This window comes from Streptomyces spiralis (assembly GCF_014654675.1).
GTDB lineage: Bacteria > Actinomycetota > Actinomycetes > Streptomycetales > Streptomycetaceae > Streptomyces > Streptomyces spiralis.
Genome location: NZ_BNBC01000014.1, coordinates 113537 through 170144 on the forward strand (window position 1 = coordinate 113537; position 56608 = coordinate 170144).

A 56608-nucleotide genomic window follows, 5' to 3' on the forward strand; every position below is an offset into this window, starting at 1 on the left:
CTACGTGGCCTGGCTGCTGGTGGGTACGACCCTCCTGGGCGCACTGGCCCTGCCCGCGGTCCTGCGCTGACCGGCGGCCGGACGGCCGCGAGAGCGGTCAGTAGCATGAGCCCGGCAGCCCGAATGATCATGCGAGGAGCGGATCGTGCGAGACATCGCGGTGTTCAGCGGCAGCGCCCATCCCGAACTGGCGGCGGAGGTCTGCGCGCACCTGGGCGTGCCGCTCAGCCCGACCCGGGTCAGCCGGTTCGCCAACGACTGCCTGGAGGTACAGCTTCAGGCCAACTGCCGGGAACGGGACGTCTTCCTGGTCCAGCCGCTGGTCAGGCCGGTGCAGGAGCATCTGGTGGAGCTGCTGTTGATGTGCGACGCGGCCCGCGGCGCCTCCGCCGGGCGCATCACGGTCGTGATGCCGCACTACTCCTACGCCCGCTCCGACAAGAAGGACGCCCCGCGCATCTCGCTGGGCGGGCGGCTGGTCGCCGATCTGCTGGTCGCCGCGGGCGCGGGCCGTGTCCTGGCGATGACGATGCACGCACCTCAGGTGCACGGCTTCTTCTCGGTGCCCGTCGACCATCTGCACGCGCTGCGCGAACTGGCCGCGCACTTCCGGCAGTACGACCTGACACGCACCACCGTCGTCTCGCCGGACCTCGGCAACGCCAAGGAGGCCGCCGCCTTCGCCCGGATGATCGGTGCCCAGGTGGCCGCCGGCGCCAAGCAGCGCTACGCCGACGACCGGGTGACCATCAGCTCGGTCATCGGCGACGTGTCCGGGCGGGACGTGATCGTGCTGGACGACGAGATCGCCAAGGGCAGCACGATGCTGGAACTCCTGGACCGGCTGCGTGTGTCGGAACCGCGCTCCATCCGGATCGCCTGCACGCACGGCCTGTTCGCGGCGGGCGCGCTCAAGCGGCTCAGCGAGCAGCCCGACGTGCTGGAGATCGTGTGCACCAACACCGTGCCGGTGCCGGTGGAGGACGACGAGGAGTACCGGGACCACAAGGACAAGCTCCGGATCCTCTCCATCGCCCCGGCGCTCGCCGAGGCCGTACGGCGCATCCACAACGGGGAGTCTGTCAGCGCGCTGTTCGACGCGCCGCGCAGCGAATGACGCCTAGGGGTGTCTCGCCGCGCGGCGCACGATCCGCAGCGGTCACACCGGGCCCGACGCGGCCTCGGGTTGTTCGAGAGCCGCGTCCAGCGTCGGGCGGGGCGGCAGCAGCCGGGACAGGCCGGTGACCTTGAGCACGCGCAGCGTCAGCGGGTGCGCGCACACCAGGCGCAGCTCGCCGCCCCCGTCGAGGAGCCGGGCCCGGGCCCGGTAGAGCAGGCGCAGCCCGGAGCAGTCGAAGAAGTCGATCCCGCTCAGGTCGATCACCACCCGTGCCCCGGGCCGGGCCGTGATCCGGTCCAGGTACGGGATGATCTCCACCGCCGCGGCGATGTCGATCTCACCGTGGAGCTCCAGCACGGTGTGCCCGCGCTCCCGGCGGACCCGCAGATGCCGGGTGAATGGCGCGCGTTCGTTCCCCACGACGACCTCGCCTCCCACCGGACTCCGCTGCTGCGGGGGTGCGGTTCAGCCGAACCAACACCCGCCCCCGCTCAGCAAGTTACCCTCGTTGGAGGGAATTCCAGCATGTTCGATTGACATATGTCTGCGAATTGAGGTCAGTCGACCACCAGAACCAGCTTGCCCGTGGTGCGTCCGGTCTCGCCGAGCTCGTGCGCCTTGGCCGCCTCGGCCAGCGGGAACGTACCGGCGATCGTGGCGCTCAGCTTCCCCTCCTCGACGAGGCCCGCGATCGTCCGCATCCCGTGGTGGTCGGCGTCGACCAGCATCCGGACCGCCCGGACGCCGAGCCGCTCGGCCTCCTCGTAGAAGTCGTCGGAGCCCATCGGGATGATCGACACCACGACCCCGCCCGGCCGCAGCACCCGCAGCGAACGAAGGGCGGTCTCACCGCCGATGGTGTCCAGCACGACGTCGACGTCGCGCACGGCCTCGGCGAAGTCGGTCGTGCGGTAGTCGAGGGGTTCGTCCACGCCGATCCCGCGCAGGAAGTCGTGCTTGCCCGCGCTCGCGGTGCCGATGACGTACGCGCCGCGAGCCTTGGCGATCTGCGCCGCCACATGGCCCACGCCGCCCGCCGCCGCATGGATCAGCACCCGCTGCCCGGCGCGCACCTCGGCCCGCTCCACCAGCGCCTGCCACGCCGTCAGCGAGACCAGCGGCAGGGCGCCCGCCCGGACATGGTCGATCCCGGCGGGCTTCGGCGCGAAGACACGGGCCGGGGCGGTGACGTACTCGGCGTGCGAGCCGTGGCCGAACGGGTAGCTCAGCATGCCGAATACCTCGTCACCGGGCCGGAACAGGGCCACGCCGACGCCCGTCTCCTCGACCACGCCGGAGACGTCCCAGCCCAGGACGAACGGCGGCTCGCCGAGGAAGCCGCCCGTGGCGCGGTGCTTCCAGTCGGTGGGATTCACTCCGGCGGCCCGCACCCGGACGAGCACCTCGTTGGGCCGCGGCGCGGGGCGCTCCGGTTCGGTCACCTTCAGCACGTCGGGGCCGCCGAGGACGTCCTGGCTGATGGCACGCATCGTCTTCACGGTGTTCACCTCGCCCATGGTGGACCAGCCCGCCCGGCTCCGCGCGCCGGCTCAGTCGCGCCCACGCCCGCTCTTCTTCTCCGCCTTCTTCGTGGCCTCCTTCGCGGGCCATACGCCGGTCGAGCGCTCGATGGCCTTGGCGCCCGCGCGGTCCACGGCGCTGCGCACCATGGCGAAGATGGCGCCCTGCACCGCCGCGGCCAGCAGGATCTCCCCCCAGCGCCGGTCCCGGTCGAGGGCGTCGGGCGCGTCGTCCTCGTGCCGCATGGCCTTCCACGTGGCGCGGAACGCCATCCCGGCCAGCGAACCACCGGCCCAGCCCAGCACGAAGCCGACGGGCTGGTAGGCGAGGGACAGCTTGTGCTTCTTCTTCTTGGCCACCTGTGTCTCCTTGTGCGGATAGCTCGGTCAGGCCCTGCCCTGGGGAGGGACCTCCTCGCCGTCTCGTACGGGACCCGGTGCCGTGCCCTCGCCGAAGGGACGGCCGCCGAGCTCCTCGCGGTGATGCGGTGTCAGCCAGCCGGACGTCTCGGGCCCGAGCGGCACGATGCCGGTCGGGTTGATGCCCGTGTGCACCTGGTAGTAGTGCCGCTTGATGTGGTCGAAGTCGACGGTGTCGCCGAACCCGGGCGTCTGGTAGAGATCGCGGGCGTACGCCCACAGCACCGGATTCTCCACCAGTTTCCACAGGTTGCACTTGAAATGTCCGTGATACACGGCGTCGAAACGCACCAGAGTGGTGAACAGCCGGATGTCGGCCTCGGTGATCGTGTCGCCGACGAGATAGCGCTGTCCCGCCAGCCGCTGGGCCAGCAGCTCCAGTCGCCGGAACACGCCCGCGCACGCCGCCTCGTACTCCTCCTGGTTCGTGGCGAAGCCCGCCCGGTAGACGCCGTTGTTGACGTCCTGGTACACCTCGGCCGTCACCGTGTCGATCTCGTCGCGCAGCTCCGGCGGATACAGGTCCGGTGCGCCGGGCCGGTGCAGTTCGGTCCACTGCGTGGCCAGGTCGAGGGTGATCTGCTGGAAGTCGTTGGTGACAAGGGCACCGCTCGGCACGTCCACGATCGCGGGCACGCTCACCCCGCCGGGATAGCCGGTCTCCCGCCGGTCGTAGGCCTCGCTGAGGTAGCGGATGCCCAGCACCGGGTCCCGGCCGCCGGGGTCGAGGGTGAAGCGCCAGCTCCGGTCGTCCTGGATGGGATCGACGACGGCCAGGGACAGGGCGTCCTCCAGCCCGAGCAGCCGCCGCGCGACCAGCGCCCGGCTCGCCCACGGGCACGCCCGGCTGACGACCAGCCGGTAGCGGCCCGACTCCACCGGCCAGCCGTCCTGGCCGTCGGCGGTGATCCGGTCCGCGAAGTGGCTCTTCGAACGCTTGAAGGCCTTGTGGCCGTACGCACGGTTGCCCTCGCCGCCCTCGCTCATGCCTCGTCCCTTCTGCCGCACGAGTGTCCTGCCGGACACCTGGCGCGCGGGTGTCCTGGTGGACACGTTCCCCGAAATCCGCCGACGGCACGGTGTGAGCCGTGCCGACGGGGGCAGTCGGCCAGCGTGAGCGGGACACCCGGGAAGACACGCGAGATCCACCCGAAGGAGCACAGGGCCACCCGGCGCCCGACCGGAGGCGGCCCCGGACCGGCCTCGGACCGCAGGACCCGCGTCACCGTGCTGGTGGCGCTCGCGGCGAACCTGGTCATCGCCGCCGCCAAGGCCGTGGGCGGTCTCCTCGCGCACTCGCCGGCCCTGCTGTCGGAGGCCGCCCACTCCGTCGCCGACAGCCTCAACGAGATCTTCCTGCTCGCCGCGCTGCGCCGCAGCCGCCGCCCCGCCGACCGGCGCCATCCCTTCGGCTACGGCAAGGAGCGGTTCTTCTGGTCGCTCCTCGCCGCCGTCGGCATCTTCGTCATGGGCGGCTGCTTCTCGTTCTTCCAGGGCGTCGAGGCCCTGCGCAACGGCGCGCACGAGGACTTCACCGGCTACCTGGTCGGCCTGATCGTGCTCGGTGTCGCCCTGCTCGCCGAGGGGATCTCGCTGCTGCGGGCGCTGCACCAGGTGCGCGGGCAGGGCGGCGCGAGCCGGCTGCGGGACCCGGCGCTGCGCACGGTCGTCGCCGAGGACGGCACCGCGGTGCTGGGCGTCACCCTCGCCATCCTCGGCATGGCGCTGCACATGGTCACCGGGCAGGTCGTATGGGAGGCCTCGGCCTCGCTCGCGATCGGCGCGCTGCTCGTCTACGTCGCCTACCGCCTCGGCCGCGACGCGCGCGACCAGCTGATCGGGGAGGCGGCGGACCCGGAGCTGAGCGGCCGCATCGGCAGCCTGCTGCGGGCGCAGCCGGAGATCGACAGCGTCGAGGCGCTGTTCACCATGAAGACGGGCCTGGACTCGCTGCTGGTGGCGGCCCGCGTCGACCTGGTGCCCGGTCTGGACAGCGAACGGGTCGAGGAGGTCGCGATGCGCATCAAGCGCTCGATCGCCCGCACCGTCCCCGAGGCCGAACAGATCTTCCTCGACGTGACCGACCGGTCGGCCGATGAGGCACGCGAGAGCCCCGCCGCGACGGGGGAGCGCGGCGGGGCCTGAAGGACCGCTGCCCGGAAGGCCGCCGCTCCATGCCTGCCCGGCCCGGATTTCTCCCGGACGGCGGGCGGCGTCCTCCGGACGGCGGCCGACCGGTTCAGTGCCCTTCCGCGGCCTCCAGCACGAAGACCGGGATCTCCCGCGAGGTCTTCGTCTGGTACTCGGCGTACGGCGGATACGCGGCGACGGCCCGCTCCCACCACTCGGCCTTCTCGCTGCCGGTGACCTCGCGGGCCGTCATGTCCTGCTTGACGGGACCGTCCTGGAGTTCCACCCGGGGGTCGGCCTTCAGGTTGAAGTACCAGAACGGGTGCTTGGGCGCGCCGCCCTGCGAGGCGACCACGGCGTAGCGCCCGTCGTGCTCCACCCGCATCAGCGGCGTCTTGCGGAGCCTGCCGCTGCGCGCGCCCCGCGTGGTCAGCAGGATCACGGGCAGCCCCGTGTCCAGGAGCGTGGTCCCCTTGGTGCCGCCGGAGCTCTCGTACAGCTCCACCTGCTCTCGCACCCAGCCGGCCGGGCTGGGCTCGTACTCGCCCTCAAGAGGCATGGCGTACGTCCTCTCGTCGCGTGCTGTGACGGTTCGTGCACCGTCATTCAACACCGGCGGCGAGGACGCCGTCCCCCTCGGTCCGATCCGGCGGGCCGCGGCGGCCGCCCGCGCACCGTATCGCGCCAGGCGGGGCCGCGCGGCGCCGGCTCACGGAGACACCGCCGTGCGCACCGCCAGTGCCATGATCACGGCACTGGAGACCAGGGCGGTGACCAGCCGCCCCCGCCGGCCCGTGAGCGCCCGGCCGAGCAGGGCGCCGCCCCCGGCCAGCAGCAGCTGCCAGCTCGCCGACGCGGCGAACGCGGCCAGGACGAACACCCCCTGCTCCAGCAGCGGCACGGTGTCCGTGGCGCCGGCACCGCCGACGACCAGCGCCGCGAAGTAGATCACCGTGGTCGGATTGAGCAGGGTGATCCCGAGCAGCGCCAGGTAGGCCCGTGCGGGGCCGGGTGGGGGAGCGACGGAGCGGGCGGTGCGCCGGCCCTGCCGGTGCTGCCGTACGGCGGCGACCGTGCCCCGCACCGCCAGTGCGGCCAGGACCAGGGCCGACGCCCAGCGCAGCGGCACCAGGACGGGCCGCAGCGCGTCGGCCAGGGCGGTGCCGCCGAGGGCGGCCAGCAGGGCGTAGAGACCGTCGGCGGTGGCGACGCCGAGTGCGGCGCAGGCACCGGTCCGCAGGGACGTACGAGCGGTCAGGGAGACGAGGAGGGTCGCGACGGCGCCGACGGGCACGGCGATGCCGTAGCCCGCGACCAGCCCCGCGACGAGCGCGGCCGTCACGTTCGCGGCGGACCGGGCCTCCAGGGACGGCCGGGCTGCTGTCGGCGCGCTGCCGGGACGGCGGCGGCGGACAGAGGCAGCGGGAAAACGTCGATCGTGGACATGGCCGGATCCTGCGGGACCGGGGTCTGCCGAGGCAACTTGTTTATGAACGAGGCAACCTGTCTATGAAGCGGAAGAGACGCTTCCCAGCCAGATCCCGCAGGTCACCGATCTGGCCGAACTTCGCGTCGCCCCATGGATGCCTCGGGCATCCAATGGAGATCGGCACGACGCACCCTTCGTCTGCGAGGTCTCCCATGCCGGACCCGACCACCCGACCGTCCCAGCCCGTCGCCTTCCCGCAGGACCGCACCTGCCCCTACCACCCGCCCGCCGGCTACGACCCGGTACGCGCCACCCGCCCACTGGCCCGCGTCACCCTCTACGACGGCCGTCCGGCCTGGCTCGTCACCGGACACACGCTCGCCCGCGAGCTGCTGACCGACCCGCGCCTGTCCACCGACCGCAACCGCGACGGCTTCCCCATGACCACGCCCCGCTTCGCGGCGGTCAAGGACCGCAGGACCGCGCTCCTGGGCGTCGACGACCCCGAGCACCACACCCAGCGGCGCATGATGATCCCCAGCTTCACCCTCAGACGCGCCACCGAGCTCCGGCCCCGGATCCAGCGCACCGTCGACGAACTGCTGGACGCGATGATCGCCCAGGGCCCGCCCGCGGAGCTGGTCGGCGCGTTCGCGCTGCCGGTGCCGTCCATGGTGATCTGCGCGCTGCTCGGCGTCCCCTACGCCGACCACGAGTTCTTCGAGGAGCAGTCACGGCGGCTGCTGCGCGGCCAGGACGCCGAGGAGACCCAGGACGCGCGCAACCGGCTGGAGGAGTACCTGGGCGACCTGATCGACCGCAAGCGCAAGAACCCCGGCGACGGCGTGCTGGACGACCTGGTCCAGCAGCAGCGGCGCGAGGGCCGGCCGGACCGCGAGGAGCTGCTCGCGATGGCCGTCATCCTGCTCGTCGCCGGCCACGAGACCACCGCCAACATGATCTCCCTCGGCACGTACACCCTCCTCCAGCACCCCGAGCGGCTGGCCGAGCTGCGCGCCGACCCCGCGCTGCTCCCGGCGGCGGTGGAGGAACTGATGCGGCTGCTGTCCATCGCGGACGGACTGCTGCGCGTGGCCACCGAGGACATCGAGGCGGCCGGCACGACGATCCGGGCCGGCGACGGCGTGGTCTTCTCCACCTCCGTCATCAACCGCGACCAGGACGTCTACGCCGCCCCCGACACCCTCGACTTCCACCGACCGGCCCGCCACCACATCGCCTTCGGCTTCGGCATCCACCAGTGCCTCGGCCAGAACCTCGCCCGCACCGAGCTGGAGATCGCCCTGGGCAGCCTCGTCCGACGGCTGCCCACCCTCCGGCTCGCCGCCCCGCCGGAGGAGATTCCCTTCAAGCCCGGCGACACGATCCAGGGGATGCTCGAACTCCCCGTGAGCTGGTAAGAGGCGTACCGCCATGCGCATCGACATCGACAGGGACCGCTGCATCGGCGCCGGCCAGTGTGCACTGGCCGCCCCGAACGTGTTCACCCAGGACGACGAGGGCTTCAGCACCCTGCTGCCCGGCAAGGAGGACGGCGGCGGCGACCCGATGGTCCGCGAGGCCGCCCGGGCCTGCCCCGTCGGCGCGATCACCGTCACCGAACCGGCGGACTGACGCCACGGTCACCGCGTCGGCGGAGCGACGTCGCCGTCACCGCTTCGGCGGAATGACGGCGGCGTCCGCGCCCGGCACGTCGAGCACGGCCAGCGGCAGCAGGCGCAGCCGTTCCGGCGCGGCGATCACCTCGTAGGAGGCGATCCGGTCGTCGCGGACGGCGATGGCCAGGGCGAACAGCAGCCGGCCGTGCGGCGCCACCACCGCGCCGACCCGGCCGTCGACCAGGGCGACAGCCGCGAACCGGGCACGGTGGCGCAGCGCGACCGTGCCCTCGGCCACCGCGCGCGCCCCGCGCAGCTCCGCCGGGACTCCGGCCGGCAGGGCGGCCGGATCCGCCCGGCGCACCACGTCCGGGGCGAGCACCTCCAGCAGCGCGCCCAGGTCCCCGCCCCGCGCGGCGGCCAGGAACGCCTCCACGATCCCGCGGTGCCGCTCCAGCTCGGCACCGGAGGCCGCCGGGGCGCCCCGCACCTTGTGCCGGGCCCGGCTGGCGAGCTTCTTCGCGGCTGGCTGCGAGCGGTCCACGACCGCGGCGATCCGGTCGAAGGGCACCGCGAACAGGTCGTGCAGCACGAACGCCACCCGCTCCAGCGGGCTCAGCGTGCCGAGCACCACCAGCAGGGCCACGCCCACCGACTCGGCGAGCAGCGCCTCCTCCTCGGGCGCCCGCCCCTCGACGGGGCCCGCCTCCTCCGGAGCCTCGTGCCCGTACGGCTCCTCGCGACGCGCCGCACGGGAGCGCAGCATGTCCAGGCAGACCCGGGAGACGACCGTGGTCAGCCAGCCGGACAGGTTGTCGATGCCGTCCGCGCCGGTGCGGCCCAGCCGCAGCCAGGTCTCCTGCACGGCGTCGTCCGCCTCGCTGAGGGAGCCCAGCATCCGGTACGCGACCGACCGCAGGTGCGCGCGCCGCTCCTCGAACCGCCGGGCCAGTTCGTCGTCGCCCGCCAAGAGGTCCATGGGTCACCTTTCCGTGCCGTGCTCCGTCACCCCACTGACGAACCGGACACGATCGAGGTGACCCTTCCATGCTGCTGCACATCGACTCCAGCGCCGACGCGACCGCCGACTCGGTGAGCCGCCGGCTGACCGCCGACTTCGTACGCGTGTGGCGGGAGCGGCACGGCACGGCGGAGTACCGCCACCGTGACCTGGCCGCCGCCCCCGTGCCACCGCTCACCGCCGCCTACACCACCCTGGGCCGCAGGGTGGAGCGCCAGGGCTTCGTACCCCCCTCGAAGGTGCCCGCGCTGATCGAGGGCCCCGCCGAGCAGCGGGAGTGGGACCTGACCCTGCCCCTGATCACCGAGCTGCGCTCCGCGCACACGGTGCTGCTCGGCGTCCCGATGTACAACTTCTCGGTGCCCGCGTCCCTGAAGGCGTGGATCGACCGGGTGACCTTCCCCGGGGCGTTCGCCGACCCGGACACCGGCGAGAGCCTGCTGGGCGGCACCCGGGTGGTCGCGGTCATGGCCCGCGGCGGCGGCTACGGCCCCGGCACCCCGCGGGAGTCCTTCGACTTCCAGACGCCGTACCTGAAGGCCTGGTGGGGCAACCTGGGCGTGGCCCCCGGCCACCTCCACCTGATCGCCGCCGAACTGACCCGCGTCGACGTCCTGCCGCACCTCGCCGGCCTGGAGCACCTGGCGCGGCAGTCGCTCGCCGCGGCCCGGGAACAGGTCCGGACCCTGGCCGCCGCCTGAGCCCCGGCGCCTGTCCGCGGAGGTTCAGTCCGGCCACCGCCCGCCTGTGCGGCCGCGGGCGGTTGAGTAGGGTCGGCCGGGTGACGGAACACGCCGGGGAGCCCGTGAAGACACCCTTCCTGTACGTCGTCGTCTGCGCCGCGGGCATCGCCTCCGGCGTCGGGCAGCTGGTCACCGCCGCGCAGGCGCGCGGCTGGGAGGTCGGTGTCATCGCGACGCCGGTCGCCCTGGGCGGCTTCTTCGACACCGCCGAGGTGGAGCGGCTGACCGGCCGCCCCATCCGGTCCGCCTGGCGCAGCCCCGGCGACCCGCGGCCGTTCCCGCCGCCGGACGCCGTGGCCGTGGCGCCCGCCACCTTCAACACGATCAACAAGTGGGCGGCCGGGACCGCCGACACCCTGGCGCTCGCCACCCTGTGCGAGGCGTACGGCCTCGGCGTCCCGGTCGCCGTCCTGCCCTGCGTGGCCGACACACTGGCCGCCCACCCCGCCTACCGGGAGAGCCTGGTACGGCTGCGCGCCATGGGAGTGCGCTTCGGGGAGGCCGCCTCCGGTGAGGCCGAAGAGGGCGGCGGGCGGCCGGACTTCGCCTGGGAGCGGGCGCTGGATCTGCTCGAGGCGTTCCCGCGGCCCCGGGGACCCCGCCCGGCCGAGTCCGGCATGCGGCACGGTCCGCCGTCATGATCGGCCACGGCCTACGCTCTGATCGAGGACCATCCGGAAGGCAGGAGCAGCAACGATGCAGTACGTGAAGCTCGGTTCGACGGGCCTGGACGTGTCGCGGATCTGTCTGGGCTGCATGACCTTCGGTCTGCCCGACCGCGGCACGCACGAGTGGACCCTCGACGAGGAGGCGTCGCGACCGCTGATCCGGCAGGCCCTGGAGGCCGGGATCACCTTCTTCGACACCGCCAACGTCTACTCCGACGGCACCAGCGAGGAGATCGTCGGCCGGGCGCTGCGCGACTTCGCCCGCCGCGACGAGATCGTGCTCGCCACCAAGGTGCACGGACGGATGCGGCCGGGCCCCAACGGCGGCGGCCTGTCCCGTAAGGCGATCATGACCGAGATCGACCACAGCCTGCGCCGCCTGGGCACCGACTACGTCGACCTGTACCAGATCCACCGCTGGGACCCGCACACGCCGGTCGAGGAGACGATGGAGGCGCTCCACGACGTCGTCAAGGCGGGCAAGGCCCGCTACATCGGGGCGAGTTCGATGTACGCCTGGCAGTTCTCCAAGGCCCAGTACACGGCCCGGCTGCACGGCTGGACCCGCTTCGTCTCCATGCAGAACCACTACAACCTCCTCTACCGCGAGGAGGAGCGAGAGATGCTGCCCCTGTGCGCGGACCAGGGCGTCGGCGTGCTGCCCTGGAGCCCGCTCGCGCGCGGCCGTCTCACCCGGGACTGGGACACCACCACGCACCGCAGCGAGAGCGACGCCTTCGGCAGCCGCCTCTACCCGGAGGGCGACCGCGCCATCGTGGAGGCCGTGACCCGCATCGCCGGGGAGCGGGGCGTCCCGCGCGCGCAGGTGGCCCTCGCCTGGCTGCTGCACCAGGACACGGTGACGGCGCCGATCGTCGGCGCGTCCAAGCCGCAGCACCTCCAGGACGCGGTGGCCGCCGTCGAACTGGAGCTGAGCGACAAGGAGATCGAGGAACTCGAGCGGCCCTACACTCCGCACGAGGTCAGCGGTCACTGAGGCCGTAGCTCCCCGGTGGGCCGTGCGGCGCCACGGCCCACCGCGTGCGCCGGCGCGGTCGACTGAGCAGAAACCAGGGGCGTTTGCGGAAGACCGTGTGATCCCTTGTTGCTCCGCGCTGACCTGTGCAAAGGTGTGGCCCTGTCGGCGCGCGGACGATGGGCCCGGAGGAAGACCAGCCGTGAAAGACCCAGGCCTGTCCCATTCCCCCGAACCGCCCGGCCCGTTCGACGCGACGGACCAGCAGCTGAGCACGGAACTGAGCAAGTGGACCGGTGCCACACCCGCGCTCCGGCCCGTCGGTCAACTGCTCGACCGGCACTGGGAAGCGGCCTTCGCCTACGCCCGGCTGTGCACCGACGGCCCGCACCCGGCGGGCATGCTGACCACCGCCTCCTTCACCCGGCTGTTCGGGCAGACGCTGCGTCAGGCCGGACCGACGGCCGCCTGGCGGCCCCAACTGCTGATCACCGTGCGCCGTATCGCCGCCGAGTGGGCCGCCGACCACCGGCGGGAGATGCTGCACCCCGAGCTCAGGGCCGCCGCGGACGACCGGATCGCCGCCCGGCTGCTGCCGCCCGCCGACCGCCGCCTGCTCTCCCAGGCCTTCCAGCGGCTGCCCCAGACGGCCCGCGCGCTGCTGTGGCACGCCGACGTCGAGGCCGAGCCCCTCGCGGTGCCGGCCCGGCTGCTCGGCACCGACGAGGAGGACGCGCGCGTCGGACTCCGGCGCGCCCGGGAGCGGCTGCGCGAGGAGTGCCTCCAGGCCCATCGCGACCTCGCCCCGGAACAGGACTGCCTGCGCTACTTCCGGCTGCTGGACGTGACCTGGCGGCGCGGCGGTGTCGACATCGACCCCGACCTGCGCGAGCACCTGGCCCGATGCACCCACTGCCGGTACACCGCCGACCAGTTGGCGCGGTTCGACGACGGCCTCGGCACGGCGCTCGCCGAAGGCGTGCTGGGCTGGGGCGCGCGGGAGTACCGGGAGAGCCGCGCCGCCGGAGCCGCACCGGCCGCCGAGGACGGGTCACTCACGCCCCCACCGTCCACGGCCTTCGTCGGCGGCGAGGACTTCACGACCGCCCCGCCCGGCGCCTCGGCCGGAGCCGAAGGGTTCGGCTCGTCCGGCAGGCCGGGCATGACCCCGTCGGGAGGCGACGCCTTCGGCACCGTCCCGCCCGGCGGTCCCGCCCTGCGGCGACCGGCCAGGCCCGCGCCGTCCGACCGGGGGCGCCGCCGCGCCCGGCCCGCCGAGGCTGCCGCTGTCCCGCCTGCCGCTGGGGCTGCGGGGGCGGAGTCGTCCGGCGGGCGTGCCTCGGGGCGGCCGGACGGGTTCGCGCTGTTCGACCGGGCCCGCCGCGGTGCCCGGACCGCCGGGGGCGCCGATGTCCCGACCGGTGCTGGGGGCGCGGGCATGGATTCGTCCGGCGGGCCCGCTTCGGGGCAGTGGGACGCGTTCGTGCCGTTCGGCCGGGCCCGCCACAGAGCCCGGCCGGCCACGGAGAGTTTCGTCCCGCCCGGCGCCTCCGGCGCGGAGTCCGGATCCGCCTCGCGTGCCGTTCCCGGGCGGGACACGGCGGGCGCCTCCGGTGCCCGCCGGTCGGCGCACCGGGCCGCCCGGCGTGCCGTCCGCCGGCGCAACCTCGCCATCGCGGTGGCGACGGTGAGCGGACTGGTCGTGCTGCCCCTGGCCCTGTGGTCGGTGCTCGGCTCCGGCGACGACAACGCTTCGGGCCCCGGCCGGCAGCCCTCCGGCACGCCCGGCCCCTCGTCGGGCACCGCGAACCCCGGATCGAGCCCGGGATCCTCGTGGGCCGGCGCGGGCGGGGCGGGCAAGAGCAGCCTGCGGGGACGGCTGCACAACGTCGCCTCCGGGCTGTGCGTCGGCGTCGTAGGCGGCAAGGCCGTCAAGGGTGCGGAGACGGAGCTGACGACCTGCTCCTCGGCGCCCGGTCAGCAGTGGGCGTACGAGAGCGACGGCCTGCTGCGCAGCGGTGCCGCGCCCGGCCTGTGCCTGGACTCCCACCTCGGCTGGTCCGTCCAGCTCGCCTCGTGCCCGGGCGCCTCCGCCCCGGGCGCAAGGAACGTTCGCTACGACTTCACGCTCCAGGGCACCCTCGTCCCGCGTTTCGACCAGGATCTGGCCCTGACCCCCGCCGCGACCGACGGTGCGGGGGCCCTCGTCCTCAAGACGCGCGCCCGGAGCGACACCCAGCGCTGGACGATCGACCCCGCCGCACCGGAGCTCCAGATGGACGTGGCCGACTGGGTCCCGGACGGCGGTGCGTCGGCGCACCGGACGCCCGGCCGCTGAACGCTGTCACGGCCGGGGCCTTCCGACGCACTCAGCGATGCCGGGGCGGCCCCGGCGGCGGGGGCGGCGGGGGCTCCGAAGGCGGTGGCGGGGGCAGGGTCGTGAGGTCCGGTGCCGCCTCCGGCCACACCAGCAGCACCGGACAGGGCGCGTGGTCGACGGCGAACCGTACGGCGGGCCCCAGGCTGTGCGGGCCCAGTCGCTCGCGGTCCCCGTCGCGCGCCAGCACCAGCAGATCGGCGTCCTCGGCCGCCGCCACCACCTCGCGTTCCACCCGTCCGGCCCGCTCCACCTCGGTGCACGGCCGCCCGAGCCGGGCCGCGGCGGCCTGCAGCAGCTCGGCCCCCGACGTGGCCTCCAGATCCGCCACCCGGTCGCCCGGATCCCGCTCGGGACGGCCCCGGCCGAGCAGCCCGGCGAACGCCCCGTGCGCCACGCCGGGCACCTCCGGCCCGCTGACATGCAGCAGCACCACGTCGGACGCTTCGGGCGCATGGCTGCGCACCGCGTCCACACAGGCGGGCCAGGTGCCCTCGACCAGCCAGGCGATCACTCGCATACGACGGCCTCCCTCAGCCTTTCCGCCCACCCGGGCGTGCCGGGCCCTTGACGGGAACTCACAGAATCCGCAGCGCCCCCCACAGTGCCACCACCGCGGGCACGAGTGCCGACGGCACGGCCAGCAGACCGAGCCGGGTGAACTCCCTGAGGTCCACGCCGTGTTCGTGCTGGTGCACGATCCGCCGCCACAGCAGGGTCGCCAGCGACCCGGCGTAGGTCAGGTTCGGCCCGATGTTCACCCCGAGCAGCACGGCGAGCACGGCGCCCGGCCCGGCCGGAGCGGTCAGCGGCAGCAGGACCAGCACCGCCGGAAGGTTGTTGATCAGGTTGGCCAGTACGGCGGCCAGCGCCGCGATCCCGAGCAGCGCGGGCAGCCCCGTGCCGGCGGGCAGGACGTGCCCGAGCGCGTCGGCGAGCCCGTTGTCCACCACCGCGCGCACGACGACGCCCAGGGCCAGGACGAACGCCAGAAAGGCCGGTGCCGCGGCCCGGACCACGGTGGCCACGCCGGCCTTGCCGCGCGCCATCGCGCGCCCGGCGAGCACCAGCGCACCCGCCAGCGCGGCCCACACCGGATCGACGCCGAACGTGGACGTCACGACGAACCCGGCCAGTGTGCAGACGACCGTGACCAGTGCGAACAGCGGTGGCTCGGGCGCTTCCCCGGAGGCCGGCGCGGGCGCCGCGGCGGCCAGGTCGCGGGCGAAGAAGCGGCGGAAGACGACGTACTCGGCGCCGATCGCCACCAGCCACGGCAGCGCCATCAGCGCGGCGAACCGGGTGAAGCTCAGTCCGCTCGCCGCGAACGCCAGCAGGTTGGTCAGATTGGAGACGGGCAGCAGCAGCGACGCCGTGTTGGACAGGTGCGTGCACGCGTACACATGCGGTTTGGGGCGCACGCCCGTCCGGGCGGCGGTGGCGAACACCACCGGGGTCAGCAGCACGATGGTGGCGTCCAGGCTGAGCACCGCGGTGATCGCGGACGCCAGGGCGAACACCGCCGTCAGCAGCCGTACCGGACGGCCCCCGGCCCAGCGGGCCGTCCACGCCCCGCACGCCTGGAACAGCCCTTCGACGTCGCAGAAGTGGGCGAGGACCAGGACCGCGGCCAGGAACCCGACCACCGGCCCCAGCCGCTCCGCCTCGGCGCGGGCGTGGTCCAGCGAGATCGCGCCGGTGGCGACGGCCAGGGCGGCGGCGGGGACGGCCATCACCGCCTCGGGCAGGCCGAAGGGGCGGATGACGGCCCAGGCGAGGACGGCGACGAGCAGGGCTACGGACAGTGCCTCTGCGAGCGGGGTGTTCAGGACTCGTTCCTCCGGACGCGATCAACGGTGCCCGCACATCAAAGCAAACGTCCGCGGGGGATCCGGGCAGACGTGCGAGGACCGGTGCGCGTCAGGGGCCGGTGCCGGGGCTGAAGACCGTGAGGAACACCGAGGAGGCGTTGCCGCCCACGGGAACCTGCCCGGCCGTCCAGGTCACCGTCAGGTGGTCGCGCTCGTCGGGCGGCGTGACGATCAGCGAGGCGGGCGTCGCCGTCCGCGCGCCGCTCACACCGGGGTTGGAGAAGGTCAGGCCCGCCCAGGCGCTCGCGCCCGGCCGCAGCGTCACGGTGCTGGGCGTCCCCGACTCGCGCTTCGGGTCCGGGCCCAGCTGCCGGCCGGAGGCGTCCACGAAGGCGGCGCCCGGATAGCCGTGCACCGTGCAGGTGCGGCCGGAGGTGTTGGTGAGGACGACCGGGAAGTTCTCCTGGCCGGCGCCGGGGTCGTTGCGGCCCACGGTCGCCTTCAGCTCGGAGGTGTGGCAGCGGGTGCCGCGGGCCGTGGTGCCGGTGCCCGAACCGGAGTCGCCGCCGGCCGAGGGCGAGGAGGAGCCCGGGTGCGTCGCGGTCCCCTCCGGGGCGGTGGTGGTGCCGCTCGGCGCGCTGCCCGGTGCGGTGCTCGTGGCGGGCGCGCCGGTCGTCGGGCCACCGGTCGCGGGCGCGGCGGTGCCCGGCACCTTCTGCGGGGGACTGGCCGTGCCGGTGCCGTTGCCGCACGCGGTCAGCAGGCCCAGCACGGCGACCGAGCTCGCGAGCAGCGCCGTGCGGTGGCGGGAGGGGGAGGTGTACGCCATGTTCCACGCTCCTGGAGTTCGTCGCACGCGGTCGGGCGTGCGTCCGGCGCCTGGTGCGCCGACATGGTGTCCGATGCACGGTCGAGGCGGAAAGTTCGCGGTGTGGCGCGCATTTCCTCCGTGGACCCGACTCCTGTGCCGGGCACCTGATGCATTCCCGTTTCCGGGCCGGGTGCCGTTCACCCGTACGGGGGCAGGTACCCGCCGGAGTCTCCTGCGGCGCCGGGGACCCGCCGGACTCCCCTACGGTGACAGGGACCCGCCGGGCTGCCCCACGGTTCCGGGTGCCCCGCTCGCCCGTACGGGAGTCAGGTGACCCGCAGGGATCCGAGTACGCGGTCGGTGGCGTCGCCGCCGCCGTGCTGGCGGATCTGCACATACACCTCGGGCTGCCGGGCCGAGCCGGCCGGGACCAGGGCGGTCTCGGTGAGCCGGCCGCCGCCGGGGCAGCCGGTCCAGGTCCGGATCCGGCCGTTCCAGCGCGGGCTCGTCCAGGCGCGGCTGCCGTCGTAGTGGCAGCCGGGGTGGTCCACGGCGTTCACCCGGGCCGTGAGGTCGCCGTCCTCGCTCACCCCGACGAAGACGCCTCGCACGTCGGCGCCGAGGTCCTGCCACCGGGACAGGTCGTCGGCGACGGCGAGCCCCGGCTCGTGCCCGGCGGGCAGCCCCAGGCCGCGCGGGTCCCAGCCGGAGTCCCGCAGCTGCCGTGCCCAGCCGTCCGGCACCTCCACGGCGACCCGGCCGGTGGCGTCCGCGACGCGCACGCTCGACGCCGGGGACGGCCGCAAGGTCAGCGCCAGGGTCACGCCCGCCGCGGCGACCACCGCCACCGCTCCCACTGCCGCGACGACCCTTCCGCGCCGGCGGGGCCGGACGCCGGACGGCCCCGCGGCGGCCAGCCGCTCCAGCTCCTCGGCGAACGCCTCCGCGCTGGGCCAGCGCCGCTCGCGCTCCGGTTCCAGCGCGCGCATCAGCGCCCGCGCCACGCCGGGGTCCACATCCGGCCGCAGCCGCTGAAGCGGCACGACGCTGCCCGGCGCGGCCGGGACCGTGCCCGTGACCAGTTGGTAGCCGACCGCGCCCAGGCTGTAGACGTCGGCCCGCGCGTCGATGCCCGCGCCCGGCTCGGCCTGCTCCGGCGGCCGGTACCCGGCCGAGCCGGCGGCCAGCGTCAGCCCGGAGGCCTCCGCCAGGCTCTTGGCGAGCCCGAGGTCGGCGAGCAGCACCCGCCGGGTGCCGTCCGGCGCGGTGCGCAGCAGGATGTTGCTCGGCTTGACGTCCCGGTGCACGACGCCGGCCTCGTGGAGGGCCTGCGCGCCGCGGGCGGCGAGCGGGGTCAGCCGCAGCGTCTCCGGCACGGGCGGCGGATCCGCGGCGAGGAGATCGGCGAGGGTGCCGCCGTCGGCGTACTCCATGACGAAGTACGGCCTGCCGTCGGGCAGTTCACCGATGTCGTGGACCTGCACCACCAGCGGCGAGCCCGCCTTGCGCAGCAGCCGCGCCTCGGACAGGAACCGCTCCCGTACGTCGAGGCGGTGCGACCAGTTCTCGGCGAGGACCTTGACGGCCACCGGGGCCTGGAGCTCGTCGTCATGAGCCAGCCACACCGTGCCGAAGGCCCCGGTGCCCAGGCGCCGTTCGACCCGGTAGCGGCCGATCCGCTCGACGGAGTGCATGCGACTATCATGCCTGCCCTGAGATCGACTCCAAGGGGGCCTGCCGTGCCGGACCCGGCGGTGACCGACGACCTCGCCCGGCGCGCCGCCGCCGGCGATGCCACGGCGCTGGAGGAACTGCTGCAGGAGATCCGTCCCGAGGTGCTGCGGCGCTGCGGACGCTTCCTGCCCTGCCGGGAGGACGCGGAGGAGGCCGCACAGGACGTCCTGCTCCAGGTCGCGCGGCGGATCTCCACGTTCCAGGGCCGCAGCCGCTTCTCCACCTGGCTCTACACGGTCGTCGCCAACTGCTGCCGCCAGAAGTACCGGGAGCTGAAGCGGCGTGCCGCGGAGCAGCCCGCCCCGATCGAGCCCGCGCAGTTCGCCGACCCGCGCACCACCAGCGTCATCGCGGGCTCCCGCGTCGACCTCCTGGAGGCGCTGGACCGGCTGGAGCGGGAGCATCCGCACCTGGTGGCGCCGCTGGTGTACCGGGACATCTGCCAGCTGGAGTACGCGGAGGCCGCCGAGCGGGCCGGTGTGCCGCTGGGCACGTTCAAGTCGCGGCTGCACGAGGCGCGCCGCCAGGTCAGGCCCTGGCTGACCGGCGCGCCGTGAGCGCGAGTGAGCCCCTCACACCCCAGTGAGCCCTCACTCCTCCTCCCGCAGGCTCAGCTCCGCCCAGATGGTCTTGCCCTCGGCGGTGTGCCTGCTGCCCCAGCGCTGGGTGAGCTGGGCGACCAGCAGCAGTCCGCGGCCGCCCTCGTCCCAGGTCCTGGCGCGACGCAGGTGCGGGGCGGTGCTGCTGGTGTCGGACACCTCGCAGATCAGATGGGTGTCGTCGTGGATCAGACGCAGCCGGATGGGCGGGGTGCCGTACCGGATCGCGTTGGTGACCAGCTCGCTGACCACCAGCTCCGTGGTGAACGCCGCCAGGCTCAGACGCCAGCCGTCGAGCTGGTCGAGAACCTGCTTGCGGATCGGGGCCACCAGCGAGGGATCGGCGGGAATGTCCCAGGTGGCCACCCGGCAGGTGGGCAGTCCCCGGGTGCGCGCGAGCAGCAGGGCCACGTCGTCGGCGAAGCCGCCTGTCGGCACCACCGAGTGCAGCACACGGTCGCAGGCCGCCTCCAGCGAGCCCGCCCGCTCGGCCAGCGCCTCGCACAGCAGCCGGTGACCGGCGTCGGCGTCGCGCGCGCGGTGCTCGATCAGACCGCTGGTGTAGAAGGCGAGCACACTGCCCTCGCGCAGGTCGAGCTCCGCCGACTCGAACGGCAGCCCTCCCACGCCCAGCGGGGGACCCGGCGGCAGCTCGATCCGCAGGGGCGGGCCGTCGGGTGGCAGCAGCACGGGGGAGGGGTGTCCGGCGCGGGCGAGGACACAGCGCCGCGAGACGGGGTCGTACACCGCGTACAGGCAGCTCGCGCCGACCTCGGCGGGCCGGCCCTCGCCCTCGGCGTCGGCCTCGTCCGACATCCGGGCGACGACGTCGTCGAGGTGGGTGAGCAGCTCGTCCGGGGCGAGGTCGATGTCGGCGAGGGTGCGCACCGCGGTGCGCAGCCGGCCCATGGTGGCCGAGGCCCGCACCCCGTGCCCGAGGACGTCCCCGACGACCAGCGCGACCCGCATCCCGGACAGCGGGATCACGTCGAACCAGTCGCCGCCCACTCCGGCGCGCGCCGCCGGAAGGTAGCGGGAGGCCGCCTGCACGGCGGCCGTGCGCGGCAGGGTGCGCGGCAGCAGGCTGCGCTGAAGGGCGAGGGCGGTCTCCCGCTCGCGCGAGTAGCGGCGGGCGTTGTCGATGCAGACGGCGGCCCGGGCGGTGACCTCCTCGGCCAGCAGCACGTCGTCCGGCATGAAGGCGGCGGGCTGGTCGAAGCGGGTGAAGACGGCGACCCCGAGGGTCACGCCCCGGGCGCGGATCGGCACCGACATGACGGCGTGGATGCCGAGCCGCTCCACGCGCCGGCCGAGCTCCGGATGCCAGGCGAGCCACGTCTCCAGCTCGCCCGACGCCTTGGCGACGACGATCGGCTGCCCCGACAGCAGGGACGCGCCCTGGGGCGAGGCCGCCGGGTAGACCTCGCACTGCCCGGCCGGGACCACGGGGTCGGGGTCGCCGGGCCGCACGGAGCGGTGGGCGACGCGGCGCAGGGCGGTGGGCACGGTGAGCGGCCCGATGGGCAGTTCGCCGCCGTCCTCGGGCGGGTCCACCAGGTCGACGCTGACGAAGTCGGCGAGGGCCGGCACGCAGACGTCGGCGAGCTCCTGAGCCGTCAGGGTGACGTCAAGGGTGGTGCCGATGCGCACGCTGGCCTCGTTGACCAGCTGCAGCCGCTCCCGCGCCCGGTACTGCTCGGTGAAGTCGTGGGCGGCGACGCACACCCCGCGCACCCGCCCCTCGTCGTCGGTGATCGGGGAGATCCGGGCCAGCCACGCGTGACTGCTGCTGTCGCTGCCCATCGGGATGTATGTCTGTACGTCGTGTCCCCGGCCGGTTGTGAGCACCCGGAGCATCTGCGCCTCGATGTCCATGCTGTGCGGACGCCCGCCGATCTCGGACAGGCGCAGGCCCCGCATCGGCTCCCCGGGGACGCCGAGCGCCTCGGCCATGGCGTCGTTCATCGAGTGCAGCCGCAGCCGCTCGTCGTAGATCGCGACCGCGCAGGGGGACTGGGTGAGCAGCACCCGGTCCAGCGGATGGTCGTCCTGGACCGGGAGAGGGCCGCCCTCCAGGGGAGTGACCAGGAGCCAGTCGCCGCCATCCTCCGGGGGCCGGCGGTGTGCCAGCACCCAGACGGAGACGGTGTGCCCGTCGCGGTGGCGCAGCGCGAGTGTGCCGCCGGAGCGGTCGTCCTCGGGGAGGGTGAGCGGCGCACCGCCCGCGAGCAGGGTCGCGGCGGGCCTGGACACGACCTCCTCCGGCGCCCAGCCGAGCAGCCGGCGCGCGCCCTCGCTCCACTCGACCAGGACGCCGTGCGCGTCGACGACCGCCCGTGCCGTGGCGGCCTCGTCGAACGGATACGCCGGACTCATCGTCGCCACTCCATCGCGCACACTCACGGTGATCAGGTGTGTCACTCGCGTTCCAGCCTAGTGCGTACCGGCTCCGCGCGGTCGGGAGACCCCGGGCGGAGCGGGCGGGAGCTGCCTGCCGAGCGGCCGGGGAGCGCGCGACGAGTGCGCGGCGAGTGGGCAGCGATTGCACAAGCGCTTTCCACACCCCTTGACGAGCGCATGTGCCGTCACGTCAGAATCTGTTCGTTCACGATCACTTCTGAGTGCTTCTGAGTCCCGCCATGCGGGAAATGAAGGAGAGCCGCCATGACGGTCACGCGCAGATCGGTCCTGATCGCCGGTACGGCAGCCCCGGCGGCAGGAGGGCTGCTGGGCGGCCCCGCCGCCCTGAGCGCCCACGCCGCGGACGCCACCGGCCACGGCCCCGGCCGCCGTACCGTCGCCCTGCGCGACGGCTGGCGCTTCGCGCTGGTCGACCCGGACGGCGTCGCCGACCCCACCGGCGCCTACGCCGACGCCGCCGCGCCCGGCTTCGACGACTCCGCCTGGCGCCGGGTGGCCGTCCCGCACGACTGGAGCATCGAGCAGACACCCACCACCGAGCACTCCACCACCGGCGGCACCGGCTTCCTCCCCGGCGGCCTCGGCTGGTACCGCCTCGTCCTCACCCTGCCGGCCGTCTACGCCGGCAAGCGGATCTCGGTGGAGTTCGACGGCGTCTACATGGACTCCCACGTCTACTGCAACGGCACCGAGGTCGGCCGTCACCCCTACGGCTACACCGGTTTCGCCTTCGACCTCACCGACCTGCTGCACACCGACGGCACCACCGAGAACGTCATCGCGGTCAAGGTGCAGAACCGGCTCCCCAGCAGCCGCTGGTACTCCGGCAGCGGCATCTACCGCGAGGCCCGCCTGGTGATCACCGAGCCGGTGCACGTGGCCCGCTGGGGCACGTACGTCACCACACCCGAGGTCACCGCCGAGCGGGCCGTGGTCCGGGTGCGCACCTCGGTGGCCAACGACTCCGACGCGCCCGCCGAGGTCGAGGTCGCCTCCAGCGTCGTCGACCCCGACGGCCGCACCGTCGCCCGGACCGCCTCCACGATCACGGCCGGCCCGCAGGGCGGCACCGAGACCCACGAACTGCCCGTCGCCCGCCCCCGGCTGTGGGACTTCGCCACCCCGCACCACCGCTACACGCTGCGCACCGAACTGCGCGTCGGCGGCCGGACCGTGGACACCCACGACACCGGCTTCGGCATCCGCACCGTCCGCTTCGACGCGGACGAGGGCTTCTCCCTCAACGGCACCCACACCAAGATCAAGGGCGTCGACCTGCACCACGACCAGGGCGCGCTCGGCGCCGCGGTCAGCATCGACGCCCTGCGCCGGCAGATGACCATCATGAAGTCGATGGGCGTCAACGCCTTCCGCACCTCGCACAACCCGCCTTCCCCGCAGATGATCCAGGTCTGCGAGGAACTCGGCATCGTGATGATGGTGGAGGCCTTCGACTGCTGGCGCACGGGCAAGACGACGTACGACTACGGCCGGTTCTTCGACGAGTGGTGCGAGAAGGACGCCACCGAGATGGTGCTCGCCGCCCGCAACTCGCCCGCCGTCGTCCTGTGGTCCATCGGCAACGAGATCCCCGACTCGACCTCCACCGCGGGACTCGCCATGGCCGACCGGATCATCGCCGCCGTCAGGGCCGCCGACGACACCCGTCCGCTCGTCATCGGCTCCGACAAGTACCGCGGCCTGCCGAAGAAGGGCTCGGCGGCCGACCTGATGCTCGCCAAGCTCGACGGGCTCGGCCTGAACTACAACACCGCCAAGTCCGTCGACGCCCTGCACGCCGCCTACCCGCACCTGTTCCTGTTCGAGTCCGAGTCGTCCTCGGAGACCTCCACGCGCGGCGCGTACCAGGAGCCGGAGCACCTGAACACGGGCGAGAACCACACCCCGGGCCGTCGGGAGACCTCCTCGTACGACAACAACCTCGCCTCCTGGACCATGAGCGGCGAGTACGGCCTCAAGAAGGACCGCGACCGTCCGTGGTTCGCCGGGCAGTTCCTGTGGTCGGGCATCGACTACATCGGGGAGCCCACGCCGTACAACGGGTTCCCGGTGAAGTCGTCCTTCTTCGGCGCCGTCGACACCGCCGGCTTCCCCAAGGACATGTACCACCTGTTCCGGAGCCAGTGGTCGGACGAACCCATGGTCCATCTGGTGCCCATGACCTGGAACCACGAGGAGGGCGACGTCGTCGAGGTCTGGGCCTACGCCAACGTCGAGTCGGTCGAGCTGTTCCTCGACGGAACGTCCCTGGGCATACGGACGTTCGACGTGAAGCGGACCACCGACGGCCGCACCTACCTGGAGACCACCGAGGCCACCGGCGACGACAAGACCTTCACCGACGGCCCCTACCCCGGCAGCTACACCAGCCCCAACGGCAGCGCCGGGAAGCTGCATCTGACCTGGAAGGTGCCGTACCGGCCGGGTGAGCTGAAGGCGGTGGCCCGGCGGGACGGCAAGGTGGTGGCCACCGACGTCCTGCGCACGGCCGGCGCGCCGCACGCGGTGCGGCTCACGCCCGACCGCCGCTCGCTCGCGGCGGACGGCCGGTCACTGGTCTTCGTCACCGCCGACGTGGTCGACGCCCACGGCGTGGTGGTGCCCGACGCGCAGCACCTGATCTCCTTCGACGTGAGGGGCGGCTCGCTCGCCGGTGTCGACAACGGGCGCCAGGAGAGCGCCGAGCGCTACCAGGCGAGCACCCGCACCGCCTTCCACGGCAAGGCGCTCGCGATCGTCCGCTCCGGCACGAAGGCGGGCGCGCTCCGGGTCACCGCACGCGCCGACGGTCTGCGCACCGGCACGGCGACGGTACGCACCACACCGGCCCGTTCGGCCGCGACCACGCCGCCCGCGGACTTCGCGCCGGACCTGCCGGCCCCGCCCGCCTACCCGTACGCGGACGCGAGTTACTCCGGCCGCCCCGACACCCTGCCCGCCGCCATGATCGACGGCGACCCGGCCACCGGCTGGTCCAACGCCTTCAGCAAGGCTGCCACCGCGCTGCTGCCCGCCTTCTCCGGGGCCCGCCCGAAGGACTGGGTGTCCCTGGACTGGGGCCGGACCCGCACCGTCGACCGCGTGGCCGTCTCCTTCACCGTGGACGCAACCCACAGCCTCCCGGCCGCGGTCGAGGTCGCGGTCTTCCGCGACGGCGCCTGGACACCGGTGCGCGGTGCGCGCACCGCCTGGGCCGACACCTCCGACACCCCCACCGTGATCACCTTCGACGCGGTGCGCGGCTCCCGGATCCGGCTCACCCTGACCAGCAGCCGCCCCGGACAGGCGCAAGGAGCGGTCCGCATCAGCAGGCTGGAGGTGTAGCGGCGTCCGCGGCGTCCTCCGTGTCATCGGGTCGCACGTGCTGGAGCTTGTCGGGGTTGGTCACGATGTAGACCCCGGACACCTGGTCGCCCTCGGGCGTGAGGTCCATGACCATCACCGCGAAGGGGGCATCGCCCTGGAACAGCACCGCCGCGTCGTCGCCGTTGACGCGGCGGTGGCGGATCTCCAGCTCCCGCGGGGTGCGCTGGGCGGCGTAGGAGGTGAGGAGGCGAACGGCCTTGTCACGCCCGTGCACCGGGCGGAGGCCGGCCTGCCGGCGCCGGCCGCCGCCGTCCGTCCACACCGTCACGTCCGGGGCGAGGATCTCCATCAGGGCGGCGATGTCCCCGCCGAGCGCGGCCCGCACGAACCGCTCGGTGGCCTCCCGCCGCACCCGCGGATGCGCCGCGTACCGCGGGCGCCGGGCGTGCACATGGGCGCGCGCCCGGTGCGCGAGCTGGCGCACCGCGGCCGGTGTACGGCCGATGATCTCGGCGATCTCCCGGTGCGCGTACCCGAACACCTCGCCCAGCACGAACACCGCGCGTTCCAGCGGGGTCAGCGACTCCAGGACCACGAGCATCGCCAGGGACACCGACTCGGCCCGCAGCGCCGGATCGCCGGCGTCCGCGGCCTCGTCGGCGACCAGCGGCTCGGGCAGCCAGGGGCCGACGTACGTCTCACGGCGGCGGCTGATCGCGGCACGCCGCGCCAGCGCGTGGTTCACCGCGATCCGCACCAGGTACGCGCGCGGGTTGGCGACCCGCTCCAACGGGGCGCCGGTGCCCCGGGCGGTCCACGACAGCCAGGTCTCCTGCAGGACGTCCTCGGTGTCGGCGACGCTGCCGAGCATGGTGTAGACGACGCCGAACAGCAGTTCCCGATGGGCGAGGAAGAGGTCGGTCGCCCGCCGCAGCGGGTCCTCGACGGATGTGTCCTCGGGGGTGTCCCCGGCGGGTGCGGGGGTGCTTTCGGACATGCGTGGGCCTCCCGTTGGCGTGCTCACCACTGTGAGGAGGGGGAGGGGCCGGGGTGTGACACGGCACGGGTAGATGTGACGCAGGTCACGCATGGCCGGGTGTCCGGGGCGCGGACGACCAGGCCGGCCCCTCCCGGCTCCGCCGCCGGTGGCCGCACCGCTGCGCACCCTGCTCGGTACCGTCACCCCACCCCTGTGACCTGGGGCTATTTACGTGCAAGTACCCGAGCGGTACCGTGTGGGTCATGCCAGCGCTCAATGTGGAGTTCAGCGACCGCGAGCTAGAGGACCTGCGGCAGATCGCCAAGGAACGCGGTACGTCGATGAAGGCGCTCGTGCGCGAGGCCGCCGCCGCCGACATAGCCAGGCACCGGGCCCTGCAGGAGGGCGCCGAGGCCTTCCGCCGGTTCTTCGCCGCCCACGCCGACGAGTTCGCCGCCGCCTTCCCCGACGACGAGCCGCCCACCAAGGGAGAGGGACGGGCCGCCTGACTGATGAGCCCCGTCATCCATATCGACGTGCCCTGGCTGCTCCAGCGCCATGAGGAAGTGCTGCCGGACCAGCCCACGGTCAACGACTTCTCGGCCCTGGTGGCCGCCGTGGCCCGCCATCGCGTGGACCCGCCGCACCTCGGCGTGGACTCCGACCCCGCCTGGCGCGCCGCCGCGCTGCTGCACACCCTCGCCGTGCTCAAGCCCCTGCCCTCCGCCAACGCCCGCTTCGCCTGCGCGACGGCCGTGGCCTACATGTTCGTCAGCGGCGTGGGCATCGACCCGCCCTACGGCGCGCTCGTCGACCTCGCCCGTGACCTGATGAACGGCAAGACCGACGTCTACGGCGCCGCCGACCGGCTGCGCTCCTGGGAGATCTGACGGCGCGTCCGCCGGCGTCGTGGCCCGCCTCGCCGTGGGGCCGCCCCCGGGCCGCCGACCGAGGGCGGGAGAAACGGGGTCGGCGGCCGTCGCGCGCAGGAGAGCCGCCGTCCTGCGCGGGGCCCCGGGCGACGGGGCCTGTTCCGAGGGGCCGACTCCAGTGCACCGCCCGGACGGCCGCGCCGGGAGCGTGCGCGGCCCGCCGATGCGTGCGTGTCCTTCACACGGGTCCGTGTACTTCACACAGGCACGCGTCCTTCACTCGGTGGCGCGTCCTTCACGCGGGGCGCACGCACGGCCTCGGCACCACCGGACGACCGGGCCGCTTCCGCCCGGGCGAGGAGCCGGCCGCGCCGGTCAGGCGGTGTCCTCCACCAGATCGGCGACGCCGACGGTGGCCGGTCCGGCGTGCCCGGACAGGGCCAGGGTGAGGTCGAACTCCGCGAGCAGGCAGCGGATCACATGCTCCACGCCCGCCTGACCGTCCAGGCCGAGACCGTAGGCGTACGGCCGGCCCAGCAGCACCGCCCGGGCGCCCAGTGCGAGCGCCTTGAAGACGTCGTCGCCGGTGCGCACACCGCTGTCGAACAGCACGTCCAGCCGGTCGCCGACCGCGTCCACCACCCCCGGCAGCGCGTCGGCGGCGGCGACGGAACCGGCCACCTGGCGGCCGCCGTGGTTGGACACCACCACGCCGTCCATCCCGGCTTCGGCCGCGCGGCGAGCGTCGTCCGGGTGCAGGACCCCCTTCAGGACGATCGGTCCGTCCCAGTTCTCCCGCAGGAACGCCAGGTCCGGCCAGGTCTTGCCGGGGTCGGCGAACATGCCGACGAAGTGCAGCACCGCCGCGTTCGGGTCCTCGTGCACCGGCTTGGCCAGGCCCGAGAGGAAGGCCGGGTCGGAGAAGTAGTTGGCGGTGCCCACCCCGTGCAGGAACGGCAGATAGGCCTGGTCGAGGTCGCGGGGCCGCCAGGCCAGCAGCGGGGTGTCCAGGGTGACCACCAGGACGCTGAACCCGGACGCCTTCGCCCGCTCCAGGAAGCTCCGCGTCACCTCGCGGTCCTTGGCCCAGTACAGCTGGAACCAGCGTTCGGCGTCCCCCATCGCCTCCGCGACCTGCTCCATGGGGGTGCTGGAGGCCGACGACAGGATGAACGGCACACTCTGCGCCGCGGCGGCCCGCGCGGCCGCCGGCTCCGCGTCCGGATGCATGATCGACAGCACCCCGACCGGCGCCAGGGCCAGCGGCGCGGGCAGCGTGCGGCCCAGCACCTCGACCGACAGATCGCGCTCGTGCACGTCCCGCAGCATCCGCGGGACTATGCGGCGCCGGTCCAGGGCCGCCCGGTTGGCGCGGGCCGTGCTGCCGTTGCCCGCGCTGCCCGCCACATAGCCCACCGGGCCCGGGCCGAGCCGCTGCTCGGTGAGCTCCTCCAGCCGGGTCAGATCGGTGGGCAGCCGGGGTACCGCGCCCGTCATCCCGTTCAGATAGATCTCGTACTGGAAGTCCGCCCAGTGCTTCGCCATCCGTGCCCTCCCGCGTCTCGCCACCGGTCCGGTCCTGCGCTGCACGCCGACCATACCGGCCGGTAGGCACGGGTCGGCGCGCGGGGAGGCCCGGAGCAGGGCAGGCTCGAACATGAACACAAGGGGTCGCGGAGGGGTCCGCCCGGAGCGGGGGCGGAATGTTTCAGGACGATTAACGAACACGGGTAATCCAGCCAACCGGCCGGATTCCGTGATCGACGGGCCCGTGGTTCGGGGGTTGGAACGTTCGATTTCCGTGACTTCACGCCACTGATTCAATACGCAAGGTTACTGAAACCCGTGGGTCCGATTGGGAGTTCGGCGGCGGACTCGGCAGACTCCCGCTCGCCGGTCCGGCTCCCGTCCGAGTCGGACACGGCGTCTCTCATCGAAACCTGCGGAAGGAAGCACACAATGCGGAACACCGCGCGCTGGGCCGCCACCCTCGGCCTGACGGCCACCGCCGTCTGCGGACCCCTCACCGGGGCCGCCCTCGCCACCCCGGCCGGCGCCACTGCCTCCCTGTACGCCCCGTCGGCCCTGGTGCTCACCGTGGGCCACGGGGACAGCGCCGCCACCGCGACCCCGGAACGCGCGGTCACCCTCACCTGCGCCCCCACGGCCTCCGGCACGCACCCGGCGGCCGTCGAGGCGTGCGCCGAACTGCGCGGCGCGAGCGGTGACTTCGACGCCCTGACGGCGGGCGGTGACGCGCTGTGCACCAAGGAGTACAACCCCGTGGTGGTCACCGCCGCCGGCGTCTGGCAGGGCAAGCGTGTCTCCTACGAGCGCACCTTCGCCAACGAGTGCGTGAAGAACGCTTCCGTCACAAGCGTCTTCGCGTTCTGAGAGACCGGGATCGCGCGGTCCCCGCGCAGCAGTGAAGGGTCCCGTGACTGGGGAGTGCGAGTCCCTGGCGCGGGGACCGGCGGCGATCTCGCACCAGGGGCCGGCCGGGCGGAGTGGGGCCGCCCGCCGGCCCCTGGCATCTTCGTGACAACAGGAAATCCGCGTGTCCTCTAGTGCCCCGGCAGGCAACGTTTGCCCGTCAAGGAGCGGCGTCCGGTGCGTGCTCTCGGCGTGCCGGCCGGAAGTCCTCGTACTGGACGTACTTGGGCTTTCGGTCGGTGCGGCGAGAGGGCGTGCCGGGCGTCGCGACGGGGCGAACGTTGCCTGTTGGGGCACTAGACGCGCTCGCGGTGGCTGGTGTCGCACCACGGCCAGCGGCGGCTGCGGCGGCAGGTGCACAGGGCGACCCGGAACCGGTCGGAGCGGACCGTGGTGCCGTCCTCCAGCTCCACCTCGACCGGGCCGTCGACGAGGATCGGACCGCACCGCTGCATCGTCACCCGGCGAGGCGGGCCGGAGCGCCGGTCACCCCGCGGGGCCTCAGAGGGGACGTTCGGCACGGATGACCACCAGCTCTTCCTTCGCGTCGGCCGCGCCCAGCAGCCCCCGCTCCCGCAGCCATCCCTGCCGGGAGCGCAGTACCGGGCCGAACGCGATCCAGCGGCGGCTCACGACGGCGGCCTTCAGGCCGGCCGCGCGCAGCAGGTACAGACTGCGGCCGGGGCCGCTCAGCGCGGACTGGACGAGCAGCAGCACACCGCCCGGCCGCAGCAGCTCGGGCCCGTCCCGGCAGATCCGGTCCAGCACGAGGCGCCCGTCGTCTCCGGCGTCCCAGGAGCGGGACCTGCCGTGCGGTGCGCGCCGGGCGTCGGGGGCCGGCATGTACGGCGGATTGGCCAGGACGACGTCGAAGGACAGCCCGCGCACCGGACCGAAGAGGTTCCCTCTGAGGGCGCGGATCCGGACCCCCGCCCGCCAGGCGTTGAGGCGGGCCGTCCACACCGCCCGCCAGGACACGTCCACCGCCGTCACCTCGGCGCCCCGTCGCGCGGCGGCCAGCGCCAGTGCGCCGCTCCCGGTGCCCACGTCCAGGACCCGGGCGCCCGGCCGGAACGGCTCGCCGGACAGAACCTCGGCCAGCAGCGCGGTGTCGTCCTGCGGGGCGTAGACACCGGGAAGCACCAGTTCACTCACGTCCCGCGAATACCCCGCGGCTCACGAGATATGAGCCTATTCACGATATGCGGGCGATGTGTTCCGTCTGTGCGTCGAGCGGGACGCGCAGCGACGACCGGCCCGCCCGCCAGTCGGCGAGCAGCCGGCCGCCGAAGCGGTCCTCCAGATGCCCCGTCGCATCGATGCCGAAGGTGACGTCCGCTGCCAGCTGCGGTTCCTCCTCGAGCAGCCCGGCGATCACCTCGTGGCGCACGACCTGCTCGTGCACGGCGTCGGCCTCGACGTGCTCGTCGTAGAAGAACTCGGCGGCCGGGCCGGCGCCCGTGCGGCGCATCGCTTCGGCCAGCCGCCGGGAGCCGGGGGAGGAGGTGATCTCGACCGCGGCGAAGTGGCCCACCAGGGCGCCGCGCAGCTCGCGGTGCAGACCGAACAGGGACATCAGGTTCACCGTGGCGAGGGCCTCGGCCGAGGCGGCGTCCAGATAGCGGCCGTACGTCGTGTCCAGGCCCAGGTCGTGCATCAGGTCGGCGAACAGCCGGGCGTGCACCCGCTCCGCCCGCCCGCCCCCGTACTCGTCGAACTCCACCGCCGCCATGGCCGCCTTGGCCCGGCCCCACAGCCGGGGCAGCACCCAGGCGTGCGGGTCCGCCTCCTTGAGGTGGTACAGGGAGCGCTGGGCCGCGTACTCGCGCAGCTGCCACAGCTCGCCCTCGTCCCGCAGGTAGTGCGAGACGCCCGTGCCCCGGACCGGCTCCACGAGCAGTTCGGCGAGCGCGTCGTCGAGGCCGGTGTGCCCGGGGGTGTCGGCGTACAGGGCGGCCAGGAAGCGCTGCTCCATCGCCGCGCGCACCCGCAGCAGATCGGGGTCCCACTCGTGGTCCCGGTCGGTGTCGGCGAAGCCGCGGTAGTGCAGCTCGTAACACAGGTACAGGGCGAGCTGGAGGTCGTCGCCGTACGCCCGCGCGCCGGCGACGTCCTCGACGCGGGGCGGCGGTCCGGCCCCCCGCAGGTATCCCGCCACGGCCGCGGAGACCGGACCCCGGGCGGCCGGCAGCGCGGGCCCTCGACGATCGTGCTCCATGCGACGCAGGTACCCGCGGAACGCCCGGCCATCCACCGCGGCGCACCGTGCCGGGCGTGGCGTCTACCGCTCCCGGTCGCCCTCGCCCTGGGACTCCTCCTGGGCGCGCTCGTTCGGAGTGATCGCCTCCGCGGCCTCGCCCAGGTGTCGCCGCTTCCGGGAGTCGTCGACGTCCGTCTCGGCGTTCTCGATCTCGTGCAGGATCTCACCGGCCGCGCTGTCGGGGCGGCCCTGACGCCGCCCGCCGTGCTGCTCACTCATGACGCTCTCGTCTCCCTTTCGCCGTCTCGTGCGCACCGGGCCGGTGCGTACGGGCCGGTGGGTACCCGCCGCGGGGTCGTCCACGCCTTCCGGGAGGCCGTCCGACCCGCGTGCATGCCTTGACGGGAATATAACCGCGGAGGCATATTGGAGCCGTGTCCGACGCCGCTCTCTGGTCCGCGCTCGCCGACCCCCACCGACGTGCCATCGTCACCCTTCTCCTCGAGCGGCCGCGGCCGGTGGGTGAGATCGTTCGCGCGTGTGGCCTGAGCCAGCCGAGCACCTCGAAGCATCTGCGGGTGCTGCGCGACGCGGGTCTGGTGCGGGTGCGGCAGGACGCGCAGCGTCGGGTCTACGCCCTCGACCCGGCCCCGATGGCCGCACTGGACGCCTGGCTCGCCCCGTACCGCAAGCTCTGGAACGAGAGCCTCGACGCGCTGGGACGCCGTCTCGACGCGGCACCGGACGACCCCCGGGAACCACCTCCGCACCCTGAGAAGGACTGATCCCCATGCCCGCCGACCTCACCGGCAGCTACGTCACGCTCGACGACGGTCGCCCCGCCGTCCGCTTCAGCCGCACCTACGACCACCCCGTGGAGCGCGTCTGGCGCTTCGTGACCGACCCGGACGAACTGTCCGAGTGGTTCCCCTCCCGCGCCGAGATCGACCTGCGTCCCGGCGGCGCCATCACGTTCAGCGGCGACCCGAACATGCCGGAGTCGACCGGCCGCGTGCTCGCCGTCGACCCGCCCCGGCACCTCTCCTTCGACTGGGGCGGCGACGAACTCCGCTTCGACCTGGAGGAGCTCGACGACAAGCGCACCCGCTTCACCCTCACCAACGTGCTGAGCGCCGAGAACACGGCCGCGCGCAACGGCGCCGGCTGGGAGGTCTGCCTGTCCGCCCTGGACGCGAAGGCACGAGGCGAGCGCGTCGAGGGCCCGCACGCCGGGGTCCACTCGGCGTGGCAGGGCTTCTACGAGGGTTACCTCGCGGCCGGACTCCCTTCCGGGGCTCCGGTCCCCGGCGTGGACCGGCCCTCGGCGGACTGACCGGTCCGGCCCGGACGCCTCACGCCAGCTGGCGTCGCACCAGCTCGTGCAGCCGGCCGCCGGTGTCCGCGAGCAGTTCGGCGGGCGTGCCCTGCTGGACGACCCGGCCGTCCTCCATGACGACGACCCGGTCCGCGTCCAGCACCGTGGACAGGCGGTGCGCGATGACGACGCGCGTGGCGTTGAGCTTGCGGGTGCTCTCGATCACCGTGCGCTGCGTGTCGTTGTCCAGGGCGCTGGTCGCCTCGTCGAAGAAGAGGATCCGGGGGCGCCGTACGAGGGCCTGGGCGATCATCAGGCGCTGCCGCTGGCCGCCGGAGACGGCCGAGCCGCCCGAGACGATGGTGTGCAGGCCCATCGGCATCCGCCTGATGTCCTCGCCCAGCCCCGCCAGCTCCGCCGCCGCCATCGCCTCCTCCGGCGAGCACGGCTCGGTGCCGCGGATGACGTCCAGGATCGAGCCGGTGAAGGGCTGCGCGTGCTGGAGCACCACCCCGCACTGCCGGCGCACCGCCGACTGGTCGAGCGCCGCCAGGTCCTGGCCGTCGTACAGCACACTGCCCGACAGCGGCCGGTCGAAGCCGATCATCAGCCGCAGCAGCGTCGACTTGCCGCAGCCGCTGGGCCCGACGACCGCCACGAACTCGCCCGGCCGCACCTGGAACGACACGTCGTCCAGGACCAGCGGCCCGTCGTCGGCGTACCGGAACGACAGCCGCCGCGCCTCGATCGCCCCGGAGAGCGGCCCCGGCCGGGTGCTCGCCGCGCGCACCTCCGGCGCGGCGTCCAGCACCGGCCGGATCTCCTCGAACAGCGGCAGCGCGGCCACCGCCGAGACGAAGGCGCCGGTCAGCTGGGTGACCGAGGTCAGCAGCATCGTCACCGAGGTGTTGAAGGTCAGGAAGGCCGCCGCCGACATCGTGCCGCGCGCCGGACCGGCCAGCAGCATGAACATCAGAAGAGTGCACACCGGCAGGTACACCGCGCCCAGCACCGTGGTGAGGTTCTTGATCCGGCCCACCTTCTGCTGCAGTTCCCGGCTGTCCGCGAACCGTTCGGCCCAGGCCGCGTACGCGTAGTTCTCGGCCGCCGCCACCCGCAGCTTCGGCAGCCCGCGCAGGGTCTGGAAGGCCTGGTTGTTCAGCTTGTTGGTGAGCACCACCAGCCGCCGCTGCCAGCGCACCTGCCACAGCCCGAGCCCCAGGAACACGGCCGCGATCACCACGAGCATGCCGATCGCCGCCAGCGCCATCGACGCGCTGTACCAGAACAGCAGCGCCAGGTTCATCACGCCCACCGTCACCGACTGGGCGACGACCGGACCGACCCCCGCCAGCAGCCTGCGGATGGAGCTGATGCCCATGGCGGCACTCGCCAGCTCACCGGTGGACCGCTCGGTGAAGAACTTCGTCGGCAGGCGCAGCAGCCGGTCCCACACGGCCGGTTGCAGGGTCGCCTCGATGCGCCCCTCCAGCCGCAGGATGGTCAGGTTCTCCAGCAGCATGAAGGCCGCCGCCACCAGACCGCTGACCATCACCGCCAGACACACCCGCGCGATCGGCCCCTGCTCGGCCCGCGGCACGAACTCACCCAGCACCTTGCCGGTGGCGATCGGCACCAGCGCCCCGATCGCGACCGTCACCAGCCCGCTGACCAGCAGGTTCAGCAGATCCCCGCGGGTGCCGCGCAGACTGAAGCGGAACAGCCCGAACGGGCCGAGCCGGCCCTCGGGCAGCGGCCGGTAGAACATCACCGCGCGCGGCTCGAACTCCTCCGCGTTCGCCTTCTCGATCGGCGTCTCGCGCCCGGTCGCGGGGTGCACGGCGACATAGCCGCCGCGCCGCCACAGCAGCGCGACCGGCGCGCCCGACAGCGCCCGGTGGCCCACCAACGGGCCGACGTTCTCCCGCCACCAGTTGCCGTGCAGTCGTACGGCCCTGGTGCGCACCCGGGAGGCCAGGGCGACCCGCTCCACCGGATCCAGCCGGTCGCCGCCTGTGCCGGACTGCGGCGGAGCGGCGAGCCGGATCCCGGCGGTGCGGGCGACCAGCTCGCAGGCCGCGTACGTGGCATCGGCGTCCGCGGCCGTGGCGCGCTTCCCCGGGGAGCGGCCGATGGAGGCCAGCAGCGTCCGGTCGGCCTGGGCACGGACCGCCTCACCGGCCTTGATGCCCGCCGCCGTCCGGGTCTCATGGGTACGCTCCAGCTCCTCGATCCAGCGGTCGAGGGAGGTCAGCAGCCGGTACTGCTGGTCCACCATGGACTGCCACAGGGCGGGATCCATCAGCAGGTCGGCCGCCGCCTCGGCGCCGTACAGCGCCCCGTACTGCACGCTGCCCGGCGGCACCTGCATCCAGAACACGTCGTCGTCGGCGGGCGCCGCGGACCGGTCCTCGGCCATCGGGGCCTGGAAGAGGACGGACAGGCTGCGGCCCACGCCGAGCGCGAGCGCGTACTCCAGCGGGCTGGTCGTGGGCGGCACGTACTGGGGGTTGCCGTACTCGTCGTACGACCAGGTCTGGGTGGCGGCCGGCTGGTACAGCTCGCGCAGCCCGATGCGGCGCACCACGCAGTCCCTGAGCGGTCGCGCCACCAGGGTGTGCCGGGGGCCCGCGACCGGGCCGAGCAGCAGCGAGCCCGCCTCCAGCCGGCCGAGATGGTGCCAGTGGCCCTGCTGCGCCGCGTCCACCGCGAACAGGTCCACCGCGCCGGACGCGACCAGCCACAGCACCTGCGGCCCTTCCAGGTCGAGCCGGTTCAGGCCCGTGCAGTCCACCGGCGTGCCCAGGGACGCGAGCGCCCCGAGGACGAGATCGCCTTCGCCGACGGTCGTCATCTCACCGCTCCCTGACCAGTGCCGCGTACGCGCCGCCGCGCGCCACCAGCTCCTCGTGCCGTCCGCGTTCGACGACCGTGCCGTGCTGGAGCACCACGATCTCGTCGCTGTCGCGCACGGTGGACAGCCGGTGCGCGATCACCACGCAGGCGCAGCCGCGCCGCCGCAGATTGTCCATGACCACCTGCTCGGTCTCGGCGTCCAGCGCGCTCGTCACCTCGTCCAGGACGAGAATGCTGGGCCGGCGCACCAGTGCCCGCGCGATCTCCAGGCGCTGGCGCTGTCCGCCGGAGAAGTTCCGGCCGTCCTGCTCGACCCGGCTGTGGATGCCGCCCGGACGGCGCACCACCACGTCGTGGAGGGCGGCGTCGCGCAGCGCCTCCACCACGGCCTCGTCCGGGATCGACGGATCCCACAGGGCCACGTTGTCGCGGACGGTGCCCTCGAAGAGGAACACGTCCTGGTCGACGAAGGACACGGAGGCGGCCAGGGCGCCCCGGGGGATGTCCTCCAGGCGCTGCCCGTCGATGCGGATCACGCCCTCCCAGGGCGTGTACAGACCCGAGATGAGCCGCGAGACCGTCGACTTGCCGCTGCCCGAGCCGCCGACCAGCGCCACCTGCTGACCCGGCCCCACGGCCAGGTCGAAGCCCGTCAGCAGCGGGTTGTCCAGCGGGCTGTAGCCGAAGCTGATGTTCTGCAGCTCCACATGGCCGTGCAGCCGGCGGGCGGAGTCGCCGGCGCCGGGACGGGCGTAGAGCGGGTCGGTGCGGAAGTTCTCCACGTCCTTGAGCCGGGCCACGTCGGCCGCGAAGTCCTGGATACGGCCGGCGACACCGTTGAGGCGGGTCAGCGGCGCGGTGAACCGGGTCACCAGCGCCTGGAAGGCGACCAGCAGACCGACCGAGATGTGGCCCTCCACCGCCCGCATCCCGCCGATCCACAGGATCAGCGCGCTGTTCAGCGTCGCCAGCGTCGGCGCGACCACACCCAGCCAGGCGCTCGGCACCCCGAGCCGCTGCTGCTCCTCCAGGGTGGTCGCGTGCTGTCCGGCCCAGGTGCGGAAGTAGCCGTCCTCACCGCCGGTCGCCTTCATCGTCTCGATCAGCTGAAGGCCGGTGTAGGCGGTGTTCGTCAGCCGCGCCGTGTCCGCGCGCAGCTTCGCCGTACGGGTCGCGCGCAGCCGTACGACCACGCGCATCGCCACGATGTTCAGCAGCGCCACGCCGATGCCGACGAAGGTCAGCTGTGGGTCGTAGGTGTAGAGGAGCACCGCGTACAGCACCACGACCACCGCGTCCACGCCCGCCGCCGCCAGGTCGCGGGCCAGCGTCTCGGCGACCTGGTCGTTGGACTGGAGCCGCTGCACCAGGTCGGCCGGGCTGCGCTGGGCGAAGAACGTCACCGGCAGCCGCAGCAGATGGCGCAGGAAGCGGGCCCCGGCCAGGGTGGAGGAGATCACCCGGCCGTGCAGCAGGTTGGCCTGCTGAAGCCAGGTCAGCACGACGGTGAGCAGCACGCACGCGCCCATCGACGCGAACAGCACGCCCAGCAGGGACGTCTGCCCGCCGATGAGGTAGGTGTCGATGTAGGTGCGGCTGAGCGCGGGCACCGCCGCGCCGACCACGACCAGCAGCAGGCTCGCCAGCATCGCCGCCGGCAGGGCGCCCGCGGTGCCGCGCAGCCGGGCCGGCATGGCGCCCAGGATCCCGGGCCTGCGCCCGCCCCGGGTGAACCCCTCGCCCGGCTCCAGCACCAGCACCACACCGGTGAAGCTGGTGTCGAAGTCCTCCATGGGGACGAAACGGCGGCCCTTGGCGGGGTCGTTGACGAACACCCCACGCCGGCCCAGGCGGCGGCCCACGCCGTCGAAGACGACGTAGTGGTTGAACTCCCAGAACAGGATGGCCGGCGCCTTCACCTCGGCGAGGGCGGCGGTGTCCATCTGCATGCCCTTGGCCGTCAGGCCGTAACTCCGCGCCGCCTTCAGCAGATTGCTGGCGCGCGAGCCGTCGCGGGAGACACCGCAGGCGATGCGCAGCTCCTCCAGCGGGACATGGCGGCCGTAGTGGCCGAGCACCATGGCGAGCGAGGCGGCGCCGCACTCCACGGCCTCCATCTGGAGCACCGTGGGCGTACGGACGGTCCGGCCCCGCCCCTTGGGGACCGGGCGCCTGGGCGGGGCGGCGCGGCGGCGGCCCCGGGTCTCGGGAGCGGTGGTGGTCACGGCAGCAGCCAATCGACGGGACGCTGGTCGGCCAGGCGGATCGAGGCCGTGGCCAGGGTCATGGAGTCCGGCCGGAACGGCGGGCCGTCCGCGGACGACCACCGGTAGCCGCTCTTCGTCGTGGACGACACGTCGAGCCGTACGAGCACGGCGACCGGGCGTCCCTTCCGGCTGAACTGCTCGCCCAGCTGGCTGTCCCCGAGGTACGCGGCGATCTGCTGGGCCGACTGCGCCGAGCGGTCCACCGACTTCACACGGCCGCGCAGCACGCCGTAGCGCTGGGCCGGCACGGAGGAGACGGTCAGGTCGACGGGGGCGTCGGCGGGGATGTCGGCGGCGTTCTGGGCGGGGACGTAGACGGTGGCGTACAGCGGGTCGGAGGCGTGGGCGACCTTCTCGACGGCGGCGACGTTCGCACCGGTGGAGATGATCTGCCCGATGGTGGCGGCGAGCGCGGTGATCCGCCCCGCGGCGACCGTACGGACGACCGACTCGCCCTGAGCCGTCCGCACCTTCAGCACGGGCGCGTTCGCGGGCAGCCGCTCGCCCTGCTCGGCGAGCACCGCGGTGACCTGTCCGGCGACCGGGCTCTGCAGGACGTAACTGCCCTGACCGTGGGTGAGGACGGCCGGCGCGGAGACCGTGGAGGCCACCGACCCGGTCACGGCCCACACGCAGGCGGCGGCCATCGCCACGAGCGTGACGGACAGCACGAGCCAGCCCTGCGGACGGGCGAGCCGGACCGGAAGGTCGAGCTCTTCGGGTGACTGGAGTTTGGCGAGGGCCTGTTGGCGGAACTGCACGGAATCTCGCTACTTGTGATGACTTGCGGAGAGCTCGGCGAGTGTGCCGAAGGGGCGCCCCGGAGGCGAACCGAGCCATGAGAAGTGGGGCACGCCCGAGAGTCCCGGAACCAGGGGCCGGCTCCGGGACTCGGGTGACGCGGTGCGATCAGAGACCGGCGACCAGGTTGGTGACCGGGGCGGTGTTCAGGCCGGTCACACCCTCGATGGTGCCGACGGCCGTGTCGACCAGGCCGGACACCGGGGCAACGCCGTCCACCAGGCCGGTGGCGGTGCCGAGAGCGTTCACAGCCAGACCGCCGGAGACGTTGTCGAGCTCGGCGTCGGAGATCTCGACGGTCTCAACCTGGGGGGTGGAGTTCATGATGGAACTTCCCTTCCTATGGGGGATTCACAAGGGGGAAGCGGCCCCCTCTGGGACAGATGGACGGCCGCGACCACGGGGGCCGGACACCGGACTCATGTGCGACCGGCGGGCCCCGCAGTGCGATGGATCAAAGCACGCTGCCGCCCGCGGCTTCCACTCAACCAGGCCTCTCACCTGGGAACTTGTCGCTCCGACCACGCCATCCGTGCATGTGTGGGCACGACTTGTCGGCCACTTCTTCACATGCCCCACGGCATCGGTGCGTTCAGGCCCTTGCCCCGGTGGTGACGAATCCGGCACTCCGCGCCAATGCCGCCTCCGGGGGCGTGCGGTTGTGCAGATCCGCCGTGCGCCGTGACTCCGTTGGGTATTCGCTGTGCAGATTCGCTGAAGCCGTGATTCCGCTCTCGATCGACGGCGGTTCGTCGACGGAACGTTGTTGATCGATCGCTTGGCGTAGTCCGTCCGCCGTGAGCGTCTGCGGCCCGTGCCCGACGGCGAGTCGCCGATTCCGGCCGTCACGGGGCCAGTTGGGAAGCGCACCACGGGGCCGGCCGGGAAACGGAATTGAACGCCCCGCCCGAGTCGTGCGTACCAACAGCCATCCAGGCGCCCCCCAACCCACTGCCGGACGGCGGTCCCGGCCCCGTCCCCAGGAGGTCGAGAAGTTTGAGTCACAAGCGAATTCCGAAGCGCAAGGCCGCGATAGCGGCGGGCGGCGTGGTGGCGCTCGGCGCGGCGGCGATGCTGCTCCCCAACGCCAACGCCTCCCAGGACGGCGCGGCGGGCGACGCCACCCCCAGAACCCTCAAGGCGACGGACGCCTCGGACCTCGCCACCCGACTGGCCGCGTCACTCGGCGACGCCCTCGCCGGCTCCTACTACGACAGTGCCAGGCAGCAGCTGGTCGTGAACGTGGTGAGCGGCGACGACAACGTCGTCGTCCAGGCGAAGAAGGCGGGCGCGACCGTCCGCCGGGTCGACAACAGCACCGCCGAGCTGAAGTCGGCCGCGCGGACCCTGAAGGCCAGGGCCACCATCCCCGGCACCTCGTGGGCCGTCGACCCGCGGACGAACAAGGTCGTGGTCACCGCCGACAGCACGGTCACCGGCGCCCGGTGGGACCGACTCCAGTCCACCGTCCAGAGCCTCGGCCCCGGCATGGCGACGCTGAAGAAGTCCGCCGGCACCTTCAAGACCTTCGCCTCCGGCGGCGACGCCATCTTCGCCCAGGCGCAGGGCGGCACCGTCCGCTGCTCCCTCGGCTTCAACGTCACCGCCTCCGACGGCAGTCCGGCGTTCCTGACCGCCGGTCACTGCGGCGTCGCGGCCAAGCAGTGGGCCGACTCCCAGAACGGGCAGCCGATCGCCACGGTGGACCAGGCCACCTTCCCCGGCAACGACTTCTCCCTGGTCAAGTACGACGACCCCAACACCCAGGCGCCGAGCGACGTCAACGTCGGCAACGGGCAGACCGTCCAGATCACCCAGGCCGCCGACGCCACCGTCGGCGAGACCGTCTTCCGCATGGGCAGCACCACCGGCCTGCACAACGGGACCGTCACGGGCCTCGACGCCACCGTCAACTTCCAGAGCGAGACCGACCCGAACGGCGTCGACACCGTCAACGGCCTCATCCAGACGAACGTCTGCGCCGAACCCGGCGACAGCGGCGGCTCGCTGTTCACCCAGGACGGCGGGGCGGTCGGCCTCACCTCGGGCGGCAGCGGCGACTGCACCCAGGGCGGCGAGACCTTCTTCCAGCCGGTCACCGCGGCGCTCCAGGCGACCGGCGCGACCCTCGGCGCCGGCAACGGCGGCGGCGCGGGCGACGGTGCCGGGCAGCAGGGTGCCGGGGACCAGGGTGCCGGCGCGCAGGGCAGCGGGGACCAGCAGGCCGGCCAAGACCCGTCCGGCGCCGGCTCGGAGACCGCGCCCGGCGACCCGTCGGGCACCGGGGACGGCTCCGGCACGGCGGACAACTCCGGCGCGGGCGACGGATCCGGGATGGCCGACGGCTCCGGAACGGCCGACGGCTCCGGCACGGCCCAGGGCCACTGACCGGTACACCCGGCGGTTCCCACCGGTCAGTGGATCGGTCCGGCCCTCCGGCGGGACGGCCGGACCGATCCGTACTCCCTCGGCCCTTCCAACGCCGTCCCGTCCGCCGCCTCGGCGTCAGCGGTTCCCGCGCGCCCGCAGCAGCAGCACGGCCACGTCGTCGATCCGCTCCCGTACCACCGCCGACTGCTCCACCAGGACGTGGGCCAGCTGGCTCAGCGGCACGTCCCCGGCCGCGCCGAGCCGCTGTCCCAGCTCGGCGAGCGCGTCCTCGATGTCCGCCCCGGGTGTCTCGACGAGCCCGTCGGTGTAGAGGACGAGCACCGAGCCGGGGGCGAGGTCGACGCGTGTCGTCGGATACGTGGCGGCCGGGTCGATGCCCAGCAACGGGCCGCCGGCCAGGTCGAGCACGCGCACCCGTCCGTCCGGCCGTCTCAGCAGCGGCGGCGGGTGCCCCGCCCGGGACATCACCGCGGAGCCGTCGGCCGCGTCGAGCCGCAGGTACAGACAGCTCGCGAACAGCTCGACTCCCAGGTCCATCAGCAGCCCGTTGGTGCTCCGCATGACGTCCTGCGGCTCCTGCCCGACCGTCGTGTAGGCGCGTACGGCCGTACGCAGCTGTCCCATCAGGCCGGCGGCGGTCACGTTGTGCCCCTGCACGTCCCCGATCACGGCGGCGGCCGTCGGCCGGGCGGGCACCAGGTCGTAGAAGTCGCCGCCGATCTCCATGCCCTGGGTGGCCGGCAGATAGCGGGCCGCCGCGTCGAAACCCGGCAGCCGCGGCAGCGAGTGCGGCAGCAGCGCCTGCTGCAGACCGTGGGCCAGCCGGTGCTTGGCGTCGTAGAGCCGGGCGCGCTCCAGCGCCTGCGCGATCAGCCCGCCCAGGCTCGTCAGCACCGCCCGCTCCTCCGCGGGGAAGGGATGGGGGTCGGCGTAGGCCAGCACACAGGTGCCCACCGGGCGCCCGGACGCGATGAGCGGCAGGTACGCCCAGGCGGCGAAGCCGTCCCGGATCGCCTGCCGGACCGGATACAGCCGCTCCAGCTGCTGCCGGGAGTCGAAGAACGCGGGCGCCCCGGTCGTCAGCACCCGTGTGCTCGGTGCCGGCGCGGACAGTGGAGTCCCGTGGAACTGCTCGATGGCCCGCGCGTCCCGGTAGCCGCGCTGCCCCAGCACGTGCAGCCGCCCCGACTGGGAACCGAGGATCATCAGGCCCTGACTGCCGACGGCCGGGACGATCTCGTCCGCGACCAGCTGCACCACGTCCTGCACGCCCACCGCCTCGGTCAGCGCCCCGGCCAGGCCCAGGACCTGCGAGATGGTCACCAGACTGGGTGGCGGGGAGGCTTCGCCGGGCGGGGGCGTGGCGCGGCCGAGCTCCGCCACCGCCCGGGCCCGGCTGATCCGGACGCTCAGCCCGGTGGTGTCGGGGTACATCCGGAACGACAGCCAGTCTCCGGGCGGGCGCAGCGCCACGAAGGACGTGACGTGCTGACTGAGCAGCGCGCCCCGGTAGCGGTCCTCGTACATCGGGTCGTTCAGCCACGGCACCGACGCCCACAGCCGGGTCCCGAGCAGCTCGCTGACGGGCAGGCCGAGCAGCTCGGCCGCGGCGGCGTTGGCGTACGACACCCGGCCGTGCAGATCGAGCGAGGCGAGTCCGTACGGCAGGCGGTGCACCATCCGGGCCGCCTCGACCGAGCCCAGCACCCCGGCCGACCCGCCCGCCGGCGGGACGGCGAGGAGATCCGGCTCCGGACGCAGCGTGCGGCGCTCGGCCGCCGCCCGCTCCAGACGCAGCGCCAGCCGGTCGCAGGCTCCGGTCAGATGCTCCCGCTCCCAGTCGCCCAGCACCGGAGGGTGCTCCGCGGGCCAGGTCACGAAGACGGCGCCGTACACGGCGGACGGGGTCGCCAGGGGCAGCGCGGCCAGTGCGAACGGGTAGGGCAGGACCACGGCGATCCGCGGGAAGCAGCGGGCCATCTCCTCCTCCCCGCCGACCCAGACCAGCCCCCGCTCGCGCACCGCCTGGGCGACCGGCACCGGCGCGCTCAGCCCGACCCGCTCCCAGGGCGCGACGAACGCGCGGGGCATGCCCGCCATCACGGCCATCTCCAGCACCGGCTGGTCGGGCGCGAGCAGATACACGGCGCCGGAGTGCGCGTGGACCTCGTCCATCATGGCCGCCAGCGCCAGGGACAGCAGCGGTCGCCCGACCGCTCCGGTGTCGGTCGGCGGCGCCGGTCCGGACGGTCGGCCCTCGGCCACGCCGACCACCTCCTCGTACACGCACGGCCGCGCGACGGGTCCCCCGGATCAAGGCTCCCTCGTGAACGCCCGGCGCGCACGGCGAGCGATGCTCTCAGTGACTTCGCGGAACCGTCACAGGGGCTGCGCGACGGGCCGATACGCGCTGTAATGGCCAACGTGGTCAGTGAGGGCGCTACGACACGCAGAACAAGGTCTCTGCGGGCCGAACTTGCCCTCAGGACGGTCGCCGCCACCACCGTCCCGGGCGACCGGCCGCGCCGCGTCCTGGAACAGGCCCTCGTCTTCACCTCGGCCGCCTTCGCCGGCGTCTACACCCGCGCCGAGACCGGTGACGTGCTGTGCCTGTCGGAGTCCGTCGGCGTCCCGAGGACCCTGTACGGGCTGCGCGACGCCTACCCCCTGGCCGGGCGGTCCCCGATGGCCGACGCCCACCGCGCCGGGCGGGCCCTGTGGCTCGTGCCGGAGGAGGTCGCCGACTGCTCCGACGCGCGGCGGATGCCCGAGTGCGACGCCTTCATGGCCGTGCTGCCGCTGCCCGGGAACGGGCGCGGCTGTCTGCTCGTGGTCACCGAGAGCCCCGGCGGTTTCGACAGCGAGGACCGGGAGTGCCTGGAGCTGGTCGCCGAGGCCGTCGCATGTCCCGCGCCCGACGAGGCCGCGCAGGGCGAGGAGCTGCCGCCCAACGCGTTCAGCCTCGCCATGGACACCGGCCGGGTCGAGGTCGGCGACGACCTCCTGGCCCTGTTCGGCATCGGCCGCGCCGACTTCGACGGCAGGGTCGAGACCCTGCTCGCGCTGACCGTGCCGGAGGACCTGCCCGCGCTGATGTCCGTGGTGGAGGCCGACCACATGACCATCGGCGAACGCGAGCTGGAGTTCCGTGTCCTGCAGCCCGACGGGCCGCCCAGGTGGCTGCGGCTGCGCGGCCGGCTGCTGGCCGGCGGCGAGGGTCGGCCGGCCCGCCTGGTCGGCACCGTCGCCGACGCCTCCACCCTGCGCCCCGACGTCACCGACGTGGCCCGCGTCCAGCGCCTGGCCGCAGCCCTGGCGACCGCGGGCACCGTCCGGGACGTCAGCCAGGCCGTGGTCACCGCCCTGCGCAAGCCGCTGCGCGCCGACCGGATCGCGCTCGCCGAACTGGAGAACGACCGGCTCGTCGTCACCGTCCTCGACCCGCCCGAACCGGAGGCCTGGCCCGAACTGTGGCGCCTGGAGTGGCGCACCGAGTGGCCGGACGCGCCGGTACGGGCCATGCCCACCCTGGCCGCCGCCCTCAACGAGGGCCGCGCCCATATCTGGCCCGCGGGAACCGCGCTGGAGCCCGCCCTCGCCGACGTCGGCCCCGGCGGCCTCGCGGTGCTGCCGCTGCCCGCCGCCGGCCGGATGGCCGGCGCCTGCCTGATCGGCTGGGACGAACCGCACGACTTCGGCCCCGACGAACGCGCCCTGCTCACCGCCTCGGCCGGCCTCGCCGGCCAGGCCCTGATGCGCGCCCACGCCTTCGACGCCGAGCACGAGCTCGTCGGCATGCTCCAGCGGACCCTGCTGCCCCGCCGGCTGCCGAAACTGCCCGGCGCGGAGGCGGTGGCCCGCTATCTGCCCGCGACGGCCGGCCTGGAGCTCGGCGGCGACTGGTACGACGTGATCCCGCTGCCCGACAACCACGTCGCCCTCGTCATCGGCGACGTCCAGGGCCACAGCGCGGGCGCGGCCACTCTCATGGGGCAGATGCGTACCGCGCTGCGCGCCTACGCCGCCGAGGGCCACCCCCCGGACGTCGTCGTCTCCCACGCCAACCGGCTCCTGCTGGACATGGAGACCGACCTGTTCGCCACCTGCGCCTACGTCGACGTGGACATGGAGGGCGGCACGGCCTGGTGCGTACGCGCCGGACATCTGCCCCCTGTGCTGCGGTACCCGGACGGCAGCGTGGAGATCGCGGAGGTGGAGGGCGGCCCGCCGCTCGGAGTGCTCGCCCAGGCCGACTTCCCGATGAACCCCCTGCGGCTCCAGCCCGGCACGGTGCTCGCCCTGACCACGGACGGCCTCGTGGAGTCACCGACCTCCGACATCGACCAGGGCATGGCCTGCTTGGCCGACCGGCTGGCCGCCGCCGACCCCGGCCACCTCGGACTGGTCGCCGACGGCCTGCTCACCGACGCCGGGCGCAACGACGACATCGCGCTGCTGCTGATGCGCTACGAGGGGCTGGCCGTGCGCCCGCTCCGGGAGACCTGGACGGTGTGGCGGGTGCCCGAGGCGGTCAGCCACGCGCGCCGCTTCACCCGGCGCACCCTGCGCGCCTGGGAGGTGACCGCCGACGCCGACGCCGCCCTCCTCGTCGTCTCCGAACTGGTCACCAACGCCCTCGTGCACACCGACGGCCAGGTACGCCTGGACCTCACCCTCGTCAACGACCGGCTGCGCATCGCGGTCGCCGACACCTCGCCGCGTACGCCCGTCAAGCCGACCCGCATCGGCTGGGAGGCCACCGGCGGCCGGGGCATCCTCCTCGTCGAGGCCGTGTCGGCCGCCTGGGGCACCCTGCCGGTCAGCGGCGGCAAGCAGGTGTGGAGCGAGCTGGTCCTGGGGGAGTGACCGGGACCCGCGGCCGCCGACCGCGACCGGAACCGGGCGTTGCCGGTGACGGCGGGCGGGCCGCACGGACCGCCACACGGGTGTGCCGCACCCGGACCACGGCAGGTCTGAGCAGCCGTGCGGCCCTGCCCTGTCTAGGGTCCTGGGCTGTGTCACACACCTTCGAAGAGCTTGTCGCGAAGCAGCGCGCGGCCGACGAGGCGCACACCCGGGTCGAGCAACTGCGGCAGAACTACGGGCCGCCCGCGCAGGAGCGGTGGACCGGGCTGCAGAGCGAGACGTACGAGACGGCCTGGCGCGCCTGGCGCGACCTCGCGCGCGATCTGCAGGCCGCCCTGAACGAGTACGCGAGCGACGAGGGAAGGCCCCGCACCGAGGTGGAGGCCGACGTGGAGCGGGCCGCGCGGCCGGCCGGGGAAGACGACGGCACCGGGCCGCGGGAGCCGTGATCCGGCCCGGCCGCCAGGTATCCGCAGGCCGGGGCCGGGTACCCGGTCGGCATGGACACCACTGGGTATGAAACAGCCGCGGCGGGCTCGGGCTTCGGGGTCGCCGCCTTCGTCGTCGGCGGTCTGGTCCTCGTCGGCGTGCTGATCTGGGCCGTCCGGTTCGGGATCAAGGTGATGCGGAGCGAATCGAGGACCCCCCGTGGCGGCGAACACCCGACCCTTCCGGAGTCCGGGCCCGTCCACGAGACCCGGCAGCGGCGCGAACCGGACGAGGTTCCGCGCGCCGAGGAGACCGGTCGCCGCCTCACCCCGCACGAACTCGGTTCGTCCGGCAGCAGGCGCAGCGGGGACCAGAGCCGCCCGCGCTGGAACGCGGGATCCAGCGGCTCCTTCGGCGGCGGGGGCCCGGGCGCCACATGAGCGGCGGGTTTGCCCCGGACATGCCCGGGGACCCGAAAACCCCAGGCCCGCGGGGTTCCGGTTCCCCACCGGACCACCGGGCGGGACTGGAACGGACCGGACAGGACAGGACCGGACGCAGAAGGAAGATGAGCGTCGTGACCGCGCACACCACGGACAAACCGGTGACCCACCGTCCCGAGGAGACGGGTTGGGCGGAGACCCACCGAAGGCGGGAGAACGGCGTGCGCACCTGCCTGCCGGCGGTCGACGACCGGGGCGGCTCGCGGTCGGACCACGGCGGTGCCGACTGGAACATCGTGCGGGGTGAGGACTGACCGGCGAGACACCCCCTGAGGGGACCGACCGACGTCGTGCGGGGCGAGGACCGACCCGTCCGCCCTTGTCCTCGCCCCGCGCCGCCGTCCTGGTCAGCCGTGGGTCTTGGCCAGCAGCTCCAGGATCTCGGCGGTGGTGCCCGTCTCGCCCAGACGCGGGAAGATCCGCGTCAGGCTGTTGCTGTGGGCCTCCGCGTCCATGTCGCTCATGGCGTCGGTGGCCAGCGTGACGTGGTAGCCGTGCTCGTGGGCGGCGCGTGCGGTGGACTCCACGCCGATGCTGGTCGCGATGCCGGTCAGCACGATCTGCGTCACCCCTCGGCGACGCAGCTGCACATCGAGGTCGGTGCCGTGGAAGGCACCCCAGTTGTGCTTGGTGACGGCGATGTCGCCGGAGTGGCCCGCCAGTTCGGGCACGATCACGTCCCAGCCCTCGGGGCGGGCCCGGCCGGAGCCCGCCGCCTCGGTGCGGCCGGGCGGAACGTCCCCGAGGTCGGGGGAGAAGGAGACCCGCACCAGTACGACGGGCAGGTCGCGGGCGCGGAAGGCGTCGGCGAGCTCCACGGAGCGCGCGACGACGTCGGCACCGGAGTGGGGAGCGGTCGGCGCGGCGGCGATGCCGGCCTGCAGGTCGATCACGACGAGGGCCGTACGCGGGTCGAGGGCGGTGACTGCCATGGGGGTTTCAGGCCTTTCGGGTCTTGCCGGGGGTTTCGGAGTTGCCAGGGGTTTCGGTTGTGCCCGGGGTCTCGGTCCCGCGGCGGACGAGACGGGCGAATGATCGGGCGGGCAGGGCGCTCGCCAGCAGCAGCGCCGATCCGACGATCATGAACAGGGCCAGGCCGTGCAGCCCGGCCGTGTCGGCGCGGTGCGGGAAGAATCCCGCGGTGGCCGCGGAGGCGGCCAGCGCGCCGAGGTACATGAAGGTGCGCAGCAGCCCGGCGGCCGAGGCGATCCGCGCCGGATCGGCCTGCCGGTAGAGCGCGTTCTGGTTGGCGAGGCCGATCAGCCCCTGCGGGACGCCCATCACGACTCCCGCCGCGAGCAGCAGCCACACCGGGCTGCCGGAGCCGACCAGCAGCAGGACGGCACAGGCGACGACCTGGACGGCGGCCCCGACGACGAGCTTCGCCCGTACGGCCTCGCGGCGCCCGGTCAGACCGGAGACGGTGAGCGCGGCGGCCGACAGCGGAAGGAGCACCAGTCCGGCCGTGGAGGCGCCGAGTCCGCGGCCCTCCTCCAGCCACTGCGTGTAGCCGTACATGAAGGCGTAGGAGGTGGTGTAGCCGAGCAGCTGGCGCCCATACGTGGCCAGCAGCGGCACATTGCCGCCCAGCACCCGCAGGTCGACGAAGGGCCGCGCGACCCGCAGCTCCCGCACCGCGAAGGCGGCGCCCGCGGCGGCGGCGAGCAGCGGCAGGTACCAGTGGTCCGTCCGCGGCTCCATCAGGAACAGCATCAGCGCCACGAGCATGCCCGCGAACAGGACCATGCCGGGCAGATCCACGTCCCGGCGGGCGGTCGCGGTGCGCCGCTCCCTCGGGAGCCGCAGCGTGCCGAGGACCAGACAGGCCGCGGACAGCGGCACGTTGACCGTGAACACGGCGCGCCAGCCGCCTGCGCCGATCAGCAGGCCGCCGAGTGCCGGACCCACCACGGCCACCGTCTGGTTGGCGACCGCCAGTGCCGTCAGTACGCCAGTCGGGCTGTCCTGTCCCGTCCGCTCGGCCTCGCGCCGGGTGAGCTGCATGGCCGCCGGGTACGCCGCCGAGGTCCCGAACCCCAGCAGCACCCGTGCGCCGATGAGTGCGCCCAGCGTCGGGGCGAGGGCGCCCAGCAGGCCCGCCGCTCCCACCAGGGCCGTACCGATGAGATAGAGCCGGCGGGGCCCGTACATGTCGACGAGCCGCCCGATGACGGGCTGGCCCACGGCGGTCGCCAGGTAGAGCGCCGAGACCAGCCAGACCGTCCGGGCCGGCGGTGCCCCGAAGGCGGTGCCGATCGGAACGAGGGCCACCGCGATCATCGAGGAGTTGATCGGATTGAGGACCGACCCCAGGATCATCGGGGCGATCAGGCGACGGTCGAAGGACCCGGGGGGCGGGGGCGCCGTGCCCCTGGAGCGCGCGCGGCGGCCGATGGTGCGGGCGGGACTGCTTCTCACGGCTGCGTCAGCCGTTCCAGCAGCGTCAGCGCCTCGACGATCGTCTGCCGCTCGTCCTCGGTGTACCGGTCCTCCAGGGCCCGGGCCAGCCACTCCGCGCGGACCTGCCGGTTGCCCTCGATGCGCTCGCGGCCGCTGTCGGTGAGGGTGACGAGCTGCCGCCTGCCGTCGTCGGGGTCGGGGCTGCGCCGGATGAGTCCGTGCTGCTCGAGGCCGGCGAGGGTGGCGGCCATCGACTGCGGCCGGACCCCCTCGGCTGCGGCCAGGGCGCTGGCCGTGGCGGCCCCGTGCTTGCCGACCAGGGTGAGCGCCGACACCTGGGAGGGCGTGAGGTCATCGTCCTGCGGCACCTTGCGGATCCGGCGCCGCAGCCGGCTGAACACCACCCACAGGTCGCGCGCGGCCCGGGCGGCGGACACGGAGACGCCTTCGGGAGTCTCGGGGGTCTGGTGATCCATACCGTCACCGTAGAACCATCAGGTGAAACTGTCCAGCCTGGACTGAACAGTTTTGCCTGGATACCTCGCCCGGGGGCCTGGAGGTCTCCGCGGGATCCGGGACGCGTCACCGGTGGTGCCGCACTACGCTGAGCGCGTGCGCCTGCTCCTGACGTCCGACACCCATCTCCCCAAGCGGGCCAAGGAGCTGCCCGCGCCGCTCCTCGCCGAGCTCCCGCGGGCCGACGTCGTCCTGCACGCCGGGGACTGGGTCGACACCGCCACGCTGGACCTGCTGGAGAGCCGCAGCCGCCGGCTGATCGGCGTGTACGGCAACAACGACGGCCCCGAGCTGCGCGCCCGCCTGCCGGAGGTGGCCCACGCCGAGCTGGGCGGGCTGCGGTTCGGCGTCGTCCACGAGACCGGGCCGGCCGAGGGTCGCGAGACCCGCTGTGCCGCCCGCTTCCCCGAGCTGGACGTGCTGGTCTTCGGCCACAGTCACATTCCCTGGGACACCACCGCGCCCTCGGGGCTGCGGCTGCTCAACCCGGGTTCGCCGACCGACCGCCGTCGCCAGCCGCACTGCACCTATATGACGGCAGAGGTCGCCGACGGCCGCCTGACCGGGGTGGAGCTGCACCGGCTGCCGCGCCGGTAAGGGGTGCCGTCACCCTGATGGGTCGGGTGAATCGGGTGAACGCGCAGAGTGACGGAACCCGGGCACTAGGAGGGCGGCCCGATCGCGGGCCGCCCCGGGGTCACTCTTCCCTTTCTCGTTTCCGACTTCTCGGCGAGATCCAGGCCGCTCCGTGCGCGGAGGCGGCCCGGGAGCTGCGAGTATGCGCTCTCACGGACCTCCTTCCAGCGAGGAATGTGCTGCACATGTGCTGCAGAGGCGTGCATGCGTGCCTCATCCGTTGACGGCCGCCTACCCCTCCTGGCCGGAACCCAACCATCGAATCCGGCAAACCCGGGAAATTTCGCAAACTCGCAGGCCACAGAGGCAACAAGGGCCGGACCGTCCACACCTTCCCCACGAGGCACAGATGTCGGCGTCAGCGGCGCCGCAGCCGCCGTACGCCGACGACGGCCAGCGCCACCAGCGCGGCCGCCCCGGCCACCGCCGCCGCGCGCTTGGCGACCGGCACGCCGGCGGCGCGCAGCAGGTCGAGCGGCTCCGCCTCCTCGCGGCCCACCGCGGGCTCCGCCTCGCCGGCCGCGGGAGCCCCGCGGCCCTCCACGGGGCCGGCGGCCGGTCGGGCGGGCCCGGGACCGGGCTCCGTGGCAACCGGCGGCGCCGCACCGGCCAGCCGCTGCGACAGACAGTCCGCGAACTGCCCCACCAGCCGGTCGCCCACCTCCGCCAGCACCCCGCGCCCGAACTGCGCCGGGCGCCCGGTCACCGTCAGATCGGTCCGCACCGACACGGCCGTGGAACCGTCGCGCTCCTCCAGCGTGCCCGTGACGGTGGCCCGCGCCGTGCCCTGCCCGCGCGTCTCCCGGCCGCTCGCCACGAGCACCATGCGCCGGGCCGCCTCGTCCTGCTCCTCGAAGACCGCCGTGCCCTTGTACGTCACGGTGATCGGCCCCAGCTTCACCTTGACCGAACCGGTCACCGTCTTGCCGTCGTACTCCTCCACGGTGGCCCCCGGCAGGCACGGCGCGACGCGCTCGATGTCGAGGAGCGCCCGCCAGGCGTCGTCGACCGGTACGGGCACCGTGAACGCGTGGTGCAGTTCCATGACGTCCTCCTCGTCCAGCTCGTCGTCCAGCTCGTTGTCCAGGCTCGTCCATGCTCGTTCAGGCGGAGCCGGTCGCGGTTCAGGCGGAGCCGTTCGCGTGGATGGCTCCGGCGGTCGCGGTCAGGGGCGCCCCGGTGCCGCCCCAGCGCAGAGAGATGATCTCGGCCGCGACGGACACGGCCACCTCCTCCGGCGTACGGGCGCCGAGGTCGAGGCCGACCGGGGAGCGCAGCCGGGACAGCTCGTCATCGGTGAGCCCGGCCTCGATCAGCCGCTCCAGCCGCTCGTGATGGGTGCGGCGGCTGCCCATCGCCCCGATGTACGCGGCCGGCCGGCGCAGTGCCTCCTCCAGCAGCGGCACGTCGAACTTCGGATCGTGGGTGAGCACGCAGATCACCGTGCGCTCGTCGGTGTCCGTGGCGTGCAGATAGCGGTGCGGCCAGTCCACGACGACCTCCACGGGCTCGGGGAACCGCTTGGGCGTGGCGAAGACCGGGCGGGCGTCGCACACCGTGACCCGGTAGCCGAGGAAGGAGCCGATCCGGGCCACCGCGGCGGCGTAGTCGATCGCACCGAACACCAGCATGCGCGGCGGCGGGGCGAAGGAGTGCAGGAACACCGTGACGGCGTCCTCGCGCCGCTCCCCGCGGGGCCCGTAGTGCCTCAGCCCCGTCGCGCCGCGAGCGAGTTCGCCGCGGGCGTCCGCGGTGACCGCCACGTCCAGCCCGGACGCGCCCAGCGTCCCGGCCACCGTCGTGGGCCAGGCCGCGAGCGTCGCCCCGCGCGGCGCGGGTCCGTCGACGACGGTCGCCACGGTCACCGGCTCGCCGGAGGCCACCGAGGCCGCCACCGCGCCGAAGGCGGGGTCCGACTCGGGCGTCACGGGCCTGACCAGCACGGTGATCTCGCCCCCGCAGGTCAGCCCGACCGCGAACGCGTCCTCGTCGCTGTAGCCGAAGGTCTCCAGGCGCGCCTCGCCGCTCGCCACGACCTCCTGGGCCAGCTCGAAGACCGCGCCCTCCACACACCCCCCGGACACGCTGCCCACCACCTCGTCGTCCGGACCGACGGCCATCGACGCGCCGGGCTCGCGCGGCGCGCTGCGGCTGACCGAGACGACCGTGGCGAGTCCGAACGGCACCCGCGCCGCGTACCAGCGCTCGAGCGCCGGAAGAATGTCACGCACGCTCCGCTCCTCTCCTGCGGTCCGTTCCGCCAAGGGGCCTCACTGCACGGTACGGCGCTTTCCCGCCGGTACGCCCGTACCCGACCGCGACCGCGCCGAGGCCCCTCCCCGCGGCGGTCGATACGTCCCACCGGCGGCGGTGGTGAAGGGTGCCGCGCGGCGTCGGCGAAGTGGCGGGGTGCCGTGCGTTCGCGGTGCCGCCGTCCGTCCCCGTACCAGCCGCCGCCGGGTGCTTCGGTGCGGCGAGGCGTCGGCGCCGCGCTGGGGACCCAGCCCCGCCCGAGCCCTGCCGGCCGTGTCCCCCCCCGGGTTTCTCCTCACGGCGGTCGCTCCGGCCCGCCAATGGCGGTGGCGGCTGACGGTGGGGTGGCGCCGGTCGCCGATGCCGTCCCGCCGGTCGCGTCCGTGTCGGCGCCCCGTACCACCGCCGCGAGGTGCTCCAGCGCGGCGAGGCTGTGGCCCTCGACGAAGGCGTCCACGTGCGGCAGGGCCGCGGCCATGCCCGCGGCGAGCGGGGCGTAGCCGGGGCGGGCCTTGCGGGGGTTGGCCCAGATCACCCGGTGCGCCAGCCGGTGCAGCCGGGCCGTCTGGGCGGCGAGCAGCCGCGGATCGCCGCGCTCCCAGCCGTCGGACAGCAGCACCACGACCGCGCCGCGCGCCATGCCCCGCTGCCCCCACCGGTCGAGGAACTCCCGCAGCAGCTCCCCCAGCCGGGTGCCGCCGCGCCAGTCGGGCACGGCCTCGGCGACCGCGGCCATGGCCAGGTCCGGGTCCCGGTGGGACAGCTCGCGTGTCACCCGGGTCAGCCGGGTGCCGATGGTGAAGACCTCGGTGCGCCGCCCCCGGGCCGCCGCGTGCGCGAACCGCAGCAGCGCGTCGGCGTACGGCGCCATGGAGCCGCTGACGTCGACGAGCAGCACCACCCGCCGGGGCCGTTCCACGCGCGCGTGCCGCCGCAGCAACGCGGGCTCGCCGCCCCGCCGCAGCATCTCCCGCACGGTGCGGTGCGGATCGACGGGACCGCGCCGGGCCGGCCGCCGCCGCGCGCTGCGCCGCGACTGCCCGCGCAGCGCGAACGCGGCCAGCAGCCGGCGCACCTGCGCCCGTTCGGCCGGATCCAGTTCCACGACGTCCCGGTGGCGCAGCACCTCCACCGGACTGGCGAGCGAGGCGACGGGCGGGCCCTGCGGCTCGTCGTCCGGGCCGCCGGTGCGCGACCGGGCGGCCGCCTCCCGCACGGCCGCGCGGAGCCGGGGCCGGGGAGCGATCCGTACCGACCGGGGCGGGGGCCCGCCGGATCCGTCGCCGAAATATGCGCCGAACACCCGCTCGTAGCGCTCCAGATCGTCCCGGTCCCCGCACAGGGTCAGCCGTCCCGCCCAGTACACGTCCGCCCGCACGCCGGGCCGCAGCGCGTCCACCGCCCGCAGGAAGGCGTGCACCCGCTCGGCGCTCACCCCGACCCCGGCCGCGCGCAGCGCCCGCGCGAAGCCCAGCAGCACGGCGTCGGCGCCGGGCCCTTGGGGCATGCCCGTACCCGTCATGCCCCTCCCGCCCCCCGCCCCGCGAGGATCGCCGCGAAGTCCAGGCCCCGGGCCCGGTCCGTGTCCTCGCGGTACTTCAGCACCGACCCCAGCGTGGCCACCGCCAGTTCCGCGTCGGCCTCGGTCGCGCCGAGCGCGTCCAGGGCGGCGGCCCAGTCGAGCGTCTCGGCCACGCCCGGCGGCTTGAGCAGGTCCTCCGCGCGCAGCGCCTGCACCAGCGCGGTCACCTGCTCGGCCAGCCGCGCCGACACCCGCGGCAACCGGCGGCGGACGATGGCCAGTTCGCGGGCGAAACCAGGATGGTCGAACCAGTGGTACAGGCAGCGCCGCTTCAACGCGTCGTGCACCTCACGGGTCCGGTTGGAGGTGAGGACGACCACCGGCGGCACCTCGGCCCGCACCGTGCCCAGCTCGGGGATCGTCACCTGGAACTCCGACAGCACCTCCAGCAGGAACGCCTCGAACTCGTCGTCGGCCCGGTCGATCTCGTCCACCAGCAGCACCGACGGCTGCGTCTGCAGCGCCTTCAGCAGCGGCCGGGCGAGCAGGAACCGCCGGTCGTACAGCTCGTGCTCCAGCCGGTCGGCGTCGGTGACCCCGGCCGCCTCGGCGGCCCGCAGATGCAGCAGCTGACGGGGGAAGTCCCAGTCGTACAGAGCCTGCGAGGCGTCGATCCCCTCGTGGCACTGGAGCCGGATCAGCGGGGCGCCGAACGCCTCGGCGAGGGCGGACGCGAGCGCCGTCTTGCCGACGCCCGCGTCGCCCTCGCAGAAGACCGGCCGGTGCAGCCGCAGCGCCAGGAAGCAGGCGACGGCGAGCCCTTCGTCGACGAGATAACCGGTCGCCTCCAGGCGGGAACGCACCTGCTCGGGGCTGTCGACGCTGATGATCGGCGCTCACCCCATCCCGGTGGCGGCCAGCACCGCCCGCTTGGTCAGGACCCGTGCGAGATGCGCCCGGTACTCCGGTGAGGCCGAGGCGTCCCGCGAGGGCCGGGTGCCCTCCGCCGCCGACTGGGCGGCCCGCGCCACCGCGGCGGCGTCCCCGGCACCGGTGAGCGCCTCCTCTGCCGCCGGGGCCCGCAGCGGGGTCGCGCCCATGTTGGTCAGCGCGATCCGCGCCTCGGCGATGTGCCCGTCGTCCCGCCGCACCAGCGCGGCCACACCGACCATCGCCCAGGACTGGGCGACCCGGTGGAACTTCTCGTAGTGGAAGCCCCAGCCGTCCCGCTTCGGCACCCGGATCTCCACCAGCAGTTCGTCGGGGGCCAGCGTGGACTGCAGATAGTCGGCGAAGAACTCGCGCGCCGGGATCGTGCGCCGCCCGCCCGGTCCCACGGCCACCAGCTCCGCTTCCAGCGCCAGCACCACCGCGGGCAGGTCCCCGGCCGGGTCGGCGTGGGCGAGCGAGCCGCCGAGGGTGCCCCGGTGGCGTACGGCGGGATCGGCCACCGTCTCGGTGGCATGGGCCAGCAGGCCCGCGTGCCGCCGCACCAGCGGGTCCTGGATCACCTCGTGATGGGTGGTCAGTGCGCCGATGACCAGTGTGTCGCCGTCCTCGCGGACCCCGCGCAGCCCGGGGATCCGGCCGACGTCGACGACGAGTTCGGGGAAGGCCAGCCGCAGCCGGAGCAGCGGCAGCAGGCTCTGCCCGCCGGCCAGCACCTTGGCGTCCTCGCCCGCCTCGGCGAGGGTGCGCACGGCCTCGTCCAGGCTGGTGGGCCGGGCGTAGTCGAATGCGGGGGGAATCATGCCGAGGCCTCCTTCCGCGGGGAACCGGACGGCTGCTCCGACTGCGCGGAGCGCACCGCCTCCCAGACCCGCTCCGGTGTGCAGGGCATGCGTACGTCGTGCACGCCCAGCGGGCGCAGCGCGTCCACGACCGCGTTGACGACGGCCGGCGTGGAGGCGATCGTGCCCGCCTCGCCGACGCCCTTGACGCCGAGCGGGTTGGAGGCCGCGGGTGTCTCCGTCCGGTCGGTGACGAAGTCGGGCAGGTCCGCCGCCGACGGCACGAGATAGTCGGCCATGGTGCCGGAGACCAGGTTGCCCTCGTCGTCGTACACGGCCTCCTCGTACAGCGCCTGGGCGATGCCCTGGGCGAGGCCGCCGTGCACCTGCCCCTCGACGATCATCGGGTTGATCACCCGGCCGACGTCGTCGACGCAGACGTAGGAGCGGATGCGGGTCTGCCCGGTCTCGGTGTCGACCTCCACCGCGCACAGGTGGGTGCCGTGCGGGTAGGAGAAGTTCTCCGGGTCGAGTACGTGGTCGGAGTTCAGGGTGGGCTCCATGCCGTCGGGCACGTCGTGCGAGGTGAAGGTCTCGAAGGCGATCTCCTGGATGGACTTGCGCGCCTCGGGCGATCCCTTCACCGAGAACACGCCGTCCCTGAACTCCAGGTCCTGCTCGCTGGCCTCGAGCAGATGGGCGGCCACCTTCCTCGCCTTCTCCACCACCTTCTCGGCGGCGCGGTGCACCGCCGACCCGCCCACGACCAGCGAGCGCGAGCCGTAGGTGTCCATGCCCTGCGGGGCCACCTTGGTGTCGCCGTGCACCACCTCGACGTCCTCGAACGGCACGCCGAGGACGTCCGCGGCGATCTGGCTCCAGCAGGTCACATGCCCCTGCCCGTGCGGGCTGG

Annotated in this window: 54 protein-coding genes (2 of these 54 cut by a window edge); 22 read left to right on the top strand and 32 right to left on the bottom strand. The window is 73.8% G+C overall.

Annotated features, from left to right (window positions below; genetic code table 11):
* Together IE318_RS16815 and IE318_RS16820 are read left to right on the top strand one after the other, a co-directional pair.
* A protein-coding gene (locus IE318_RS16815) for a complex I subunit 5 family protein (RefSeq protein WP_189901143.1) crosses the window boundary here: on the top strand, positions 1-70 show its final stretch. It extends 1712 nt beyond the left edge of the window; only the last 70 of its 1782 coding nucleotides appear in the window; its start codon lies off the left edge, out of view; the stop codon is at positions 68-70.
* Between the two features lie 75 nt (positions 71-145).
* Positions 146-1117 (top strand): ribose-phosphate diphosphokinase, encoded by a 972-nt coding sequence (locus tag IE318_RS16820; RefSeq protein ID WP_189901144.1) that lies wholly within the window; start codon positions 146-148, stop codon positions 1115-1117.
* A 42-nt stretch (positions 1118-1159) separates the two neighbouring features.
* Here the strand turns inward: IE318_RS16820 and IE318_RS16825 are convergent, their stop codons facing one another.
* The 4 genes from IE318_RS16825 to IE318_RS16840 form a co-directional block, all read right to left on the bottom strand.
* Entirely contained in the window at positions 1160-1540 is a 381-nt protein-coding gene (locus IE318_RS16825) for an anti-sigma factor antagonist (protein ID WP_189901146.1), read from the bottom strand.
* A 137-nt stretch (positions 1541-1677) separates the two neighbouring features.
* Complete coding sequence (locus IE318_RS16830; RefSeq protein WP_189901148.1) at positions 1678-2637, bottom strand: NADP-dependent oxidoreductase; 960 nt, start codon at positions 2635-2637, stop codon at positions 1678-1680.
* Positions 2638-2670: 33 nt separating this feature from the next.
* Positions 2671-3000, bottom strand: coding sequence for a DUF4235 domain-containing protein (locus tag IE318_RS16835; RefSeq protein WP_030172456.1), 330 nt, complete (start codon positions 2998-3000; stop codon positions 2671-2673).
* 27 nt (positions 3001-3027) lie between these two features.
* Positions 3028-4047: a glutathione S-transferase family protein gene (locus tag IE318_RS16840; protein ID WP_189901150.1), complete on the bottom strand. Its 1020-nt coding sequence runs from the start codon at positions 4045-4047 to the stop codon at positions 3028-3030.
* Positions 4048-4203: 156 nt separating this feature from the next.
* Here IE318_RS16840 and IE318_RS16845 point away from each other — a divergent pair, with 156 nt between their 5' ends.
* Entirely contained in the window at positions 4204-5205 is a 1002-nt protein-coding gene (locus tag IE318_RS16845; RefSeq protein ID WP_373311204.1) for a cation diffusion facilitator family transporter, read from the top strand.
* A 94-nt stretch (positions 5206-5299) separates the two neighbouring features.
* Here the strand turns inward: IE318_RS16845 and IE318_RS16850 are convergent, their stop codons facing one another.
* Together IE318_RS16850 and IE318_RS16855 are read right to left on the bottom strand one after the other, a co-directional pair.
* Positions 5300-5749, bottom strand: coding sequence for a nitroreductase family deazaflavin-dependent oxidoreductase (locus tag IE318_RS16850; RefSeq protein WP_030172465.1), 450 nt, complete (start codon positions 5747-5749; stop codon positions 5300-5302).
* Between the two features lie 150 nt (positions 5750-5899).
* Complete coding sequence (locus tag IE318_RS16855; protein ID WP_189901153.1) at positions 5900-6532, bottom strand: LysE family transporter; 633 nt, start codon at positions 6530-6532, stop codon at positions 5900-5902.
* A gap of 299 nt (positions 6533-6831) precedes the next feature.
* On the opposite strand from IE318_RS16855, the gene IE318_RS16860 reads away from it, so the two are divergent.
* Positions 6832-8040 (top strand): cytochrome P450, encoded by a 1209-nt coding sequence (locus IE318_RS16860; protein ID WP_229903553.1) that lies wholly within the window; start codon positions 6832-6834, stop codon positions 8038-8040.
* Between the two features lie 13 nt (positions 8041-8053).
* Positions 8054-8254: a ferredoxin gene (locus IE318_RS16865; RefSeq protein ID WP_030172474.1), complete on the top strand. Its 201-nt coding sequence runs from the start codon at positions 8054-8056 to the stop codon at positions 8252-8254.
* A 36-nt stretch (positions 8255-8290) separates the two neighbouring features.
* Here IE318_RS16865 and IE318_RS16870 read toward each other — a convergent pair whose 3' ends face one another.
* Positions 8291-9217, bottom strand: coding sequence for a sigma-70 family RNA polymerase sigma factor (locus tag IE318_RS16870; protein ID WP_189901157.1), 927 nt, complete (start codon positions 9215-9217; stop codon positions 8291-8293).
* A 68-nt stretch (positions 9218-9285) separates the two neighbouring features.
* Here IE318_RS16870 and IE318_RS16875 point away from each other — a divergent pair, with 68 nt between their 5' ends.
* The 4 genes from IE318_RS16875 (at position 9286) to IE318_RS16890 (ending at position 13984) form a co-directional block, all read left to right on the top strand.
* Positions 9286-9960 (top strand): FMN-dependent NADH-azoreductase, encoded by a 675-nt coding sequence (locus IE318_RS16875; RefSeq protein ID WP_189901159.1) that lies wholly within the window; start codon positions 9286-9288, stop codon positions 9958-9960.
* Positions 9961-10040: 80 nt separating this feature from the next.
* Complete coding sequence (locus tag IE318_RS16880) at positions 10041-10643, top strand: flavoprotein (RefSeq protein ID WP_189901161.1); 603 nt, start codon at positions 10041-10043, stop codon at positions 10641-10643.
* Between the two features lie 55 nt (positions 10644-10698).
* The gene (locus IE318_RS16885; RefSeq protein ID WP_189901163.1) at positions 10699-11667 is read left to right on the top strand and encodes an aldo/keto reductase; all 969 of its coding nucleotides are present in this window, start codon (positions 10699-10701) and stop codon (positions 11665-11667) included.
* Positions 11668-11848: 181 nt separating this feature from the next.
* A complete protein-coding gene (locus tag IE318_RS16890; protein ID WP_189901165.1) occupies positions 11849-13984 on the top strand; it encodes an RICIN domain-containing protein in 2136 nt (711 codons plus the stop codon).
* Between the two features lie 31 nt (positions 13985-14015).
* Here IE318_RS16890 and IE318_RS16895 read toward each other — a convergent pair whose 3' ends face one another.
* The 4 genes from IE318_RS16895 to IE318_RS16910 all read right to left on the bottom strand — a co-directional run bounded on the left by IE318_RS16895 (position 14016) and on the right by IE318_RS16910 (position 18339).
* On the bottom strand, positions 14016-14543 hold the full coding sequence (locus tag IE318_RS16895) for a universal stress protein (protein WP_189901167.1): 528 nt from the start codon (positions 14541-14543) through the stop codon (positions 14016-14018).
* Positions 14544-14601: 58 nt separating this feature from the next.
* Positions 14602-15852 carry an SLC13 family permease gene (locus tag IE318_RS16900; RefSeq protein ID WP_107473324.1) on the bottom strand — a complete coding sequence of 417 codons (1251 nt, stop codon included), beginning with the start codon at positions 15850-15852 and terminating at the stop codon, positions 14602-14604.
* Positions 15853-15943: 91 nt separating this feature from the next.
* On the bottom strand, positions 15944-16663 hold the full coding sequence (locus tag IE318_RS16905) for a DUF4232 domain-containing protein (protein WP_189901170.1): 720 nt from the start codon (positions 16661-16663) through the stop codon (positions 15944-15946).
* Between the two features lie 308 nt (positions 16664-16971).
* Positions 16972-18339: a serine/threonine-protein kinase gene (locus IE318_RS16910; RefSeq protein ID WP_189901171.1), complete on the bottom strand. Its 1368-nt coding sequence runs from the start codon at positions 18337-18339 to the stop codon at positions 16972-16974.
* A gap of 9 nt (positions 18340-18348) precedes the next feature.
* Here IE318_RS16910 and IE318_RS16915 point away from each other — a divergent pair, with 9 nt between their 5' ends.
* Positions 18349-18936, top strand: coding sequence for an RNA polymerase sigma factor (locus tag IE318_RS16915; protein ID WP_189901174.1), 588 nt, complete (start codon positions 18349-18351; stop codon positions 18934-18936).
* Positions 18937-18969: 33 nt separating this feature from the next.
* On the opposite strand, the gene IE318_RS16920 is transcribed toward IE318_RS16915, so the two are convergent.
* A complete protein-coding gene (locus IE318_RS16920; RefSeq protein ID WP_189901176.1) occupies positions 18970-21354 on the bottom strand; it encodes a SpoIIE family protein phosphatase in 2385 nt (794 codons plus the stop codon).
* Positions 21355-21642: 288 nt separating this feature from the next.
* On the opposite strand from IE318_RS16920, the gene IE318_RS16925 reads away from it, so the two are divergent.
* The gene (locus IE318_RS16925; RefSeq protein WP_189901178.1) at positions 21643-24744 is read left to right on the top strand and encodes a glycoside hydrolase family 2 TIM barrel-domain containing protein; all 3102 of its coding nucleotides are present in this window, start codon (positions 21643-21645) and stop codon (positions 24742-24744) included.
* Here the strand turns inward: IE318_RS16925 and sigJ are convergent.
* Positions 24725-25723, bottom strand: coding sequence for an RNA polymerase sigma factor SigJ (gene sigJ, locus IE318_RS16930; RefSeq protein WP_189901181.1), 999 nt, complete (start codon positions 25721-25723; stop codon positions 24725-24727). The two genes, IE318_RS16925 and sigJ, sit on opposite strands and share 20 nt — an antisense overlap.
* A gap of 245 nt (positions 25724-25968) precedes the next feature.
* On the opposite strand from sigJ, the gene IE318_RS16935 reads away from it, so the two are divergent.
* Both IE318_RS16935 and IE318_RS16940 read left to right on the top strand, forming a co-directional pair.
* Entirely contained in the window at positions 25969-26214 is a 246-nt protein-coding gene (locus tag IE318_RS16935) for a hypothetical protein (protein ID WP_030172510.1), read from the top strand.
* Positions 26215-26217: 3 nt separating this feature from the next.
* The gene (locus IE318_RS16940) at positions 26218-26595 is read left to right on the top strand and encodes a toxin Doc (protein WP_189901183.1); all 378 of its coding nucleotides are present in this window, start codon (positions 26218-26220) and stop codon (positions 26593-26595) included.
* 357 nt (positions 26596-26952) lie between these two features.
* Here IE318_RS16940 and IE318_RS16945 read toward each other — a convergent pair whose 3' ends face one another.
* Positions 26953-28122: a lactate 2-monooxygenase gene (locus IE318_RS16945; protein WP_189901186.1), complete on the bottom strand. Its 1170-nt coding sequence runs from the start codon at positions 28120-28122 to the stop codon at positions 26953-26955.
* A 414-nt stretch (positions 28123-28536) separates the two neighbouring features.
* Here IE318_RS16945 and IE318_RS16950 point away from each other — a divergent pair, with 414 nt between their 5' ends.
* A complete protein-coding gene (locus IE318_RS16950; protein WP_189901188.1) occupies positions 28537-28971 on the top strand; it encodes a protease inhibitor in 435 nt (144 codons plus the stop codon).
* 335 nt (positions 28972-29306) lie between these two features.
* On the opposite strand, the gene IE318_RS16955 is transcribed toward IE318_RS16950, so the two are convergent.
* The 4 genes from IE318_RS16955 to IE318_RS16970 form a co-directional block, all read right to left on the bottom strand.
* Positions 29307-29531: a CDGSH iron-sulfur domain-containing protein gene (locus IE318_RS16955; protein ID WP_030172523.1), complete on the bottom strand. Its 225-nt coding sequence runs from the start codon at positions 29529-29531 to the stop codon at positions 29307-29309.
* Positions 29512-30165 carry a HemK2/MTQ2 family protein methyltransferase gene (locus tag IE318_RS16960; protein WP_189901190.1) on the bottom strand — a complete coding sequence of 218 codons (654 nt, stop codon included), beginning with the start codon at positions 30163-30165 and terminating at the stop codon, positions 29512-29514. Before IE318_RS16960 ends, IE318_RS16955 begins: the two co-directional genes overlap by 20 nt.
* A gap of 40 nt (positions 30166-30205) precedes the next feature.
* Positions 30206-31228, bottom strand: a complete 1023-nt coding sequence (locus IE318_RS16965; protein WP_189901192.1) for an iron-containing redox enzyme family protein — start codon at positions 31226-31228, stop codon at positions 30206-30208.
* A 63-nt stretch (positions 31229-31291) separates the two neighbouring features.
* Positions 31292-31489, bottom strand: a complete 198-nt coding sequence (locus tag IE318_RS16970; protein WP_189901194.1) for a hypothetical protein — start codon at positions 31487-31489, stop codon at positions 31292-31294.
* Positions 31490-31644: 155 nt separating this feature from the next.
* Between IE318_RS16970 and IE318_RS16975 the strand changes: the two genes are divergently transcribed.
* Together IE318_RS16975 and IE318_RS16980 are read left to right on the top strand one after the other, a co-directional pair.
* Positions 31645-31995 carry an ArsR/SmtB family transcription factor gene (locus IE318_RS16975; RefSeq protein WP_189901196.1) on the top strand — a complete coding sequence of 117 codons (351 nt, stop codon included), beginning with the start codon at positions 31645-31647 and terminating at the stop codon, positions 31993-31995.
* A gap of 5 nt (positions 31996-32000) precedes the next feature.
* The gene (locus IE318_RS16980) at positions 32001-32543 is read left to right on the top strand and encodes an SRPBCC family protein (protein WP_189901198.1); all 543 of its coding nucleotides are present in this window, start codon (positions 32001-32003) and stop codon (positions 32541-32543) included.
* A 19-nt stretch (positions 32544-32562) separates the two neighbouring features.
* Here the strand turns inward: IE318_RS16980 and IE318_RS16985 are convergent, their stop codons facing one another.
* The 4 genes from IE318_RS16985 to IE318_RS17000 form a co-directional block, all read right to left on the bottom strand.
* Positions 32563-35379, bottom strand: coding sequence for an NHLP bacteriocin export ABC transporter permease/ATPase subunit (locus IE318_RS16985; protein ID WP_189901200.1), 2817 nt, complete (start codon positions 35377-35379; stop codon positions 32563-32565).
* Between the two features lies 1 nt (position 35380).
* Positions 35381-37606 (bottom strand): NHLP family bacteriocin export ABC transporter peptidase/permease/ATPase subunit, encoded by a 2226-nt coding sequence (locus tag IE318_RS16990; protein WP_189901202.1) that lies wholly within the window; start codon positions 37604-37606, stop codon positions 35381-35383.
* Complete coding sequence (locus tag IE318_RS16995) at positions 37603-38409, bottom strand: HlyD family efflux transporter periplasmic adaptor subunit (RefSeq protein ID WP_189901204.1); 807 nt, start codon at positions 38407-38409, stop codon at positions 37603-37605. The genes IE318_RS16990 and IE318_RS16995 overlap by 4 nt, the downstream gene beginning before the upstream one ends.
* Positions 38410-38557: 148 nt before the next feature.
* A complete protein-coding gene (locus IE318_RS17000; protein ID WP_030172550.1) occupies positions 38558-38773 on the bottom strand; it encodes a hypothetical protein in 216 nt (71 codons plus the stop codon).
* Between the two features lie 672 nt (positions 38774-39445).
* Between IE318_RS17000 and IE318_RS17005 the strand changes: the two genes are divergently transcribed.
* Positions 39446-40837, top strand: coding sequence for a S1 family peptidase (locus tag IE318_RS17005; protein ID WP_229903554.1), 1392 nt, complete (start codon positions 39446-39448; stop codon positions 40835-40837).
* 117 nt (positions 40838-40954) lie between these two features.
* Here IE318_RS17005 and IE318_RS17010 read toward each other — a convergent pair whose 3' ends face one another.
* Positions 40955-43114 (bottom strand): SpoIIE family protein phosphatase, encoded by a 2160-nt coding sequence (locus tag IE318_RS17010; RefSeq protein WP_189901288.1) that lies wholly within the window; start codon positions 43112-43114, stop codon positions 40955-40957.
* Positions 43115-43255: 141 nt separating this feature from the next.
* Here IE318_RS17010 and IE318_RS17015 point away from each other — a divergent pair, with 141 nt between their 5' ends.
* From IE318_RS17015 to IE318_RS17030, 4 genes are all read left to right on the top strand, one after another.
* The gene (locus IE318_RS17015) at positions 43256-45706 is read left to right on the top strand and encodes a SpoIIE family protein phosphatase (RefSeq protein WP_189901206.1); all 2451 of its coding nucleotides are present in this window, start codon (positions 43256-43258) and stop codon (positions 45704-45706) included.
* 149 nt (positions 45707-45855) lie between these two features.
* Complete coding sequence (locus tag IE318_RS17020; RefSeq protein WP_030172563.1) at positions 45856-46155, top strand: hypothetical protein; 300 nt, start codon at positions 45856-45858, stop codon at positions 46153-46155.
* 51 nt (positions 46156-46206) lie between these two features.
* The gene (locus IE318_RS17025; protein ID WP_189901208.1) at positions 46207-46575 is read left to right on the top strand and encodes a DUF6479 family protein; all 369 of its coding nucleotides are present in this window, start codon (positions 46207-46209) and stop codon (positions 46573-46575) included.
* A gap of 128 nt (positions 46576-46703) precedes the next feature.
* Complete coding sequence (locus tag IE318_RS17030; RefSeq protein WP_189901210.1) at positions 46704-46892, top strand: hypothetical protein; 189 nt, start codon at positions 46704-46706, stop codon at positions 46890-46892.
* A gap of 93 nt (positions 46893-46985) precedes the next feature.
* On the opposite strand, the gene IE318_RS17035 is transcribed toward IE318_RS17030, so the two are convergent.
* Genes IE318_RS17035 through IE318_RS17045 form a run of 3 tightly spaced genes read right to left on the bottom strand, consistent with a single transcriptional unit; the run spans position 46986 to position 49514 of the window.
* Positions 46986-47570, bottom strand: coding sequence for a hydrolase (locus IE318_RS17035; RefSeq protein ID WP_030172572.1), 585 nt, complete (start codon positions 47568-47570; stop codon positions 46986-46988).
* Between the two features lie 7 nt (positions 47571-47577).
* Positions 47578-49056: an MFS transporter gene (locus IE318_RS17040; RefSeq protein ID WP_373311200.1), complete on the bottom strand. Its 1479-nt coding sequence runs from the start codon at positions 49054-49056 to the stop codon at positions 47578-47580.
* Complete coding sequence (locus IE318_RS17045) at positions 49053-49514, bottom strand: MarR family winged helix-turn-helix transcriptional regulator (protein ID WP_189901212.1); 462 nt, start codon at positions 49512-49514, stop codon at positions 49053-49055. The genes IE318_RS17040 and IE318_RS17045 overlap by 4 nt, the downstream gene beginning before the upstream one ends.
* Positions 49515-49650: 136 nt before the next feature.
* Here IE318_RS17045 and IE318_RS17050 point away from each other — a divergent pair, with 136 nt between their 5' ends.
* Positions 49651-50151 (top strand): metallophosphoesterase family protein, encoded by a 501-nt coding sequence (locus tag IE318_RS17050; RefSeq protein ID WP_189901214.1) that lies wholly within the window; start codon positions 49651-49653, stop codon positions 50149-50151.
* Between the two features lie 397 nt (positions 50152-50548).
* Here IE318_RS17050 and IE318_RS17055 read toward each other — a convergent pair whose 3' ends face one another.
* From IE318_RS17055 to IE318_RS17080, 6 genes are all read right to left on the bottom strand, one after another.
* Positions 50549-51235, bottom strand: a complete 687-nt coding sequence (locus IE318_RS17055) for an SRPBCC family protein (protein WP_189901215.1) — start codon at positions 51233-51235, stop codon at positions 50549-50551.
* Positions 51236-51314: 79 nt separating this feature from the next.
* Positions 51315-52421 carry an XdhC family protein gene (locus tag IE318_RS17060; RefSeq protein WP_030172587.1) on the bottom strand — a complete coding sequence of 369 codons (1107 nt, stop codon included), beginning with the start codon at positions 52419-52421 and terminating at the stop codon, positions 51315-51317.
* 317 nt (positions 52422-52738) lie between these two features.
* On the bottom strand, positions 52739-53950 hold the full coding sequence (locus IE318_RS17065; RefSeq protein ID WP_373311201.1) for a vWA domain-containing protein: 1212 nt from the start codon (positions 53948-53950) through the stop codon (positions 52739-52741).
* 11 nt (positions 53951-53961) lie between these two features.
* The gene (locus IE318_RS17070) at positions 53962-54855 is read right to left on the bottom strand and encodes an AAA family ATPase (RefSeq protein WP_308438578.1); all 894 of its coding nucleotides are present in this window, start codon (positions 54853-54855) and stop codon (positions 53962-53964) included.
* A gap of 6 nt (positions 54856-54861) precedes the next feature.
* A complete protein-coding gene (locus tag IE318_RS17075; RefSeq protein WP_189901223.1) occupies positions 54862-55716 on the bottom strand; it encodes an FAD binding domain-containing protein in 855 nt (284 codons plus the stop codon).
* Positions 55713-56608: the 3' portion of a xanthine dehydrogenase family protein molybdopterin-binding subunit gene (locus tag IE318_RS17080; RefSeq protein ID WP_189901226.1), read on the bottom strand. 1507 nt of this gene lie beyond the right edge of the window; the window shows 896 of its 2403 coding nt (coding positions 1508-2403); the start codon falls outside the window, past its right edge; the stop codon is at positions 55713-55715. Before IE318_RS17080 ends, IE318_RS17075 begins: the two co-directional genes overlap by 4 nt.

What these genes read in the sequence shown, in the direction of transcription:
- IE318_RS16940 (WP_189901183.1), top strand. Translation starts at nt 26,218, where the DNA reads ATGAGCCCCGTCATCCATATCGACGTGCCCTGGCTGCTCCAGCGCCAT.
- IE318_RS17075 (WP_189901223.1), bottom strand. Translation starts at nt 55,716, where the DNA reads ATGATTCCCCCCGCATTCGACTACGCCCGGCCCACCAGCCTGGACGAG.
- IE318_RS16970 (WP_189901194.1), bottom strand. Translation starts at nt 31,489, where the DNA reads ATGAGTGAGCAGCACGGCGGGCGGCGTCAGGGCCGCCCCGACAGCGCG.
- IE318_RS16925 (WP_189901178.1), top strand. Translation starts at nt 21,643, where the DNA reads ATGACGGTCACGCGCAGATCGGTCCTGATCGCCGGTACGGCAGCCCCG.
- IE318_RS16905 (WP_189901170.1), bottom strand. Translation starts at nt 16,663, where the DNA reads ATGGCGTACACCTCCCCCTCCCGCCACCGCACGGCGCTGCTCGCGAGC.
- IE318_RS16875 (WP_189901159.1), top strand. Translation starts at nt 9,286, where the DNA reads ATGCTGCTGCACATCGACTCCAGCGCCGACGCGACCGCCGACTCGGTG.
- IE318_RS17065 (WP_373311201.1), bottom strand. Translation starts at nt 53,950, where the DNA reads ATGCCCCAAGGGCCCGGCGCCGACGCCGTGCTGCTGGGCTTCGCGCGG.
- IE318_RS16840 (WP_189901150.1), bottom strand. Translation starts at nt 4,047, where the DNA reads ATGAGCGAGGGCGGCGAGGGCAACCGTGCGTACGGCCACAAGGCCTTC.
- IE318_RS16910 (WP_189901171.1), bottom strand. Translation starts at nt 18,339, where the DNA reads ATGCACTCCGTCGAGCGGATCGGCCGCTACCGGGTCGAACGGCGCCTG.
- IE318_RS17025 (WP_189901208.1), top strand. Translation starts at nt 46,207, where the DNA reads ATGGACACCACTGGGTATGAAACAGCCGCGGCGGGCTCGGGCTTCGGG.
- IE318_RS16950 (WP_189901188.1), top strand. Translation starts at nt 28,537, where the DNA reads ATGCGGAACACCGCGCGCTGGGCCGCCACCCTCGGCCTGACGGCCACC.
- IE318_RS16935 (WP_030172510.1), top strand. Translation starts at nt 25,969, where the DNA reads ATGCCAGCGCTCAATGTGGAGTTCAGCGACCGCGAGCTAGAGGACCTG.
- IE318_RS16865 (WP_030172474.1), top strand. Translation starts at nt 8,054, where the DNA reads ATGCGCATCGACATCGACAGGGACCGCTGCATCGGCGCCGGCCAGTGT.
- IE318_RS16860 (WP_229903553.1), top strand. Translation starts at nt 6,832, where the DNA reads ATGCCGGACCCGACCACCCGACCGTCCCAGCCCGTCGCCTTCCCGCAG.
- IE318_RS16895 (WP_189901167.1), bottom strand. Translation starts at nt 14,543, where the DNA reads ATGCGAGTGATCGCCTGGCTGGTCGAGGGCACCTGGCCCGCCTGTGTG.
- IE318_RS16985 (WP_189901200.1), bottom strand. Translation starts at nt 35,379, where the DNA reads ATGACGACCGTCGGCGAAGGCGATCTCGTCCTCGGGGCGCTCGCGTCC.
- IE318_RS16980 (WP_189901198.1), top strand. Translation starts at nt 32,001, where the DNA reads ATGCCCGCCGACCTCACCGGCAGCTACGTCACGCTCGACGACGGTCGC.
- IE318_RS16885 (WP_189901163.1), top strand. Translation starts at nt 10,699, where the DNA reads ATGCAGTACGTGAAGCTCGGTTCGACGGGCCTGGACGTGTCGCGGATC.
- IE318_RS17015 (WP_189901206.1), top strand. Translation starts at nt 43,256, where the DNA reads ATGGCCAACGTGGTCAGTGAGGGCGCTACGACACGCAGAACAAGGTCT.
- IE318_RS16850 (WP_030172465.1), bottom strand. Translation starts at nt 5,749, where the DNA reads ATGCCTCTTGAGGGCGAGTACGAGCCCAGCCCGGCCGGCTGGGTGCGA.
- IE318_RS16965 (WP_189901192.1), bottom strand. Translation starts at nt 31,228, where the DNA reads ATGGAGCACGATCGTCGAGGGCCCGCGCTGCCGGCCGCCCGGGGTCCG.
- IE318_RS17055 (WP_189901215.1), bottom strand. Translation starts at nt 51,235, where the DNA reads ATGGAACTGCACCACGCGTTCACGGTGCCCGTACCGGTCGACGACGCC.
- IE318_RS16945 (WP_189901186.1), bottom strand. Translation starts at nt 28,122, where the DNA reads ATGGCGAAGCACTGGGCGGACTTCCAGTACGAGATCTATCTGAACGGG.
- IE318_RS16920 (WP_189901176.1), bottom strand. Translation starts at nt 21,354, where the DNA reads ATGAGTCCGGCGTATCCGTTCGACGAGGCCGCCACGGCACGGGCGGTC.
- IE318_RS17030 (WP_189901210.1), top strand. Translation starts at nt 46,704, where the DNA reads ATGAGCGTCGTGACCGCGCACACCACGGACAAACCGGTGACCCACCGT.
- IE318_RS16870 (WP_189901157.1), bottom strand. Translation starts at nt 9,217, where the DNA reads ATGGACCTCTTGGCGGGCGACGACGAACTGGCCCGGCGGTTCGAGGAG.
- IE318_RS16915 (WP_189901174.1), top strand. Translation starts at nt 18,349, where the DNA reads ATGCCTGCCCTGAGATCGACTCCAAGGGGGCCTGCCGTGCCGGACCCG.
- IE318_RS17000 (WP_030172550.1), bottom strand. Translation starts at nt 38,773, where the DNA reads ATGAACTCCACCCCCCAGGTTGAGACCGTCGAGATCTCCGACGCCGAG.
- IE318_RS16830 (WP_189901148.1), bottom strand. Translation starts at nt 2,637, where the DNA reads ATGGGCGAGGTGAACACCGTGAAGACGATGCGTGCCATCAGCCAGGAC.
- IE318_RS17035 (WP_030172572.1), bottom strand. Translation starts at nt 47,570, where the DNA reads ATGGCAGTCACCGCCCTCGACCCGCGTACGGCCCTCGTCGTGATCGAC.
- IE318_RS17045 (WP_189901212.1), bottom strand. Translation starts at nt 49,514, where the DNA reads ATGGATCACCAGACCCCCGAGACTCCCGAAGGCGTCTCCGTGTCCGCC.
- sigJ (WP_189901181.1), bottom strand. Translation starts at nt 25,723, where the DNA reads ATGTCCGAAAGCACCCCCGCACCCGCCGGGGACACCCCCGAGGACACA.